Annotated in this window: 50 protein-coding genes (2 of these 50 cut by a window edge); 25 read left to right on the top strand and 25 right to left on the bottom strand. The window is 60.6% G+C overall.

The window, feature by feature from the left end:
• The 6 genes from fhuB to hrpB all read right to left on the bottom strand — a co-directional run.
• A protein-coding gene (fhuB, locus tag WCL58_RS12715) for a Fe(3+)-hydroxamate ABC transporter permease FhuB (protein WP_336851241.1) crosses the window boundary here: on the bottom strand, positions 1-249 show its beginning. It extends 1740 nt beyond the left edge of the window; only the first 249 of its 1989 coding nucleotides appear in the window; the start codon lies at positions 247-249; its stop codon lies off the left edge, out of view.
• Positions 246-1154 (bottom strand): Fe(3+)-hydroxamate ABC transporter substrate-binding protein FhuD, encoded by a 909-nt coding sequence (gene fhuD / locus WCL58_RS12710; protein WP_038872395.1) that lies wholly within the window; start codon positions 1152-1154, stop codon positions 246-248. The genes fhuB and fhuD overlap by 4 nt, the downstream gene beginning before the upstream one ends.
• A complete protein-coding gene (gene fhuC, locus WCL58_RS12705; protein ID WP_049200086.1) occupies positions 1154-1951 on the bottom strand; it encodes a Fe3+-hydroxamate ABC transporter ATP-binding protein FhuC in 798 nt (265 codons plus the stop codon). Before fhuC ends, fhuD begins: the two co-directional genes overlap by 1 nt.
• A gap of 47 nt (positions 1952-1998) precedes the next feature.
• Positions 1999-4197 (bottom strand): ferrichrome porin FhuA, encoded by a 2199-nt coding sequence (gene fhuA / locus WCL58_RS12700; RefSeq protein ID WP_201966984.1) that lies wholly within the window; start codon positions 4195-4197, stop codon positions 1999-2001.
• A 251-nt stretch (positions 4198-4448) separates the two neighbouring features.
• On the bottom strand, positions 4449-6941 hold the full coding sequence (gene mrcB, locus WCL58_RS12695) for a bifunctional glycosyl transferase/transpeptidase (protein WP_038872402.1): 2493 nt from the start codon (positions 6939-6941) through the stop codon (positions 4449-4451).
• A gap of 118 nt (positions 6942-7059) precedes the next feature.
• A complete protein-coding gene (gene hrpB, locus WCL58_RS12690) occupies positions 7060-9498 on the bottom strand; it encodes an ATP-dependent helicase HrpB (protein ID WP_336851240.1) in 2439 nt (812 codons plus the stop codon).
• 188 nt (positions 9499-9686) lie between these two features.
• Here hrpB and thpR point away from each other — a divergent pair, with 188 nt between their 5' ends.
• The 6 genes from thpR to folK all read left to right on the top strand — a co-directional run bounded on the left by thpR (position 9687) and on the right by folK (position 14665).
• The gene (thpR, locus tag WCL58_RS12685) at positions 9687-10229 is read left to right on the top strand and encodes an RNA 2',3'-cyclic phosphodiesterase (RefSeq protein WP_141960238.1); all 543 of its coding nucleotides are present in this window, start codon (positions 9687-9689) and stop codon (positions 10227-10229) included.
• Positions 10226-10933, top strand: coding sequence for a DNA/RNA nuclease SfsA (gene sfsA / locus WCL58_RS12680; RefSeq protein WP_004937572.1), 708 nt, complete (start codon positions 10226-10228; stop codon positions 10931-10933). The genes thpR and sfsA overlap by 4 nt, the downstream gene beginning before the upstream one ends.
• 183 nt (positions 10934-11116) lie before the next feature.
• Positions 11117-11572 carry an RNA polymerase-binding protein DksA gene (dksA, locus tag WCL58_RS12675; protein ID WP_004937569.1) on the top strand — a complete coding sequence of 152 codons (456 nt, stop codon included), beginning with the start codon at positions 11117-11119 and terminating at the stop codon, positions 11570-11572.
• A gap of 72 nt (positions 11573-11644) precedes the next feature.
• Positions 11645-12556, top strand: coding sequence for a tRNA glutamyl-Q(34) synthetase GluQRS (gene gluQRS / locus WCL58_RS12670; RefSeq protein WP_041036641.1), 912 nt, complete (start codon positions 11645-11647; stop codon positions 12554-12556).
• Between the two features lie 61 nt (positions 12557-12617).
• Entirely contained in the window at positions 12618-14165 is a 1548-nt protein-coding gene (gene pcnB / locus WCL58_RS12665; RefSeq protein WP_141960240.1) for a polynucleotide adenylyltransferase PcnB, read from the top strand.
• Positions 14165-14665, top strand: coding sequence for a 2-amino-4-hydroxy-6-hydroxymethyldihydropteridine diphosphokinase (gene folK / locus WCL58_RS12660; RefSeq protein WP_019456064.1), 501 nt, complete (start codon positions 14165-14167; stop codon positions 14663-14665). The genes pcnB and folK overlap by 1 nt, the downstream gene beginning before the upstream one ends.
• A 5-nt stretch (positions 14666-14670) precedes the next feature.
• Here the strand turns inward: folK and qseC are convergent, their stop codons facing one another.
• Together qseC and qseB are read right to left on the bottom strand one after the other, a co-directional pair.
• Complete coding sequence (qseC, locus tag WCL58_RS12655; protein WP_141960242.1) at positions 14671-16029, bottom strand: quorum sensing histidine kinase QseC; 1359 nt, start codon at positions 16027-16029, stop codon at positions 14671-14673.
• Entirely contained in the window at positions 16026-16688 is a 663-nt protein-coding gene (gene qseB, locus WCL58_RS12650) for a quorum sensing response regulator transcription factor QseB (RefSeq protein ID WP_141960244.1), read from the bottom strand. The genes qseC and qseB overlap by 4 nt, the downstream gene beginning before the upstream one ends.
• 166 nt (positions 16689-16854) lie before the next feature.
• On the opposite strand from qseB, the gene panB reads away from it, so the two are divergent.
• The 3 genes from panB (at position 16855) to panD (ending at position 19053) form a co-directional block, all read left to right on the top strand.
• The gene (panB, locus tag WCL58_RS12645; protein ID WP_004937548.1) at positions 16855-17649 is read left to right on the top strand and encodes a 3-methyl-2-oxobutanoate hydroxymethyltransferase; all 795 of its coding nucleotides are present in this window, start codon (positions 16855-16857) and stop codon (positions 17647-17649) included.
• 23 nt (positions 17650-17672) lie between these two features.
• Entirely contained in the window at positions 17673-18527 is an 855-nt protein-coding gene (gene panC / locus WCL58_RS12640; RefSeq protein WP_049200094.1) for a pantoate--beta-alanine ligase, read from the top strand.
• A gap of 145 nt (positions 18528-18672) precedes the next feature.
• Positions 18673-19053, top strand: a complete 381-nt coding sequence (gene panD / locus WCL58_RS12635) for an aspartate 1-decarboxylase (RefSeq protein WP_004937544.1) — start codon at positions 18673-18675, stop codon at positions 19051-19053.
• Between the two features lie 34 nt (positions 19054-19087).
• Here the strand turns inward: panD and WCL58_RS12630 are convergent, their stop codons facing one another.
• From WCL58_RS12630 to WCL58_RS12620, 3 genes are all read right to left on the bottom strand, one after another.
• Positions 19088-20368, bottom strand: coding sequence for a polysaccharide deacetylase family protein (locus WCL58_RS12630; protein ID WP_055311947.1), 1281 nt, complete (start codon positions 20366-20368; stop codon positions 19088-19090).
• Positions 20369-20545: 177 nt separating this feature from the next.
• Positions 20546-21316 (bottom strand): ABC transporter permease, encoded by a 771-nt coding sequence (locus WCL58_RS12625; protein ID WP_004937535.1) that lies wholly within the window; start codon positions 21314-21316, stop codon positions 20546-20548.
• Complete coding sequence (locus tag WCL58_RS12620; RefSeq protein WP_015379030.1) at positions 21313-22236, bottom strand: ABC transporter ATP-binding protein; 924 nt, start codon at positions 22234-22236, stop codon at positions 21313-21315. The genes WCL58_RS12625 and WCL58_RS12620 overlap by 4 nt, the downstream gene beginning before the upstream one ends.
• A gap of 211 nt (positions 22237-22447) precedes the next feature.
• On the opposite strand from WCL58_RS12620, the gene can reads away from it, so the two are divergent.
• Positions 22448-23104 carry a carbonate dehydratase gene (gene can / locus WCL58_RS12615; protein WP_141966687.1) on the top strand — a complete coding sequence of 219 codons (657 nt, stop codon included), beginning with the start codon at positions 22448-22450 and terminating at the stop codon, positions 23102-23104.
• A 37-nt stretch (positions 23105-23141) separates the two neighbouring features.
• Here the strand turns inward: can and hpt are convergent, their stop codons facing one another.
• On the bottom strand, positions 23142-23678 hold the full coding sequence (gene hpt, locus WCL58_RS12610) for a hypoxanthine phosphoribosyltransferase (RefSeq protein ID WP_141966685.1): 537 nt from the start codon (positions 23676-23678) through the stop codon (positions 23142-23144).
• Positions 23679-23776: 98 nt separating this feature from the next.
• Positions 23777-25477 carry a multicopper oxidase CueO gene (gene cueO, locus WCL58_RS12605; protein ID WP_336851239.1) on the bottom strand — a complete coding sequence of 567 codons (1701 nt, stop codon included), beginning with the start codon at positions 25475-25477 and terminating at the stop codon, positions 23777-23779.
• 218 nt (positions 25478-25695) lie between these two features.
• Between cueO and WCL58_RS12600 the strand changes: the two genes are divergently transcribed.
• The 3 genes from WCL58_RS12600 (at position 25696) to speD (ending at position 27853) form a co-directional block, all read left to right on the top strand.
• A complete protein-coding gene (locus WCL58_RS12600) occupies positions 25696-26043 on the top strand; it encodes a YacC family pilotin-like protein (protein ID WP_004937515.1) in 348 nt (115 codons plus the stop codon).
• A gap of 124 nt (positions 26044-26167) precedes the next feature.
• On the top strand, positions 26168-27031 hold the full coding sequence (gene speE, locus WCL58_RS12595; protein ID WP_336851238.1) for a polyamine aminopropyltransferase: 864 nt from the start codon (positions 26168-26170) through the stop codon (positions 27029-27031).
• Positions 27032-27058: 27 nt separating this feature from the next.
• Positions 27059-27853, top strand: coding sequence for an adenosylmethionine decarboxylase (gene speD, locus WCL58_RS12590; RefSeq protein WP_141966679.1), 795 nt, complete (start codon positions 27059-27061; stop codon positions 27851-27853).
• 32 nt (positions 27854-27885) lie between these two features.
• On the opposite strand, the gene yacL is transcribed toward speD, so the two are convergent.
• Positions 27886-28248, bottom strand: a complete 363-nt coding sequence (yacL, locus tag WCL58_RS12585) for a protein YacL (protein WP_004937507.1) — start codon at positions 28246-28248, stop codon at positions 27886-27888.
• A 467-nt stretch (positions 28249-28715) separates the two neighbouring features.
• Between yacL and WCL58_RS12580 the strand changes: the two genes are divergently transcribed.
• Positions 28716-29006, top strand: a complete 291-nt coding sequence (locus tag WCL58_RS12580; protein ID WP_064291158.1) for a hypothetical protein — start codon at positions 28716-28718, stop codon at positions 29004-29006.
• Positions 29007-29080: 74 nt separating this feature from the next.
• On the opposite strand, the gene acnB is transcribed toward WCL58_RS12580, so the two are convergent.
• From acnB to pdhR, 5 genes are all read right to left on the bottom strand, one after another.
• Positions 29081-31678: a bifunctional aconitate hydratase 2/2-methylisocitrate dehydratase gene (acnB, locus tag WCL58_RS12575; RefSeq protein WP_060422679.1), complete on the bottom strand. Its 2598-nt coding sequence runs from the start codon at positions 31676-31678 to the stop codon at positions 29081-29083.
• Between the two features lie 515 nt (positions 31679-32193).
• Positions 32194-33618, bottom strand: coding sequence for a dihydrolipoyl dehydrogenase (lpdA, locus tag WCL58_RS12570; RefSeq protein ID WP_004937500.1), 1425 nt, complete (start codon positions 33616-33618; stop codon positions 32194-32196).
• Positions 33619-33851: 233 nt separating this feature from the next.
• Positions 33852-35771, bottom strand: a complete 1920-nt coding sequence (gene aceF, locus WCL58_RS12565; RefSeq protein WP_336851237.1) for a pyruvate dehydrogenase complex dihydrolipoyllysine-residue acetyltransferase — start codon at positions 35769-35771, stop codon at positions 33852-33854.
• A 13-nt stretch (positions 35772-35784) separates the two neighbouring features.
• A complete protein-coding gene (aceE, locus tag WCL58_RS12560) occupies positions 35785-38448 on the bottom strand; it encodes a pyruvate dehydrogenase (acetyl-transferring), homodimeric type (protein ID WP_025304233.1) in 2664 nt (887 codons plus the stop codon).
• A 165-nt stretch (positions 38449-38613) separates the two neighbouring features.
• Positions 38614-39378, bottom strand: coding sequence for a pyruvate dehydrogenase complex transcriptional repressor PdhR (gene pdhR / locus WCL58_RS12555; RefSeq protein ID WP_004937490.1), 765 nt, complete (start codon positions 39376-39378; stop codon positions 38614-38616).
• A gap of 631 nt (positions 39379-40009) precedes the next feature.
• Here pdhR and WCL58_RS12550 point away from each other — a divergent pair.
• Positions 40010-41386, top strand: coding sequence for an amino acid permease (locus WCL58_RS12550; protein ID WP_004937488.1), 1377 nt, complete (start codon positions 40010-40012; stop codon positions 41384-41386).
• Between the two features lie 67 nt (positions 41387-41453).
• Here the strand turns inward: WCL58_RS12550 and WCL58_RS12545 are convergent, their stop codons facing one another.
• From WCL58_RS12545 to WCL58_RS12535, 3 genes are read right to left on the bottom strand one after another with little or no spacing between them, the layout of a single operon-like run.
• Entirely contained in the window at positions 41454-42689 is a 1236-nt protein-coding gene (locus tag WCL58_RS12545; RefSeq protein ID WP_336851236.1) for a cytochrome c, read from the bottom strand.
• Complete coding sequence (locus WCL58_RS12540; protein ID WP_060441040.1) at positions 42686-43240, bottom strand: (2Fe-2S)-binding protein; 555 nt, start codon at positions 43238-43240, stop codon at positions 42686-42688. The genes WCL58_RS12545 and WCL58_RS12540 overlap by 4 nt, the downstream gene beginning before the upstream one ends.
• Positions 43237-46026, bottom strand: coding sequence for a xanthine dehydrogenase family protein molybdopterin-binding subunit (locus tag WCL58_RS12535; RefSeq protein ID WP_336851235.1), 2790 nt, complete (start codon positions 46024-46026; stop codon positions 43237-43239). Before WCL58_RS12535 ends, WCL58_RS12540 begins: the two co-directional genes overlap by 4 nt.
• 208 nt (positions 46027-46234) lie before the next feature.
• Here WCL58_RS12535 and WCL58_RS12530 point away from each other — a divergent pair, with 208 nt between their 5' ends.
• Positions 46235-46819, top strand: coding sequence for a nucleotidyltransferase family protein (locus WCL58_RS12530; protein ID WP_107227030.1), 585 nt, complete (start codon positions 46235-46237; stop codon positions 46817-46819).
• Positions 46820-46827: 8 nt separating this feature from the next.
• Positions 46828-47880, top strand: coding sequence for an XdhC family protein (locus WCL58_RS12525; RefSeq protein WP_336851234.1), 1053 nt, complete (start codon positions 46828-46830; stop codon positions 47878-47880).
• Here WCL58_RS12525 and WCL58_RS12520 read toward each other — a convergent pair.
• Positions 47804-48670: a helix-turn-helix domain-containing protein gene (locus tag WCL58_RS12520; protein WP_048234664.1), complete on the bottom strand. Its 867-nt coding sequence runs from the start codon at positions 48668-48670 to the stop codon at positions 47804-47806. The two genes, WCL58_RS12525 and WCL58_RS12520, sit on opposite strands and share 77 nt — an antisense overlap.
• A gap of 150 nt (positions 48671-48820) precedes the next feature.
• A complete protein-coding gene (gene fumA / locus WCL58_RS12515) occupies positions 48821-50467 on the bottom strand; it encodes a class I fumarate hydratase FumA (RefSeq protein ID WP_033635936.1) in 1647 nt (548 codons plus the stop codon).
• Between the two features lie 372 nt (positions 50468-50839).
• Between fumA and WCL58_RS12510 the strand changes: the two genes are divergently transcribed.
• From WCL58_RS12510 to ruvX, 6 genes are all read left to right on the top strand, one after another.
• Positions 50840-51352, top strand: coding sequence for a SprT family zinc-dependent metalloprotease (locus WCL58_RS12510; RefSeq protein WP_004937462.1), 513 nt, complete (start codon positions 50840-50842; stop codon positions 51350-51352).
• Between the two features lie 101 nt (positions 51353-51453).
• Positions 51454-52149, top strand: coding sequence for a deoxyribonuclease I (endA, locus tag WCL58_RS12505; protein WP_038879275.1), 696 nt, complete (start codon positions 51454-51456; stop codon positions 52147-52149).
• Between the two features lie 69 nt (positions 52150-52218).
• A complete protein-coding gene (rsmE, locus tag WCL58_RS12500; protein ID WP_336851230.1) occupies positions 52219-52950 on the top strand; it encodes a 16S rRNA (uracil(1498)-N(3))-methyltransferase in 732 nt (243 codons plus the stop codon).
• Between the two features lie 10 nt (positions 52951-52960).
• On the top strand, positions 52961-53911 hold the full coding sequence (gene gshB / locus WCL58_RS12495; RefSeq protein WP_087762571.1) for a glutathione synthase: 951 nt from the start codon (positions 52961-52963) through the stop codon (positions 53909-53911).
• A 145-nt stretch (positions 53912-54056) separates the two neighbouring features.
• Positions 54057-54620 carry a YqgE/AlgH family protein gene (locus WCL58_RS12490; RefSeq protein WP_033635940.1) on the top strand — a complete coding sequence of 188 codons (564 nt, stop codon included), beginning with the start codon at positions 54057-54059 and terminating at the stop codon, positions 54618-54620.
• Positions 54620-55042 (top strand): Holliday junction resolvase RuvX, encoded by a 423-nt coding sequence (gene ruvX / locus WCL58_RS12485; RefSeq protein ID WP_015379046.1) that lies wholly within the window; start codon positions 54620-54622, stop codon positions 55040-55042. The genes WCL58_RS12490 and ruvX overlap by 1 nt, the downstream gene beginning before the upstream one ends.
• Here the strand turns inward: ruvX and WCL58_RS12480 are convergent.
• The gene (locus WCL58_RS12480) at positions 55039-56061 is read right to left on the bottom strand and encodes a type IV pilus twitching motility protein PilT (RefSeq protein WP_225529245.1); all 1023 of its coding nucleotides are present in this window, start codon (positions 56059-56061) and stop codon (positions 55039-55041) included. The genes ruvX and WCL58_RS12480 overlap by 4 nt on opposite strands.
• A 20-nt stretch (positions 56062-56081) precedes the next feature.
• On the opposite strand from WCL58_RS12480, the gene WCL58_RS12475 reads away from it, so the two are divergent.
• Complete coding sequence (locus WCL58_RS12475; RefSeq protein ID WP_060422654.1) at positions 56082-56789, top strand: YggS family pyridoxal phosphate-dependent enzyme; 708 nt, start codon at positions 56082-56084, stop codon at positions 56787-56789.
• Between the two features lie 19 nt (positions 56790-56808).
• Positions 56809-57527, top strand: the 5' portion of a protein-coding gene (gene proC, locus WCL58_RS12470; protein ID WP_087762574.1) for a pyrroline-5-carboxylate reductase. The gene runs 103 nt beyond the window's last position; only the first 719 of its 822 coding nucleotides appear in the window; it begins with the start codon at positions 56809-56811; its stop codon lies beyond the right edge, outside the window.

The following is a 57527-nucleotide window of genomic DNA, read 5'->3' as shown; positions in this document are numbered from 1 at the left end:
CAACACCTGCTGGAACAGCACGCCGACCAACCCCAAGCCGGCGCCGGCCAACAGCGACACCGTCAACCGCGGCAGCAGGCTGTAATGGAACAGCATTTGCCGCACGTCGTCGATGTCCGGCGCGCTGAGCGCCCGCACCCATTGCGCCGGCGGCAGCTGCTGCGCCAGGTTGTATATCGTCAGGCCGCCTGCTGCCGCCAGCAACAGCAGGATCAGCGTCAGCGGTAATCTCCGGATGCCTGCATTCATGCCGCACTCTCCTGGGCCTGCGCCAACAGGCGGCAAAACCGCATCGTCGACAGCGTGGCGCCGTAGAACCACACCGCCGGCACCTGCCGCAGCTGGTTTTGCCGCACAAAGGGCAACGACTGCCACAGCGGCGTCGCGCTGACCTTGTCCATCATCGCCTGATTGCCGTGATCGAGATAGATGACCCGGGCATTACGCACCGTAGCCAACCGTTCAATCCCCACCACCGCCGTGCCCCAAAAGTCGGTTTGCTCCTGCCAGGCATTGCGGATGCCCAGTTGGTCCATCGCTTCCTGGAACAGGCTTTTCTGGCCGATGATCAACGCATGGCGCGTGTCGATCAGCGAAAACAACAGCAGCGGTTGCCGGGTATAGCTTTGCAGGCGCTGACGCGCGTCCTGCATAAAGCCGTCGAACTGCGCCAGGTGGTTTACCGCCCGGCTTTCTATGCCCAACCGCTGGCCCAGCGCCAGCAGCGACTGGCGGGCGACGGTCAGCGGTTTGCCGCTGCCGTCGTTGAAGCCGAAGCTCATGGTTGGCGCGATGGGTTGGATTTTTCGCGGCGTCGGGCCATAGCCTTGCGACAGCAACACCAGCGAAGGCTGGAGCTGCTGCAGCAGTTCGAGGTTAGGTTCGGTGCGCTGACCGACGTCGACCACCGTCGCCGGCAGCTTCGGCTCCGCCACCCACAGGTTGTAGTTATGCACATCGGCCACCGCCAGCGGCGTCACGCCCAATGCCAACAGCAGTTCGATCGGCAGCCATTCCAGCGCCGCAACGCGCGCGATATCCGGCGGCGCATCCGCCGCCCGGCCGGGCAACGAGCCCAACAGCGGTGACAGCGCCAGCGCCATCAACAAACGGCGGCGCAGCGGGTCGTGAGAAGAAGTGAATGCAGAAGACATCAGTAGACAAAACTCACCGGCGCGCCGCCGCTCGGGTGCGGCAACGTGCCCATAGGAATACCGTAAATTTGCTCCAGCACCGGCCCCTGCATCAGTTCCAGCGGGCCGCCCTGAGCGATCATTTCACCGCCGCGCAGCGCCACCAGATGATCGCAGTAGCGCGCCGCCATGTTGATGTCGTGCAGCACGGCGATCACCGTGAGATCGCGTTCGCGGCTCAAGCGCTGGATCAGCGCCAGCACCTCGACCTGGTGCGCGATGTCCAGCGCCGACGTCGGTTCGTCAAGCAGCAGGCAGCGGCTGTCCTGCGCCACCATCATCGCCAGCCAGGCGCGTTGGCGCTCGCCGCCGGACAGGCTGTCCACCAGGCGGTTGGCGAACGGCTTGAGCCCCACCAGTGAAATGGCCTCTTCGACCAATTGGCGATCGTTGGCGCCAAAACGCCCCAGCGCGCCGTGCCACGGATAGCGGCCGACGGCCACCAGCTCGCGCACCGTCATGCCTTCCGCCGCCGGCAGCTGCTGCGGCAGGTAGGCCACCTGGCGGGCGAAGGATTTGCTATCCCACTGCGCCAACGGCTGCCGATTGAGCAGTACCTGGCCACCGCTGGGGGCTTGATGCCGCCCGAGCAGTTTCAACAGAGTGGATTTACCGGAACCGTTATGGCCGATCAGGCCGCAGACTTTGCCCTGGGGAAAACTGAGCGACAGCGGTTGCAACAGCACCCGGCCGGGGACGGCGAAGCTGGCGTTATCCAGCGCGAAGGTCGCGCCGGGATTAAGAAGTTTGTCCTGCATAGATCCTGCTTTGTCCGGGGCGACGCGGCGCCGCCCCGGCTATCCGGTTAGAAACGGAAGGTTGCGGTGGCGACCACCTGGCGTTCTGCGCCCCAGTAGCAGGCGTAGTCGCGGTAGCAGCTCGACACGTAGGTCTTGTCGAACAGGTTGTTGATGTTGACGCCCACGGACGAGCCCGGCAGGCCAAAGCGCGCCAGATCGTATTTAATGGTAGCGTCCACCAGCGTGTAGTCCGGCACCTTGAAGGCGGAATTATCGCTGTTGAAGCTCGAGCTGGAGCCGACGTAACGCACGCCGGAACCCAGCGTCAGGCCACTCACCGCCGTTTCGTGGAAGGTGTAATCCGCCCACAGCGAAGCCATGTGTTTCGGCACCTCGACGGTCGGTTTGCCCTGATAGGTGTTGTCCTTGGTGTACTTCGCATCGGTATAGGTATAGGAGGCGATCAGGTTGACGTTGGCATTCAACGCCGCCTTGGCTTCCAGCTCCACGCCGCGTGAACGGATTTCGCCGCTCTGCACGCTGAACTGCGCATTGCTCGGGTCCGGCGTCAGGTTGTTGTTCTTGGTCAGCTGATACAGGGCGCCGGTCAGCACGATTGGGCGATCCTTCGGCACGTATTTCACGCCGGCTTCATACTGCTTGCCGATCGACGGCTTGAAGGTGCTCCCCCCTTGCGTCGTGCCCAGATTCGGTTCAAACGATTCGCTGTAGCTGAAATACGGCGTCACGCCGTTGTCGAACAAGTAGTTGAGGCCGCCGCGCCAGGTGAACTGGCGATCGGTCTGCTGGCTCGTCGAACTCGCATCGCGGTTATAAGCGGAAGTCTTCGCCCAGTCATAGCGCCCGCCCAGCGTCAACAGCCACTGGTTCCACTCCCCTTGCTCCTGCACATACAGGCCGGTTTGTTCCTGACGGTTCAGGTAATGGTAGGGGAAGTTGATATTGACCGCGTCATTCCCGTATTGCGGATTGGTCATGCTCAGACCGTCCGCAGAGCCAAATGCGGCATTGATATCGTTACGCATGCGCATGTAGTCCACGCCGAACAACAGCGTGTGGTCGATATCGCCGGTTTTCACCTTCGCCTGCGCCTGGGTATCCACAGAGAAATTGTTCAGGTGTTCTTTCGACTGGACATAGGCGCGATTAATCGTCGTCGGCGTCGCCGCAGAAACGCCGCTGCCATAGATGCTCTTCATGTCGGTTTCCAGCTGCATATAGCGCAGATTCTGGCGCACCGCCCAGGTATCGTTGAAGGCATGTTCGAAGCTGTAGCCGATCATCCGCTGTTTGCGGGAGGTGTAGTTGCTGGCTTCGCCTTCGTTGAAATCGGTCGGCAGCTTACCGCCGTTTGGCAGCGGAATCAGCGTGCCCTGCTTCGGCAGCCAGCCGTAATAACCGGTATAGGGATCGTTTTGAATGTTGGCCAACAGCGTGAAGTTGGTTTTGTCATCCGGACGCCAGCTAAAGGACGGCGCGATCGCATAGCGCTTCTCTTTGCTCATGTTCTGCTGCGAATCGCTGTCTTTCGCCAGGCCGGTCAGGCGGTAAGAATAGATACCCTGATCGTCCAGCGCGTCGCTGAAATCGAAACCGGTCTGGAACAGGTTATCGGTGCCCATTTTGAACTGGATTTCGCGCAGCGGCTCGGTGGTTGGCCGCTTGCTGACCATCGAGACCAAACCACCCGGGTTGCTTTTGCCGTACAGCACCGAGACCGGGCCGCGCAGCAGCTCGGCGCGCTCGAGGAAATAAGGATCGATGGACGCTTCACTGTAGTTGTCGCCCAGCAACCGCAACCCATCCAGATACTGGGTGGTGTTGGTGGCCGGGAAGCCGCGGATCGCCACCGCATCATAGGTCGTGGAGCTGCCGCGGCTGGCAAATACGCCCGGCGCATAGGCCAGCGCGCCCTTCACCGTATCCGGCTGACGCATGTCCATCTCTTCACGCGTCACCACGGAAACGGACTGCGGGTTCTTCTCGATCGGCGTATCGGTTTTGGTGCCGGTGGCGCTGCGTTTGGCGACATAGGTGCCGACCGGCCCCCAGGCGCTTTCCTGCTGGGCGGTATTGCTACCGCCCACAACGGTAATCGTGTCTTCCTTGGCGGCCGGCTTGGCGTCGGCGGAAAAAGCCGGCATCGCCAGCGTGCCCAACGCCGCAGCGACGGTGATCGCTAACGCGCTGACGGGGGTGCGGCCCTGCTTGGCCGCGGATGATGAAAGACGCTTGGTCGGCATAGTTGATTTCTCTGATGAATAATTAAATGACGAATGTAAACGATAATAATTATTATAAGCGTCGCATTTTATGCAGAAGCCAAATTAAACTGCAAGCCGAATTCATAAGGCAAATAGGTTAAGGATTAGGCGCTTAGCCATGCGGTTAACAGGGAAATAAAACGAGCGGAAACATAAAAAAGCCCGTAACCAAGGTTACGGGCTTAATAACAAAGAAAAAATTTTCACCGGGGCCGGTGCCCCGGTAGCGATTACTGGCCGAACATATCCTTGATCCAGCCGGCGACGCCATCGCCATCTTTTTGCTCACCCGCCGCCGGTTGCTGCTGTTGCTGCACCGCCGCCTGGCTGGCCTGGCACAATCCCTGCGGATTGTCGGTCCAGACCGGGATGGTGCGCCAGCTGCCGCCGCCGCAGATAAAGTTGCCGGCAGAGTCGATGCTCATCTGGTTAATGCCTTCCGGCGGCTGCAGCATCAGCGGCAGCGGCGTCTGGTTTTCCAGATAACGGCGATACAGGGTCAACGCGCCGTTGGCGCCGGTCAGCTTGGCCGGGCCGTTGTTGTCGCGCCCGACCCAGGCGATCGCCACTTCCTTGCCGTCGATGCCGGCGAACCAGCTGTCGCGCAGATCGTTGGTGGTACCGGTTTTCGCCGCCAGGTTGTAGTTCGGGAACTTCACCGACAGCGAGCGGGAAGTCCCGCGCGCCACGCCCTGCTGCATCGCGTACAGCGTCAGGTAAGCGGCCTGCGCCGGCACCATGCGTTCCGCCTGCGGGAAACTCTGGTACAGCACCGTGCCGTCTTCGGCGATCACCGAACGCACCGCCGACAGCGGCGCACGGTTACCGCCGCTGGCGATGGTCTGGTACTCCTGCGCGACTTCCATCGGCGTCAGGCCGATCGCCCCCAGCAGCATCGAAGGCACCGGGTTGATCTCCGCTTTCGGGATGCCCAGGCGTTGCAGCGTAGCGCTGATCTGATCCAGCCCGACCGACAGGCCGAGGTTCACCGTCGGCACGTTCAGCGAGTTGGCCAACGCATCCACCAGCATCACCTGACCGCGGAATTTACGGTCATAGTTGTTCGGCTGCCAGACGGCGCCGTTCGGCTGTTTCAGCGACAGCGGCGCATCCGCCAGCCAGGTATTGAGGCGGTATTTATCCGGTTCGGACAGCGCGGTCAGGTACGTCGGCGGCTTGGCCAGCGAGCCGACCAGGCGGCGTGCCTGCATGGCGCGGTTGAAGCCGGCGAACTGCGGGTTGGCGCCGCCGACCATGGCGCGCACTTCACCGCTGAAGCGATCGACGATCACCATCGCCGCTTCCAGATCCTGCAGGTGACGCGCGGCGCGCAGCGCCGGGATGCCGTCTTCGACCGCTTTTTCCGCCGCGTCTTGCGACACCGGATCCAGCGTGGTGAAGATCTTCACGCCGGACAGGTCATTGACCTTATCGCCCAGCTTGGTCTGCAGTTCCTGACGCACCATCTGCATAAACGCCGGCTGTGGCGTAATGACGCCGCCTTTCGGCTGCACGCCCAGCGGACGCGCGCTCAGCATGTCATACAGCTCGCCGTCGATCACGCCCTGGTTCTGCAGCAGCTTGAGCACCAGGTTGCGGCGCTCCAGCGCCAGTTTCGGGTTACGCCACGGGTTGTACAGCGACGCGCCCTTGACCATGCCGACCAGCAGCGCCTGCTGATCGAGGCTCAGCTCATCCACCGGACGGCCGAAGTAGTACAGGCTGGCCAGCGGGAAACCGCGGATCTGGTCGCTGCCGCTCTGGCCGAGGTACACCTCGTTCAGATACAGCTCCAGAATGCGGTCCTTGCTGTAACGGTAATCCACCAGCAGCGCCATATAGGCTTCGTTAGCCTTACGCCACAGCGAACGTTCGTTGCTCAGGAACAGGTTCTTCACCAGCTGCTGCGTCAGCGTACTGCCGCCCTGCACCGCACGCCCGGCGGTCAGGTTGGCCAGCACCGCACGGCCGATGGAGTAGGGGCTGATGCCGTCATGCTCATAGAAGTGGCGGTCTTCCGTGGCGATCAGCGTATCCACCAGCAGATCCGGGAAACCGGAGCGCGGCACGAACAGACGCTGTTCACCGTTCGGCGACTGCAGCATGGTGATAAGACGCGGATCGAGGCGGAAGAAGCCGAAGCTGCGGCCGCTGTCCAGGTTTTCGATCTTCGCCAGACGGTTGTTCTGGAAGTCGAGACGGGCGCGGATCTGCCCCTCTTTACCATCCGGGAAGTCGAACGGGCGGCGCAGCATCTCGATGCTGTTGGCCTGCACGGTAAACTCGCCCGGACGCGTCATGCGGCTGACCTGGCGATACTGCATGCCTTCCAGCAGGTTGACCATCTCCTTCTTACTGTACGGCATACCCGGTTCCAGGTTGACCATGCGGCCGTACACCGCCGCCGGCAGCTGCCAGACTTTACCGTCGATACGGCTGCGGATCTGGGAATCCAGGTAGACGCCATAGATCGCCAACAGGACGGCGATCACCAGGATCAGTTTGATAAACAGGCCGAGCCAGCGGCGTTTTTTACGCGGCGGAGTCGCTTTTACCTTACGCGGCATGCGTTCCTCCTCCTCTTCATACTCATCATCGTCATACTCGTCTTCTTCGTAATCGTCATAATCGTCGTCTCGGCGACGGCGCGGCGGCTTGCGCGACGCGGTGCTTTTTGGTTGTTTTCCTTTGCGCCCGATGGGCTCGCGGTCATCCCCAGCCATGGCTGTTGTTCTCCGAGCTTGCCGACACTGCCGGCCATGATTAGTCGCTTAATCTGTGCCTACGCCGCAGCGCTGACCAGAAGAAACATCTGAATTCCAAACCTTAAATGATCGCGACCTACTGATATTTCTTCGTTCGGCGCGTCGGTACCGCCGTGGCCGGATCGTCCGGCCAAACGTGTTTCGGGTAGCGGCCCTTCATCTCTTTTTGCACCTCGCGATAGGCGCCTTGCCAGAAGGCCGCCAGATCGCCGGTGATTTGCAACGGCCGGTGCGCCGGTGAGAGTAACTCAAGCACCACCGGGATGCGACCCTCCGCCAACATCGGGCTGCGCTGCTCGCCGAACACTTCCTGTAAACGCACCGCCAGCGCCGGCGGTTTGCCGGCCTCATAACGGATCGGCAGGCGGCTGCCGGTCGGCACAGTGTAATGAGTGGGTAGCGCATTATCCAGCCGCTGCTTTTGCTGCCAATCCAGCAGACGGGACAGCGCCTCGGCGATGTTGACCTGCTTCAAACCGCGCAGATCGCGCACGCCGTTCAGCGACGGCAACAGCCACTGCTCCAGCGCCGCCAGCAGGGGTTCTTCGTCCACCGCCGGCCATTCCGCCTCCGGCAGCCAGGCTTGCGCGCACTGCAGGCGCACCCGCAATTGTTCGGCGGCGCCCTCCCAGTTGAGCACCGCCAGCCCCTGTGCGCGCACCCAATCGAGCAGCGCCTGCTGCAGCTCTTCATCCGCCGGTTTGGCCAGCGGCTGGGCGCGCAGCGTCAGACGGCCGATCTGCTGGCGCTTCCAGGCGCGCAGCGTGCCCTTCTCGTCATCCCACTCCACCGCCGTGCGCTGTGTGACGATCGCCGGCAGCTGCGCCGCCAGCGCGTCGATATCCACCGGCAACGCCAACAGGATACGCGCATCGGGGCTGTTGTGGCCCTGCAACAGGCTGGGGACGATGAGCCAGGGTGCGCGCGACAGCGCCTCGTCCTGGTTCATCGCCGCCCCCAGACCGTTGGCCAGCAGGTAGCGGCCGTCCTGGCCTCGGCGCTGGGCGATACGATCGGTAAATGCCTGCGCCAACAGGCGCGGCGCCAGATCGACGTCGATTTGCCCCGCACGTTGCGGCAGGCGTTTGGCCAACTGCGCGGCACGCGGCCGCCAGTTCGGTTGCGGGCGGCTCAGCCAGTAGCCGATATCCATCTGCCCGCCGCGCGGCGGTTCTTCCAGCAATGCCGCCAGCAACGCCGCCGTCGCCAGGCCGTCGGCACTCAACGCCGCGCCGGCGACCAGCATCGCCGCCAGCCGCGGCTCGCACCCCAGCGCGGCCATCTGGCGCCCCGGGGCGGTAAGTTTGCCACCGTCATCCGTGGCCCCCAGCCGGTGCAGCAACGCCCTGGCCGCCGCCAATGCCGCCGCCGGAGGCACATCCAGCCAGGTCAGCTGCGCCGGATCATGGCATCCCCACTGCAGCAGTTCGAGCCAGAAGCCGGTGAGATCGCTCTGTAAAATGTCCGGTTCGGCGTGTTCCGCCTCGCGCTCCGCCTGTTCTTTGGCGAACAGATGCCAGCAAATGCCCGGCTCCAGGCGCCCGGCGCGTCCGGCGCGCTGCACCATCGACGCCTGACTGATGCGCTGCGTCGCCAGCCGCGTCAAACCGTTGCGCACGTCGTAGCGCGCCACGCGCTCCAGGCCGCTGTCCACCACCAGCCGAATGCCCTCGATCGTCAGGCTGGTTTCGGCGATGTTGGTCGCCAGCACCACCTTGCGGCGGCCAGACGCTGCCGGTTGGATCGCCTTTTGCTGCTGCGCCAGAGGCAGCGCCCCATACAGCGGGCAAAGATCGGTATCGCTCGCCACCTCGCCGGTCAATCGCTCCAGCACCCGATTGATCTCCGCTACGCCCGGCAGGAACAGCAGCAAAGATCCCGGCTGTTCGGCCAGCAACCGCTTCACCGCCGCCGCTACGCCATCTTCCAGCCGCTGATGGCTGGCCAACGGCTGATACAGACGCTCAACCGGGAAGCTGCGCCCCTCGGACACCACCACCGGCGCTTCCGGCAGCAGCTGCGACAGGCGAGCGTTGTCCAGGGTGGCCGACATGATCAGCAGTTTCAGATCGTCGCGCAGCCCTTGCTGCACGTCGAGCAGCAGCGCCAGCGCCAGATCGGCCTGCAGGCTGCGTTCGTGGAACTCATCGAGGATCACCAGCGACACGCCCTGCAGTTCGGCGTCCTGCTGCAGCATGCGGGTGAGAATGCCTTCCGTCACCACTTCCAACCGGGTTTGCGGCCCGCTTTTGCTTTCGGCGCGCATGCGGTAGCCCACGGTCTGGCCGGGCTCCTCCCCCAGTTGCTGCGCCAGGCGATAGGCGACATTTTTCGCCGCCAGCCGCCGCGGCTCCAGCATGATAATGCGCCCCGGCAACCCGGCCTTAGCCAGGATCTGCAGCGGCAGCCAGGTGGATTTACCGGCGCCGGTCGGGGCGTGCAACAGCACCTGAGGAGCGGACTGCAACGCAGCCAGCAACTCATCAAGCACCGCGCTGACGGGCAATGAAGACACTGAACTCTCCGTGGTGGTTAACGTTAAACGGCGTACAGTGTAGCATTAGCTTTGCCCCCGTAGCCTTTCAAACTGCAGCGGCGTTAGCTATAGTACGGAGCTCGTCCATGCGTCCCGCTTCGCGCGCGACCGCTGCAAACCGCATCCAGGTCTGTCCCGACGGATTTGTCATTATTTACCGAGCCCCCATGTCCAATTCGCGCCGCCTGTTTTTCGCCCTGTCCTTGCCTGATGCCCTGCAACAGCAGGTGATCCGCTGGCGCGCCGAGGCGTTTACGCCAGAGGCCGGCCGACCGGTGGCGGCGGCCAATTTGCACCTGACGCTGGCGTTTCTCGGCGAGGTCACCGCGCAGAAAGAGCTGGCGCTGCGCAAACTGGCCGGCCGCATCGTTCAACCCGGCTTCAGCATGCGGCTCGACGATCTCGGCCATTGGCCGCGCCCCGGCGTGGTCTGGCTCGGTACCCGCCGCGCGCCGCGCGGGCTTCTGCAGCTGGCCGAGCTGCTGCGTTCGCAGGCCGCCCGCAACGGCTGCCATCAAAGCGCGCTGCCGTTCCATCCGCACATCACGCTGTTGCGCGCCGCCACCCAGCCGGTGGCCATCCCGCCGGCGACGCCGGGCTGGGCGTTCAGCGCCGACGCCTTTTCCTTATATGAGTCGGTGTTCGAAAACGGCCGCACCCGCTATCAACACCTCGAACAGTGGCCGCTGGCCAAGCAGGCATCCGCATGATTTTCTCTCCACCGCTGCGTTCCGCCACGCTGATCAAACGTTACAAACGCTTTCTGGCGGACGTGATCACCCCGGAAGGGGAAACCTTTACGCTGCACTGCGCCAATACCGGCGCCATGACCGGCTGCGCCACGCCCGGGGATACCGTTTGGTACTCCACTTCGGATAATCCCAAGCGCAAATACGCCCACAGCTGGGAGTTGACCCATACCCAACAGGGGCACTGGATCTGCGTCAATACCCTGCGTGCCAACGCGCTGGTGCGCGAGGCAATCGAACACAATTTAATCAATGAATTATCCGGTTACAGTAAAATCAGCGGCGAAGTGAAATACGGTGGTGAAAACAGCCGTATCGATTTGTTATTACAGGCAGAAAATCGGGTTAACTGCTATATTGAAGTTAAGTCAGTCACATTACTGCAACAACAACGTGGTTACTTTCCTGATGCGGTAACGCTCAGAGGGCAAAAGCACCTGCGTGAGTTGCTCAGCGTGGTTGAAAGCGGGCAACGGGCGGTGTTGTTCTTTGCCGTGTTACACAGCGGTATTGAGCAGGTCGCACCGGCACATCATATAGATGAGCGCTATGCGGCGCTGTTGGCACAGGTCCGGCAGTTGGGAGTGGAAGTGGTTTGTTACGGGGCAAAGTTATCACCTGACGGTATTTATCTCTGCGATAAGCTGCCGTTTTTTATCGATTAGCGCAGTCGGGTCCCTATAAATAGACAACCGGCCAGCACGATCGCCAAATACGCCCTCCTTCACACGATTGTCAAGCGGGCGACAGGAATAATTGCCAACCTACCTTCCTTCTGTTATTTATAGCGGCCTGTTTTTCCCCCGCATTGGGGATTCGATAGTGCGTGTGTATGTAGGAGAAGCAACATGCAAGAAGGGCAAAACCGTAAAACCTCGTCCTTGAGCATTCTCGCCATCGCTGGGGTGGAGCCGTACCAAGAGAAGCCGGGCGAAGAGTACATGAACGACGCCCAGTTGTCGCATTTCAAGCGCATTCTTGAAGCGTGGCGCAACCAGCTCAGGGACGAAGTGGACCGTACTGTATCGCATATGCAAGAAGAGGCAGCCAACTTCCCTGATCCGGCCGACCGTGCTACCCAGGAAGAAGAGTTCAGCCTTGAACTGCGTAACCGTGACCGTGAACGCAAACTGATCAAAAAGATCGAGAAAACGCTGAAGAAAGTGGAAGACGATGATTTCGGCTACTGCGAATCTTGCGGCGTGGAGATCGGCATTCGTCGCCTCGAAGCGCGTCCGACCGCCGATCTGTGCATCGACTGCAAGACGCTGGCTGAGATCCGCGAAAAGCAGATGGCCGGCTAATACCGTTGTTACCGCTGCGGCGTGCGCACCTGCGTGCGCCGCACAGAGAAAAGGGAACCTCTCCCCTCTGATATGCAAGAAAGTCATTATGTGGGGCGCTTTGCCCCATCGCCTTCCGGGGATCTGCATTTCGGTTCGCTGATTGCCGCTCTGGGAAGCTACCTTCAGGCTCGCGCCCAACGCGGGCAGTGGCTGGTTCGCATCGAAGATATCGACCCGCCGCGTGAAGTTCCCGGCGCCGCCGCTCGCATCCTGTCCGCGCTGGAACATTATGGTCTCCACTGGGACGGCCAGGTCATCTATCAATCCCAACGTCACGATGCCTATCGCGCCGCGCTGGATCTGTTGCAGCGCCAGGGGCTCAGCTATTACTGCACCTGCACTCGCAGCCGCATCCAGCAGATCGGCGGATTGTACGACGGCCACTGTCGTGACTTGCAGCTCGGCCCGCAGGGCGCCGCCATCCGCTTGCGCCAGACCGCGCCCGTTTACGGGTTCCACGACCGCCTGCAGGGAGAACTGCACGCCGATCCGGCGCTCGCGGGGGAAGACTTCATCATTCGCCGTCGCGACGGGCTGTTCGCTTACAACCTGGCGGTGGTGATCGACGACCATTTTCAGGGCGTGACCGAGATTGTGCGCGGCGCCGATTTGATCGAACCGACGGTGCGCCAAATCGCCCTCTATCGCCAGCTGCAGGCGCCGGTGCCCACTTATGTGCATCTGCCGCTGGCCCTGGGCGCCAACGGCATCAAGCTGTCGAAGCAAAACCATGCGCCGGCATTGCCCGCAGGCGATCCGCGCCCGGTACTGATCGCCGCGCTGAAATTTCTGCGCCAACCGCTGCCGGAAAGCTGGCAAGATCTTGACCTGCCATTATTATTGAGCTGGGCGGTCGCACATTGGCGGTTGGAAAACGTGCCGCGTCAGGAGGCTATCCCTCTGGATGAAAACACGCCGGCATTCTCAAAGGAGCCATGGTGAGCTATGATTAGCCGCTATTTTTTGTTAGCTCCATTTTTATCAGTCACTATCGAGGTGTACCATTTTTACCCGAGTAGCCAACTTCTGTCGTAAGGTACTGACCCGCGATGACAAGCTGCCCCGCGACGACGCGGCGGCCGGCGATAAAAACGTAGTCCGCGAAGAGCGTGCCGCGGCGCCAAGCCGCCCTGCGCCGCAGCCGCGCGCCGCCGATAACGGCAGCAACGCCCCTGCCCGCCGCTCAACGCCGCGCAAGCGTCCGCCTTTTCCTATCGCCGAGAGCAACGACTCGATGACCGTGATCCCGCGCGAACAGCACTCGATCTCCCGTAAAGACATCAGCGAAAATGCGCTGAAAGTGCTTTATCGCCTGAACAAGTCCGGCTACGAAGCCTATCTGGTCGGCGGCGGCGTGCGCGATCTGTTGCTCGGCAAAAAGCCGAAAGACTTCGACATCACCACCAACGCCACGCCGGAGCAAGTGCGTAAGCTGTTCCGCAACTGCCGTCTGGTCGGCCGCCGTTTCCGCTTGGCGCACGTGATGTTCGGGCCGGAGATCATCGAAGTGGCCACTTTCCGCGGCCACCACGAACAGAATCAGGAATCCGACAAGAACTCGTCCCAGCAGGCGCAAAACGGCATGCTGCTGCGCGACAACATCTTCGGCTCGATCGAGGAAGACGCCCAGCGCCGTGATTTCACCATCAACAGCCTGTACTACGGCGTGGCGGATTTCACCCTGCGCGATTACGTCGGCGGCCTGAACGACCTGAAACAGGGCGTGATCCGCCTGATTGGCGATCCGGAAACCCGCTACCGCGAAGATCCGGTGCGCATGCTGCGCGCGGTGCGCTTCGCCGCCAAACTGGATATGCGCATCAGCGAAGAGACCGCCGAGCCGATCCCGCGCCTGGCCTCGCTGCTGCACGAGATCCCGCCGGCGCGCCTGTTCGAAGAATCCCTCAAGCTGCTGCAGGCGGGTTACGGTTTCCAGACCTACCTGAAGCTGTGCGAATACCAGCTGTTCCAACCGCTGTTCCCGCTGATCGCCCGCAACTTCACGCCGAACCACGATACGCCGATGGAGCGCATTCTGGCGCAGGTGCTGAAGAACACCGATCACCGTCTGCAGAACGACATGCGCGTCAACCCGGCCTTCCTGTTTGCCGCCATGCTGTGGTACCCGCTGCTGGAGCATGCGCAGAAGCTGGCGCAGGAAAGCGGTCTGGCCTACTACGACGCCTTCGCGCTGGCGATGAACGACGTACTCGACGAACAGTGCCGCTCGCTGGCCATCCCGAAACGCATCACCACGCTGGTGCGCGATATCTGGCAGCTGCAGCTGCGCCTGTCCCGCCGCCAGGGCAAACGTGCGCACAAACTGATGGAGCACCCGAAATTCCGCGCCGCCTATGATCTGCTGGCGCTGCGTGCGGAAGTGGAAGACAATCAGGAAATGCTGCGTCTGGCCGAGTGGTGGGGCGAGTTTCAGGACGCCACGCCGGCGCGGCAGAAAGCCATGCTGAGCACCTTGGGGGACGATCCGGCGCCGCGCCGCGCGCGTCAACGCCGTCCTCGCCGCCGGACACCGCGTAAAGAAGGGGCATAATGATCCGCGTTTATATCGCGCTGGGCAGCAACCTGGCGCAGCCGCTGCAACAGGTTAAAGCCGCACTGGAGGCGCTGGAGCATCTCCCGCGCACCCGGCTGGTCACCTGTTCTTCGTTTTACCGCACCAAGCCGCTGGGGCCGCAAAACCAGCCGGACTTCCTCAACGCGGTGGTGGCGCTGGATACCCTGTTGCCGCCCGAACAGCTGCTCGACCATACCCAGGCGATAGAACGCAATCAGGGACGCGTGCGCAAGGATGAACGCTGGGGCCCGCGCACGCTCGATCTGGACATCATGCTGTACGGCGACAAGGTGATCCATACCGAGCGCCTGACGGTACCGCACTACGGCCTGAAAGAGCGCGAATTCATGCTCTACCCGCTGGCGGAAATCGCCCCCGATCTGATTTTCCCCGATGGCGAACCGCTCGCCAGCTGCCTCAAGCGCGTGCCGGAAAACGGCATGGCGCTGTGGCATCAGCCAAAACCCAAGTCCTGACCCTCCTACAGCGCCAGCCGCGCAACAAATCCGCCCGCCGGGCGATTGGCGAAACTGACCTGTAGGCCATGCAAGCCGACGATACGCTGCACGATCGAGAGCCCCAGCCCGCTGCCGGTTTGCTCCTGCCCCGGCGGGCGATAGAAGCGTTCTCCGAGCCGCGCCAGATGTTCCGTGGTGACCCCCGGACCGTCGTCCTCCACCGTCAGCGAACGTTCGCTCAGCGTTACGGTGACGACGCCGCCCTGCGGGGTGTAGCGCACCGCGTTATCCAGCAGGTTGCGCAATAGCAGCGACAGCAGCAAGGTTTCCCCCTGACGCGGCGGCGGCGTTCCCCGATGTTCATAGCGTAGCGTCACGCCCGCCGCATGGGCCTGCCGATCCTGCTCCGCCAGGGTCATCGTCACCAGGTCGTTCCAGTCGATCGGCGCCAGTTCGGCCAGATCCGACAGCGAATCCAGCCGCGACAGCGTCAGCAGCTGATCCACCAGCCGGGTGGCGCGATCGATGCCGAGCGTCAGATTGTCCAGCGCGTGCTCGCGCATCGGCGCATCGTCCCCCGCCAGCTGCACCACTTCGGTCTGCACCCGCAGCGCCGCCAGCGGGCTGCGCAACTCGTGCGCGGCATCGGAGGTGAAACGCCGCTCCCGCACCAGCAGAGCGTTGATGCGGGCGAACAGCGCATTGAGCGCATCCACCAGCGGGCGCACCTCGGTCGGCACCTGGCGCGCGTCCAGCGGCGTCGCGTCATCGGGTGCGCGCCGGCGCAAACCGGCGGCCACAGTGCGCAGCGGCCGCAGCTCCCGCCCGACCATCAGCGCGATGAGCAGCATCAGCACCGGCAGCGTCGCCAGCCAGGGCACCAGTTGGCCGGTCACCATGCCCAGCGCTATATCGCGCCGGTAATCCCACTCCTGGCCAACCACGATGCGGTAGCGCCCGTCCGGGCTGGTCAACCATACCAGGCGCCAACTGTCGTCATCGCCTTTGCGCTCGCCGTCGGTAAAACCTTCACGCTCCCCGTCAAACAGGAAGTCGGCGCCGTTCTCGCCGTCGTTGAGCAGCATCTTGCCTTGGCGATCGAAGATGGCGAACGCCAGCGCGTCGTCGTCCTGCTCGCCGCGTTTGCCGTGGTGCACCAGCTTTTTGGTTTTCGGCAGGCTGCGCGCACTTTCATCGGCCAGCAGATCGCCGAGGTTGGCGGTCGCCAGCCGTTTGGCGAACAGCATCTGTTGGGTGTCGAACACTTCGTTGATGGTGTTGCGCGACATCACCCAGGCCACCACGCTGGCGGTGCTCCAGGTCAGCAGCGCCAGCAGGCTGAAGATCAGGATCAGGCGCAGCCGCAGGCTGAGACGCTTCACGGCGCATCCCCCAGCGTGTAACCCACGCCGTGGATGGTACGGATGAAGCCGTTGCCCAGCTTGCGCCGCAGGTGGTGAATATGTACCTCCACCGCGTTGCTGCTCACCTCGTCATCCCAGTTGTACAGCTTCTCCTGAATCAACGACCGCGCCAGCACCCGCCCCTTGTTGTGCAGAAACAGTTCCAGCACCGCCAATTCGCGCGGCGTCAGCGTCACCGGCTCGCCGTTGCAGCTCACGCTACGGGTGGCGCTGTCGAACACCACGTTGCCGTGCGTCAGCTGCGGCATCAGTTGGCCGTGGCGACGGCGGATCAGCGCCTGCAGGCGCGCCGCCACTTCGGCCAGCGCAAACGGCTTGCACAGATAATCGTCGGCACCGCTTTGCAGCCCGCTGACCCGCTGCTCCAGCGCGTCGCGGGCGGTGAGGATCAGGACCGGCACGTCCTGCCCGGCCTGGCGCCACTGGCGCAGCAGATCCAGACCATCGAGGCCCGGCAGGCTGAGATCGAGGATCACCGCGTCGTACGGCGCACTGTCCAGCGCATTTTTGCCGACGGCGCCGTCGGTGAACCAGTCCAGATTGAAGCCGAGTTTGGTCAGCCCGGCCTTGATGCCGTCCCCGATCAGTTTGTCATCTTCGATCAGCAAAATTCGCATGAGTATCCCTTTTGAGTCTTGGCGCCATTGCACCACAAGGTTCTTAAGAACCGCTTAAGCATGGCGATCCACGCTACCCACCCCGATCGGGTTACAGTAGAATGACTGCACTTTTTTGCAGCCTGGGCCTGCGTACGCCGCACGGCCCGTTTCAGGAGACGTTGTGATGAAACCCACCACCGTGACCCACTTGCGCCAGTGGAAACAGGAGCAACGCAAGTTTGCTACCCTTACCGCCTACGATGCCAGCTTTGCCAAACTGTTTGAAGAGCAAGGCATCAAAGTCCTGTTGGTGGGCGATTCGCTGGGCATGACGCTGCAGGGCCACGACTCCACGCTGCCGGTCACCGTCGCCGACGTGGCCTACCACACTCGCGCCGTGCGCCGCGGCGCGCCGGCCTGCCTGCTGTTGGCCGATCTGCCGTTCATGAGTTACGCCACCCCGGAACAGACCTTCGCCAACGCTGCCGAGCTGATGCGCGCCGGCGCCAACATGGTGAAACTGGAAGGCGGCAGCTGGCTGTGCGACACGGTGAAAATGCTCGCCGAGCGCGCAGTGCCGGTGTGCGGCCACCTGGGCCTGACGCCGCAGTCGGTCAACGTGTTCGGCGGCTATAAGGTACAAGGACGCGACGAACTGGCCGCCAAACAGCTGTTGCAGGACGCACAGAATCTGGAACTGGCCGGCATTCAGCTGCTGGTGCTGGAATGCGTGCCGACCGAGCTGGCGCGCCAGATCACCGAAGCGTTGTCCATTCCGGTCATCGGCATCGGCGCCGGCAACGGCACCGACGGCCAGATCCTGGTGATGCACGACGCCTTCGGCATCACCGGCGGCCACACGCCGAAGTTCGCCAAGAACTTCCTGGCGCAGAGCGGCGATATCCGCACGGCGGTGCAGCACTACATTCAGGAAGTGGAGCAAGGCCTCTACCCGGCGGCTGAACACTCTTTTAACTAAGCGATGGTTCCAGGAGTCACCCAATGATTATTATCGAAACCCTGCCGATGCTGCGTCAGCAGATCCGCCGCTGGCGCCAGGAAGGCAAACGCATCGCGCTGGTGCCGACCATGGGCAACCTGCACGACGGCCATATGACGCTGGTCGATGAAGCGCGCGCCCGCGCCGACGTGGTGGTGGTGAGCATCTTCGTCAACCCGATGCAGTTCGATCGGCCGGACGATCTGGCGCGCTACCCGCGCACGCTGCAGGAAGACAGCGAGAAGCTGACCCGCCGCGGCGTCGATCTGGTGTTCGCGCCGGCCCCGGCCGCGGTCTATCCGCAGGGGCTGGAGCAGCAGACTTATGTCGACGTACCAGGCATCTCCAGCATCCTGGAAGGCGCAAGCCGGCCGGGCCACTTCCGCGGCGTTTCCACCATCGTCAGCAAGCTGTTCAACCTGGTGCAGCCTGATTTAGCCTGCTTCGGCGAGAAGGATTACCAACAGCTGGCGCTGATCCGCAAAATGGTGGCGGACATGGGTTACGACATCGACATCGTCGGCGTGCCGACCGTGCGCGCCAAAGACGGCCTGGCCCTCAGCTCGCGCAACGGCTACCTGACCGCCGAAGAGCGCAAGATCGCTCCGCAGCTGAGCAAGATCATGAACGCGCTGGCGCAGCAGTTGGCCAATGGCGAACGCCATGTCGAAGAGCTGCTGGAGCAGACCGCCGAGCAGCTGCGCGCCGCCGGCTTTACGCCGGATGAGCTGTTTATTCGCGACGCCGACAGCCTGCAGCCGCTGACGGTGGACAGCCAGCGGGCGGTGGTGCTGATGGCCGCCTGGCTGGGCAAGGCGCGTCTTATCGACAATCAGCAGGTCGACCTGACGCTGTAAGCCATTTTTTATACTATCGTCACCCTGAAACCCAGGCCATTGGTAGACAATGGCGGGGCAATCGGTGACGATAGAGATTGCAGGGATGCAGGAGAGATGTTCAACCCCAGCGCCTGTGAAGGCCGATATTCAGTTAGGTAAAGCTATGATACGTACTATGCTGCAAGGCAAGCTGCATCGCGTCAAAGTCACTCAGGCTGACTTGCACTATGAAGGGTCCTGCGCCATCGACCAGGATTTCCTGGAGGCCGCCGGCATTCTGGAATATGAAGCGATCGATATTTACAACGTGGATAACGGCCAGCGCTTCTCCACCTACGCCATCGCCGCCGAGCGCGGTTCGCGCATCATTTCGGTCAACGGCGCCGCCGCGCGCTGCGCCTGCGTGGGCGACAAGCTGATCATCTGCTCCTATGTGCAAATGACCGACGCCGACGCCCGCCAACACCACCCGAAAGTCGCCTATTTCGAAGGTGACAACAACCTGCAGCGCAAGGCGAAAGCCGTGCCGGTTCAGGTCGCCTGACACTAAAACGGGCGCCTTACGCGCCCGTTCTTCCTTACTGCACCACCACCGTGCCCGGCTTGTTGGCTATCCGATCCGCCATGGTCTGGATCGAGTCGGTGCGCAGAATATATAGCCGCTTCAGCGTATAGGGGTTATCCCCCGGTTTCACCTTGCCCTGCACCGTGGTCACCGCCAGATGGAAACCGGCATCCTGCGCCGCCTGGATCGCCCGCTGGTTATAGCCGCCGAACGGGTACGACAGATACAGCACGTGCGGGTTGAACTGCGACAGCGCGCGGCGCGAACGCTCAAAATCGAACTCGATATTGTGCAGCGAACGGCTCAGCAAAATCGGCTGACGATTGCCGTCGGTGCGGTGCAGGAAGTGGGTGTGCGACTGCACGTCGAACACGTCCTGAATCTGCTTCAGCTCCGAGACGCTCATAAACTGCAGCGAGTCCGGGTTCCATTTCTGCGGGTGGCGTTTGATGCGCGAAGAGATGATGAACGCCGTCGCGCGGAAACCGTAATCCTTCAGCACCGGGTAAGCGTAGCGATAAACCGACTTCAGCCCGTCGTCGAAGGTCAGCACGATCGCCTTGCCCGGCAGGTTGATCTGGTTCTTCAGGTAGGCTTCCAGCTGATACAGCGAAATGGTGTCGTAACCCGCCTGCTTCAGGTAGGTCATCTGGTTGCTGAACGCCACGTCAGAGGTGGTGGTCGAGGTGTGGCGGAAGCGTTTGTTCTCTTCGTTTTTCAGCAGGTGGTGGTAAGTCAGCACCGGGATGCCGTTATCGATCTCGCAGTCCAACTCACTGACGAACCCCAGCCGATCGCCGATGTTGACCTCGTACCAGGTGTTGTTCAGCCGGTCCTTCAGCTTGCCGATGATCGGATAGCGCAGGTTGCCTTCCAGCGTGCCGAAGACCTCGCTGTCCTTGTCCGCCGCGGTGTAAACGTCGATCGTTTTTTGGGTGATCAGGTTCTGGTTGGTCAGCGGTTTGTTCAGCTCGCCCAGATCGTCTTGCACCTTGCGCGACTTCTTCAGCTCACGCACGTCGTCTTTATCGATAAAGCCGGTGCCGTGCCCGAATTTGAATTCGTAGTACTCCGCATCCGCCGGGAACACCTGGATCAGCTGCCCGCGCTTCACTTCCCCGACCGGGATCACATGCTCGCCCACCAACGCATAGACTTCGCTGTCGCGCTGCGCTTCCATGTATTCAGATTTAACCGCGCTGTCTTCCGACAGCAGATTCGCCAGGCTCACAGGGGAAACCAACGACATCAGAATGCCGAGTAACCCAGCCGCTAACTTGTATTGAGGCCGCATGATGATGTTCTGCTTACGAGTGCGTAATGACAAAAGTGAAGGAAATGTGGAGCGCCAGCATAGCACGATTTGAACAGCGGGGAACTAGCGGTTATCTGAGCAATTCTATTGATTTACGCGCCGCCTGCGCCAAATCAAGAAAAGCGCCCCCGCCGGGAAAGCGGGGGCACGATACGATCAGCTGCGCAGGCCGCGGCCGCGCTCGATCAGGTACCAGGACAGCAGGTAAAACACCGCGATAAACGCCACCAGCACCGCCATGGTGAACGCCAGCGGCACATCGTTGATGCCGAGGAAACCGTAGCGGAACCCGCTGATCATATAGACGATGGGGTTCAGCTTGGACACCGCCTGCCAGAATGGCGGCAGCAGCGACAGCGAGTAAAACACCCCGCCCAGGTAGGTCAGCGGCGTCAGGACGAAGGTCGGGATCAGGCTGATGTCGTCGAAGGTGGTGGCGAACACCGCGTTGATCAGCCCCGCCAGCGAGAACAGGATTGCCGTCAACAACAGCGTCAGCGCAATCACCCACCAGGCGTGTACCTGCAGCGGTACGAAGAACAGCGAGATGATGGTCACCAGCACGCCGACGCAGATGCCGCGCGCCACGCCGCCGCCGACATAGCCGGCGATCACCACGTGGGTCGGCACCGGCGCCACCAGCAGTTCTTCAATGTTGCGCTGGAACTTGGCGCTGAAGAACGACGAGGCGACGTTGGCGTAAGAGTTGGTGATCACCGCCATCATGATAAGGCCGGGCACGATGAACTGCATGTAGCTGAAGCCGTGCATATCGCCGATGCGCGAGCCGATCAGATTGCCGAAGATGATGAAATACAGCGTCATGGTGATCACCGGCGGCACCAGGGTCTGGATCCAGATGCGCGCGAAGCGGTTCACCTCTTTGGCCCAGATGCTCTGCAAGGCCACCCAATACAAACGCGTCATGCTTTTTCTCCATTGCCGTTAACCAGGGTGACAAACAACTCTTCCAGGCGGTTCGCCTTATTACGCATGCTCAGCACCTGCACGCCCTGTGCGCTCAGCTGGGCGAATAAGCCGTTCAGCCCCTGCTCACGCATCACCTCCACTTCCAGCGTGGAGGTATCCGTCAGGCGGCTGTGGTAACCGTCCAGCTTCGGCAGCGGGCTCTTCGCCGCCAGATCGAGGATAAAGGTTTCCGACTTCAGCTTGGCCAGCAGCCCCTTCATCGAGGTGTTTTCCACCAGCTCCCCGTTCTGGATGATACCGATGTTGCGGCACAGCATCTCCGCCTCTTCCAGATAGTGGGTGGTAAGGATAATGGTGGTGCCCTGGGCATTCAGCTCTTTCAGGAAGCCCCACATCGAACGGCGCAGCTCGATATCCACCCCGGCGGTCGGCTCATCGAGGATCAGCAGCTTCGGCTGATGCATCAACGCACGGGCGATCATCAGGCGGCGCTTCATGCCGCCGGACAGCATGCGGGCGCGCTCGTTGCGCTTGCCCCACAGATCCAGCTGGTTGAGGTATTTTTCGGCGCGCGCCATCGCTTCACGCCGCGTGACGCCGTAGTAACCCGCCTGGTTCACCACGATCTGCAACACGGTCTCGAACGGGTTGAAGTTGAACTCCTGCGGCACCAGGCCGAGCTGGCGCTTGGCGTTGACGATGTCTTTATCGATGTCGTAACCGAACACCCGCACGCTGCCGGCGGTTTTGTTCACCAGCGAGCTGATGATGCCGATGGTGGTGGATTTACCGGCGCCGTTTGGCCCCAAAAGGGCATAAAAGTCCCCCGCCTCGACGCTCAGGTCGATGCCGCGCAGCGCCTTGACGCCACCGGCGTAAGTCTTGGTCAGCTGCGCTAATTCCAGTGCATAATTCATATGTAAAATAGTACCTTATGACGATGAGTATGCCGCCGCGCCCCCTGTTTGCGAGGCTTGAAACAATAACAATAATCCTAGCATCGACGGCGTTTTCACTGCGTCGAATCCGTGCGGAAAATGAGGGTGCACCACTGTTCCGATTTCCAAATTGTGACGCTTACCCTATATTACCCCAACGCAATCTGTTCGTTACGAGCCAATAACCTCCATGAAAGAAATCGAAGCGCTTATCGCCAACAACCATGCCTGGTCGGCCAACATCAGTCAGGAAGACCCGGAATTTTTTGAACGTTTAGCCCAGGCGCAAAAGCCCCGTTTCTTATGGATTGGTTGCTCTGACAGCCGCGTTCCCGCCGAACGCCTGACCGGCCTCGAGCCGGGCGAACTGTTCGTCCATCGCAACGTGGCGAACCTCGTTATCCATACCGATCTTAACTGCCTGTCGGTGGTGCAGTATGCGGTAGATGTGCTGGAAGTCGAACACATCATCATCTGCGGCCACCTGGGCTGCGGCGGCGTGCAGGCGGCGGTGGAAAACCCGGAGCTGGGATTGATCGACAACTGGCTGCTGCACATTCGCGACCTGTGGTACAAGCACAGCTCGCTGCTGGGCGAGGTGCCGCCGGAACAGCGTTTCGACATGCTGTGCGAGATCAACGTCATTGAGCAGGTGTACAACCTGGGCCACTCCACCATCATGCAGTCCGCCTGGAAGCGCGGCCAGAAGGTGATGATCCACGGTTGGGTGTACGGCATTCAGGACGGCCGTCTGCGCGATATGGAAGTGCTGGCGACCAGCCGCGAGAGCCTGGAGATGGGCTACCGCAAAGCGATAGCCAAACTGAAGCAGGATAAAGGCGTATAATCCCGCCGCGGGCGCGGCTTGCCGCGCCCCACATCGATTACTCGTCCAGCAGCACCACTTTGCCGACGTACGGCAGGTGACGGTAGCGCTGAGCGTAGTCGATGCCATACCCCACCACGAACTCATCCGGGATCGAGAAACCGACATATTCGACCGGCACCTGCACTTCACGGCGCTCAGGTTTGTCCAGCAAGGTGCAAATCGCCAGCGATTTCGGCCCGCGCAGCGCCAAAATCTCGCGCACTTTGTTCAGCGTGTTGCCGGAATCGATGATGTCTTCCACGATCAGCACGTCTTTGCCGCGAATGTCTTCGTCCAGATCCTTGAGGATCTTCACGTCGCGGGTGGTGGACATGCCGCTGCCGTAGCTGGAGGCGGTCATAAAGTCGACTTCGTGCGGCACGTCGATCGCGCGGCAGAGATCGGCCATGAACATAAAGGAGCCGCGCAGCAGCCCGACCAGCACCATGTCACTGCCGCTTTCGCGGTAATGTTCGGTGATCTGGCGGCCAAGTTCGGCGATACGGGTCTTAACTTCCTGCTCGGAAATCATTACGTCTACAGTGTGTTTCATAGTATTCAGGTCAGTTGCCGGAAGAAAGGCGCAGAGTTTAGCATAGCCTTTCGCCGGTGGCGACGCGAGCGCGCCACCACCGGAGCACCGGGCCGCCATCAATCGGCGACGGTGAAGCCCATCATCATGCCGGTATCTTCATGTTCCAACAGGTGGCAGTGGGCCATGTACGCATGTTCGCTGCTGGCCGGATGGTCAAAACGCACCAGCACTTCACTGCGCCATCCTTCGACGCGCACCGTGTCCTTCCAGCCGCTGCGATGCGCCGCCGGCGGTTTGCCGTTTTCCGACAAGATGCGGAACTGGGTACCGTGAATGTGGAACGGGTGCAACATCATGTCGCCCTCACCGGAAATGGTCCACTTTTCATACTGGCCCCGTTTGGCGGCGAACATCGGCTTGGTCATATCGAAGGCCTTGCCGTTGATCATGTTGCCGTGGCTGAAATCGAACGGTTTGGCTTTGCCCTGCGCGCCACCGTGATCCATCCCGGCCATATTGCCATGATCCATGCCCTTCATGTTGCCCATGTTGCCATGGTCCATGCCCTGCATGCCGCCCTTCTCCATGCCTTTCATGTTGCCATGGTCCATGCTCTGCATGCCGCCCTTCTCCATGCCTTTCATATCTGCGCCGCCCGTCGCGCCATGATTCATGCTCATGCCGGCCATCGCCTGGTGACCATAGCGGTCCATCAGCGCCTGCATACCGAGCATATCCAGCTGCGGATCCATCATCAGCTGCAGCCAACGCTCCTGGATGCCGGTGGTGGCAGGCAACGTCGGCAGCTTCACCAGACTGTCCGGCAGGGTTTTGATGCCCTGCGCCAGCGACGGCTGAATGCGCAACACCGGCAGCGCTTGATCGAACGGCGCCAGCGTCATGCCCATCTGCTTCACCGGCAGCGTCACGATATCGAACGCTTTCCCATCCGAGGCATCGACCAACACTTCAAAGCGTTCGCCCATCAGCATCGGCAGCTCGGTCAGTTTCACCGGCTCCGCCAGGAAACCGCCGTCGCTGGCAATGACATACAGCGGGCGGTTGTCACTGGCCGCCAGATTCAGCGAGCGGGCGTTGCAGCCGTTGAGGAAACGCAGGCGCAGCCAACCGCGCGGCGCCAGATGTTGTGGATACTGCGCGCCGTTGGTGAACATGCGGTCGCCAAACCAGCCCACCGCCGCACTCATCACGTCCAGGCGGTATTCGATCTGCGCGTCTTTGCCCAGCCGCTTATCCTGCAGGATCACCGGAATATCATCCTGTCCCCAGGTTTTCGGCAGCGGCAGTTTGGCGCTCTCTTCGTCTTCCAGCAGCACCAGCCCCGCCAGCCCCATCATCACCTGGCTGCCGGTTTTACCGTGCGTATGCGGGTGGAACCAGCAGGTGGCCGCCGGTTGATCGACGGTGAAATTCACCGTGCGCGTCGCGCCGGGATGAATCAATGCCTGCGGGCCGCCATCGACGTCGCCGGGAATCTCCAGGCCGTGCCAGTGGACGGTGCTGGCCTCCGCCAGCCTGTTTTTGATATCAACCGTTACCGGCTGGCCACGCTGCAGCTTCACCGCCGGCCCGAGCAGCGCGCCGTTGAATCCCCAGGTTTTGGTGGCGGCGCCGGGCAACCAGCGGGTTTCCCCCGCCTGCAGCGCCAGCGCAATCTTTCCCTGCGCGTCCGGCGTCAACAGCGGCGGTACCGGCAGGGCCGGCCGATCGGCCGCCCAGGCGGCCCGGCTCCATAACGGCAATGCGCTCGCGGCGCCCAGCGCGGCGGTTAATTTAATAAAATCACGGCGTAACATCGCTGACTCCCTTTTCTCAGTGACATAACTCAATGCCGCCAGCCTAAACCTTCCCCCTGGCGGAAGGTCAAGCCTTTCCTGGCGGTATTTTAAGCTATGCCTCACAATCAAGAGAGCGCCATTGACGAACGCGAGGCCGCGCCCAGCGGCAATAAAATTTGGTGCCTTTACAGGCAAGTGTGGTAACGTCTGCAAACGACAAACAGGCCTATTTCATGATGAAAAAAACAACGTTATCGATGCTGTTGCTGGCGATGCTGGGCTTCTCCAACGCCAGTCTGGCGCTGAATGAATCCGAGGCGGAAGATCTGGCCGATCTGACGGCGGTATTTATTTATTTGAAAAATGATTGCGGCTACAACGATTTGCCAAATGCGCAAATCAAACGCGCCATCGTTTATTTTGCGCAACAAAACCGCTGGGATTTGAGCAATTACAACAGCTTCAATATGAAGGCGCTGGGCGAAGACAGCTACCGCGATCTCAGCGGCATCGCCATTCCAACGCCTAAAAAATGCAAATCGCTGGCGCGCGACTCTTTGAGCCTGCTGGCCTACGCCAACTAATTTCCCCCCTTCTCCCGCCCGCCTAACGCTCTCTCTGTCTGAAATTCAACCGTGCATCGCCAGGCAGAGTTAGCTATGATGTTGCGCCGATTTTTCATGGCTGTTATTACGGAGTATCCCGCACATGGCCCAGAAAGAAATTTGGTACGAAACGCTGCATACGGGCTTCGGCCAGTACTTCTCGGTAGAGAAAGTGCTGTACCGCGAGAAGACCGATCATCAGGATCTGGTGATCTTCGAGAACCCAGTGCTGGGGCGCGTGATGGCGCTCGACGGCGTGGTGCAAACCACCGAGCGTGACGAGTTCATCTATCACGAAATGCTGACCCACGTGCCGCTGCTGGCGCACGGCGCGGCGAAGAAAGTGCTGATCATCGGCGGCGGCGACGGCGGCATGCTGCGCGAAGTCAGCCGGCACCCTGGCGTGGAGCAGATCACCATGGTCGAAATCGACGCCGGCGTCGTCGAGTTCTGCCGCCAATACCTGCCCAACCACAGCGCCGGCGCCTATGACGATCCGCGCTTCAAGCTGGTGATCGACGACGGCGTCAACTTCGTGAACCAAACCGACGAAACCTTCGATGTGATCATCTCCGACTGCACCGATCCGATCGGCCCCGGCGAAAGCCTGTTCACCTCGGCGTTTTATGAAGGCTGCGCCCGCTGCCTGAATGAGGGCGGCATTTTCGTCGCGCAAAACGGCGTCTGTTTCCTGCAGCAGGACGAAGCGGTCAACAGCCACGCCAAACTGAGCGGCTACTTTAGCGACGTCAGCTTCTATCAGGCAGCGATCCCAACCTATTACGGCGGCATCATGACCTTTGCCTGGGCGAGCCAGAACCCGGCGCTGCGCCAGCTCGATCTGCCTACTCTGCAACAGCGCTTTAACCAAAGCGGCCTACACTGCCGTTATTACAACCCGGCAATTCACGTCGGCAGCTTTGCCCTGCCGCAATATTTGCTCAATGCCCTGAACGTAACACGTTAAACGAGAAGATAAAGGAGGTGGCCCAAATTGCATAAGCTAAAACTGCACGGCTTCAACAACCTGACCAAGAGCCTGAGTTTTTGTATTTACGATATTTGTTACGCCAAGACCGCGGACGATCGCGACGGCTATATCGCCTACATTGACGAACAATATAATGCCAACCGGCTGACCGAGATCCTGAGCGAGACCTGCTCTATCATCGGCGCCAATATTCTGAACATCGCACGTCAGGACTACGAGCCGCAGGGCGCCAGCGTCACCATCCTGGTCAGCGAAGAGCCGATCGATCCGAAAGACGTCGATACGTCGGAACATCCCGGCCCGCTGCCAAACACGGTCGTCGCGCACCTGGACAAGAGCCACATCTGCGTACACACCTACCCGGAAAGCCATCCGGAAGGCGGATTGTGCACCTTTCGCGCCGATATCGAAGTCTCGACCTGCGGCGTCATTTCGCCCCTCAAGGCGCTGAACTATTTAATTCACCAGCTGGAATCCGACATCGTCACCATGGACTATCGCGTGCGCGGTTTTACCCGCGACGTGAACGGCGTGAAACATTACATCGATCATGAGATCAATTCGATCCAGAACTTTATGTCAGAAGACATCAAAGCGCTGTACCACATGATGGACGTGAACGTTTACCAGGAAAATATCTTCCATACCAAGATGTTGCTGAAAGATTTCGATCTGAAGCACTACCTGTTCAACGCGGAGCCGGAAGCGTTGAGCGCCGCCGAGCGCAAGCGGATCACCGATCTGTTATGGAAAGAGATGCAGGAAATCTATTACGGCCGCAATATCCCGCATCTGTAATGGAAAGGGCGCGGCACGCCGCGCCCTGATGCTTAGTACTTCAGCATGAAAGAACGATAGGCCTTCAACACCAGCAGGAAATCCTCAACGCCGCAGAATGAGAGGCTTTCTTCGTCGTAGTAGTTCATGCCCTCTTCCATTTCATCGCCTTCAAACTCCAGCTGATTGGCGCGGATCATCACTTCTTCACCATCCATCAACAGCGTATATTCATGGCCTTCCAGCTGCCATTGACGCTCGCTACCTTTGACCTCGGCCGCACCGGCTTCTATGCGGTCCAGCAGGTTGAAATCGCCTTTGACTTCTTCGTTGATCCAGTGGCCAATCGCTTCATGCCCCATCGAAAATCTGACGATCACCTGACCGGTGACGTCACGCAGAAATTCGTAATCCATAGCATGCCCTCCTGAGCCCTTTTTCTTAGTGTAAACATAAATTGATTGCTAACTCAGTGAGCGCTCGCAAAGTTGGCAACTCGGCCAAATAAAACCTCGGCGGCGCGCAATATAGCGGCTTGCGGCGGCGATGGGAAGACGCCGGCCGCAATCGCTCAAGGAAAGCGAAGCGGTGCGTCATCGCCGCGCGGCGCTTGCCCGCCATGCGGAAAGTCTGCGGATAATCCGCCGAGCGCGGGTTATTTATTTGAATCATGTAGATACCGTGGAGATGTATGTCATGATTTTATCGGGATTATATTTTCCCTTTAAAATAAACAAGTTATTAATTCCTGGCGCGACGCGGCTTTATTGACATCCCCTCAATATCGATTAGCTTTTAAATAAAGGAGCTCTAATTATGTGCACCAGCGGCCAGAGGTGTTCTCACCTCCTTCATACCTATCACCACGATCAGGATGTGTGCCATGAAATACATAACCTCCATTATCGCACTGAGCATGATGTTTTCTGCATCGGCGTTCGCCGCCAAACAAATAACGCTTGAGGAATCAGCCAACTACACCAAACTTGGCGATCTCTCCATTCAGCAGACCGGCGTGCCTACCGTCGGCCATAAATATATTTCCTCAGAGGTTGATAAGAAATGTAATGAACTCAGCGGGCTGGATGGGAAGGACTGCTTCTATCGCATCATCTCCGCCACCGGGCAAGAGAGCGATCACAAAGATATCCACGTGGAAATATTCAAAAAATAGCGGGCTGGCTTTGAACGTAAAATAAAAAAAACGGGGCCCTGGAAAGGGCCCCGCTGCTTGGGATTGACGCTGAATTAAACCGCGGTCTGGAAGATCACGCCGTCGGCTTTTTCGGTGTACTGCCCCAGTTGGTCAAAGTTCAGATAGCGGTAGGTATCCGCCGCCGTCTTGTCGACCTGCGCCATATAGGTCTGGTACTCGTCCGGCGTCGGCAGGCGGCCCAGCAGGGACGCAACCGCAGCCAGTTCGGCAGACGCCAGATAGACGTTGGCACCGGTGCCCAGACGGTTCGGGAAGTTACGGGTCGAGGTGGAGACCACCGTCGCACCGTCCGCCACGCGAGCCTGGTTGCCCATGCACAGCGAACAGCCCGGGATCTCGATGCGCGCCCCGCTCTTGCCGAAGACGCTGTAGTAGCCTTCTTCGGTCAGCTGAGCCGCGTCCATCTTGGTTGGCGGCGCCACCCACAGACGGGTCGGCAGCTGGCCCTTGTGCTGATCCAGCAGCTTGCCGGCCGCGCGGAAGTGGCCGATGTTGGTCATGCAAGAACCGATGAACACTTCATCGATTTTGCTGTTGGCCACGTCAGACAGCAGGCGCGCATCGTCAGGATCGTTCGGCGCGCACAGGATCGGCTCTTTGATCTCGTTCAGATCGATGTCGATCACCGCCGCGTATTCCGCATCCGCATCGCCTTCCAGCAGCTGCGGATCCGCCAGCCATTTTTCCATGCCCTGAATACGGCGCTCCAGCGTACGGCGATCGCCGTAGCCTTCGGAGATCATCCACTTCAGCAGCACGATGTTGGAGTTCAGGTACTCTTCGATCGGCGCCTTGTCCAGCTTGATGGTACAACCGGCGGCGGAACGTTCGGCGGACGCATCGGTCAGCTCAAACGCCTGCTCAACCTTCAGATCCGGCAGGCCTTCGATCTCCAGAATACGGCCGGAGAAGATGTTTTTCTTGCCCTTCTTCTCGACGGTCAGCAAGCCTTGCTGGATCGCGTAGTAAGGGATGGCGTGCACCAGATCGCGCAGGGTGATGCCCGGCTGCATTTTGCCTTTGAAGCGCACCAGCACCGACTCAGGCATATCCAGCGGCATCACGCCGGTCGCGGCGGCAAACGCCACCAGGCCGGAACCGGCCGGGAAGGAGATGCCGATCGGGAAGCGGGTGTGGGAATCGCCGCCGGTGCCGACGGTGTCAGGCAGCAACATGCGGTTCAGCCAGGAGTGGATCACGCCGTCGCCCGGACGCAGCGAGACGCCGCCGCGGTTCATGATGAAGTCAGGCAGCGTATGGTGCGTGGTCACGTCGACCGGTTTCGGATACGCGGCGGTGTGGCAGAACGACTGCATGACCAGATCGGCAGAGAAGCCGAGGCAGGCCAGGTCTTTCAACTCATCGCGGGTCATCGGGCCGGTGGTGTCCTGAGAACCGACGGAGGTCATCTTCGGTTCGCAGTATTCGCCAGGGCGAATACCGGCGACGCCGCAGGCGCGGCCGACCATTTTCTGCGCCAGCGAGAAGCCTTTGCTGCTCGCGGCAACCGGTTTGGCGATACGGAACACCTCGCTGTGCGGCAGACCCAGCGCTTCGCGCGCCTTGGTGGTCAGACCGCGGCCGATGATCAGCGGGATACGGCCGCCGGCGCGCACTTCATCCAGCAGCACGTCGGTTTTCAGCTCGAAGTTGGCGATCAGCGCACCGGTCTCGTGGTTGCGCACTTCACCTTTGTACGGGTAAACGTCGATCACGTCGCCCATGTTCAGCTCGGACACGTCCACTTCGATCGGCAAGGCGCCGGCATCTTCCATGGTGTTGAAGAAGATAGGCGCAATCTTGCCGCCCAGCACCACGCCGCCGCCGCGCTTGTTCGGCACGTGCGGGATGTCGTCGCCCATAAACCACAGCACGGAGTTGGTAGCGGATTTACGGGAAGAACCGGTGCCGACCACGTCGCCGACGTAGGCCAGCGGGAAGCCTTTCTTGTTCAGCAGCTCGATCTGTTTGATCGGGCCGACGCTGCCCGGCTGATCCGGCACGATGCCTTCACGTTCGTTTTTCAACATCGCCAGCGCGTGCAGCGGGATGTCCGGGCGCGACCAGGCGTCCGGCGCCGGAGAAAGGTCGTCGGTGTTGGTTTCGCCGGTGACTTTGAACACGGTGACGGTGATCTTTTCCGCCAGCTCAGGGCGCGACAGGTACCATTCGGCGTCGGCCCAGGACTGCATGATCTGCTTGGCGTGTGGGTTACCGGCCTTGGCCTTCTCTTCCACGTCGTAGAAGTTGTCGAACATCAGCAGCGTGTGGGACAGCGCTTTCGCGGCGATGGGCGCCAGCGTTTCGTTGTCCAGCGCTTCGATCAGCGGATGAATGTTATAGCCGCCCTGCATGGTGCCTAACAGTTCAATGGCTTTCTCGGGGGTAACCAGGGGGGATGTCGCTTCGCCTTTGGCGATGGCCGCCAGGAAACCTGCTTTGACGTAGGCGGCTTCGTCGACGCCCGGTGGAACACGGTTAATCAGCAGGTCTAACAGGAATTCTTCTTCGCCTTTTGGCGGATTCTTCAGTAGTTCGACCAGCGCGGCCATTTGGGTGGCGTCTAGCGGCTTAGGGGCGATGCCCTCAGCAGCACGCTCGGCTACGTGCTTACGGTATTCTTCTAGCACGACGTTCTCCTCGCTCTCATTGTCATTTATTGTGCCTGGCGTATATGCAAACCGGGTTTATACCCTTGGGGTTTCACTCTGTGGCTAGGCGATCGGCCCGTAAAGGCCCCGAAACGGTGATTGGGGCAAACAAGCACGGTCAAACAGCGTTACAGCATGAAAGACTGATGGGTAGAGCGCACGGCGATATAGATGCCATCTATCCTGACGGGGCACTGCTGTCGATGTCCTGGACTGTAAGGTACAGTGCCCGGTTCCGCTCAGCCAGCATATCAGGATTTGAAACGGTTGTTAATTCGTTCACATAAAAGCAACATTAAATCTTTGCTGAATCGTTGAGCGCAGCGTAATCGGCTGCCGGACTAGCAGGGCATTATATCCATATAATTAGAATGGATATAAGCAGGGGGATCGGAATTTGGCGCAGCGGCCACAAAAATACCGCTTTCTGAGTTTGAGCAAAAAAAAACGGCCCCTTTTCAGGAGCCGCTGGTTAACCGGTCAAGCCAGCAGAATTACTTCTTCTTGGCTTTCGGGTTAGGCAGGTCGGTGATGCTGCCTTCGTAGATTTCCGCCGCCAGGCCCACGGATTCGTGCAGGGTCGGGTGAGCGTGGATGGTCAGCGCGATGTCTTCCGCGTCGCAGCCCATCTCGATAGCCAGACCGATTTCACCCAGCAGCTCGCCGCCGTTGGTGCCGACAATCGCGCCACCGATGATGCGGTGAGTTTCTTTGTCGAAGATCAGTTTGGTCATGCCGTCTGCACAGTCGGAAGCGATCGCACGGCCGGAAGCCGCCCACGGGAAGGTGGAGGTTTCGTAGCTGATGCCTTTCTCTTTCGCTTCTTTCTCGGTCAGACCCACCCATGCCACTTCCGGCTCGGTGTAAGCGATGGATGGGATCACTTTCGGATCGAAGTAGTGCTTCATGCCGGCGATAACTTCTGCGGCAACGTGGCCTTCGTGCACGCCTTTGTGCGCCAGCATCGGCTGACCGACGATGTCGCCGATAGCGAAGATGTGCGGCACGTTGGTGCGCAGCTGTTTGTCGACGTTGATGAAGCCACGCTCGTCAACTTCAACACCGGCTTTACCGGCATCCAGCAGTTTGCCGTTCGGCACGCGGCCGATCGCCACCAGCACCGCGTCGTAACGCTGTGGTTCTGCCGGCGCTTTTTTACCTTCCATCGTGACGTAGATGCCGTCTTCTTTGGCTTCTACCGCGGTCACTTTGGTTTCCAGCATCAGGTTGAACTGCTTGCTGATACGTTTGGTGAAGACTTTCACCACGTCTTTATCTGCCGCCGGGATAACCTGATCGAACATTTCAACGACGTCGATCTGTGAACCCAGCGCATGGTATACGGTGCCCATTTCCAGGCCGATGATGCCGCCGCCCATAACCAGCAGACGCTCTGGGACGGTTTTCAGTTCCAGCGCATCGGTGGAATCCCACACGCGTGGATCTTCATGAGGAATGAATGGCAGTTGGATCGGACGAGAACCTGCAGCGATGATGGCGTTGTCGAAGTTGATGGTGGTTGGGCCGTTTTCGCCTTCCACAACCAGGGTGTTAGCGCCGGTGAACTTGCCCAGGCCGTTGACCACTTTCACTTTACGGCCTTTCGCCATGCCAGCCAGACCGCCGGTCAGCTGAGTGATGACTTTTTCTTTCCAGACGCGCACTTTGTCGATGTCGGTTTTCGGCTCGCCGAAAACGATGCCGTGTTCGGCCAGCGCTTTGGCTTCTTCGATCACTTTGGCAACGTGCAGCAGTGCTTTGGAAGGGATACATCCCACGTTCAGGCAAACCCCGCCCAGAGTGGAATAACGTTCAACCAGAACGGTTTCAAGACCTAAGTCAGCGCAACGAAAGGCTGCAGAGTAACCTGCCGGGCCCGCCCCAAGTACCACGACCTGAGTTTTAATTTCAGTACTCATCATGACCTCTTAATTGATTGTCCGGCGGGTCAGACGTCATTTTTATTGCTAATCGATCTCATAACGCCCTTCATCCACCGGGACGCTTACACCGCGAGCAGTTTACAGAATTGTTAATAATCTGCAAAGCGTGTTCGAGTGACCCGTGTCTCAACAATTTTGTCGAGTTGTGCAAAATCCGACAAAACTGCTACAGAATCGTCAGGGGCGCAGCATGCTGCGCCCCTTTTGCATTACATCACCAGACGGCGAATGTCGGACAACATGTTGTTGATGATGGTGATGAAGCGCGCACCATCGGCACCGTCGATAACGCGGTGGTCGAAGGACAGCGACATCGGCATCATCAGGCGCGGCATGAACTCTTTACCGTTCCAGACCGGCTCCATCGCAGACTTGGAGACGCCCAGGATAGCCACTTCCGGCGCGTTGACGATCGGCGCGAAGTGGGTCGTCCCGATGCCGCCCAGGCTGGAGATGGTGAAGCAGCCGCCCTGCATCTCGCCCGCGGTCAGCTTGCCGTCGCGCGCTTTCTTGGAGATGGCCATCAGTTCGCGAGACAGCTCGGTGATGCTCTTCTTGTTCACGTCCTTGAACACCGGAACCACCAGGCCGTTCGGGGTATCTACCGCCACGCCGATGTTGATGTATTTCTTCAGCGTCAGCTTCTGGCCGTCTTCGGACAGCGAGCTGTTGAAGCGCGGCATCTGCTCCAGAGCGGCAGCAACGGCTTTCATGATGAACACGACAGGCGTGAACTTCACGTCCAGCTTGCGCTTGGCCGCTTCTTCGTTCTGCTGCTTGCGGAACGCTTCCAGATCGGTGATGTCGGTTTTGTCGAAGTGAGTCACGTGCGGGATCATCACCCAGTTGCGGCTCAGGTTCGCGCCAGAGATCTTCTGGATGCGGCCCATTTCGACTTCTTCGATCTCGCCGAACTTGCTGAAGTCCACTTTCGGCCATGGCAGCATGCCTGGCAGACCGCCGCCGGCAGCAGCCGGAGCCGCTTCAGCGCGTTTCACCGCGTCTTTCACGTAAGTCTGAACGTCTTCGCGCAGGATGCGGCCTTTACGACCGGTGCCCTTCACTTTCGCCAGGTTAACGCCGAATTCACGCGCCAGACGACGAATGACCGGGGTCGCGTGCACGTATGCCGCGTTCTCGGCGAACTCGCCTTTGTCATCCGCTTTCGCAGCCGGAGCGGCGGCTTTAGCGGCGGCCGGAGCCGGCGCAGCTTCCGCTTTAGCGGCTGGAGCGGCGGCAGCGGCAGGCGCAGCGCCTTCCACTTCGAACACCATGATCAGGGAGCCGGTTTTCACTTTGTCGCCGGTCGCGATCTTGATCTCTTTAACGGTACCCGCGAACGGTGCAGGCACTTCCATAGAGGCCTTGTCGCCTTCCACGGTGATCAGAGACTGCTCGGCGGCAACCTTGTCGCCCACCTTAACCATCACTTCGGTCACTTCGACTTCGTCACCGCCGATATCCGGCACGGCGACGTCTTTGGCCGCAGAGGCCGCAGGTGCTGCAGCGGCGGCAGGGGCTTGCGCCGCAGCCGGGGCCGCAGCGGCGGCAGGGGCTTGCGCCGCAGCCGGGGCCGCAGCGGAAGCGGCGCCGGCCACTTCGAACACCATGATCAGGGAACCGGTTTTCACTTTGTCGCCGGTCGCGATCTTGATCTCTTTCACGGTGCCCGCGAACGGCGCAGGCACTTCCATGGAAGCCTTGTCGCCTTCCACGGTGATCAGGGACTGCTCGGCTTCCACCTTGTCGCCCACTTTCACCAGGATCTCGGTCACTTCGACTTCGTCAGCGCCGATGTCCGGCACGGCAACGTCTTTGGCCGCAGCGGCGGCCGGGGCAGCTGCTGCTGCTGCCGGTTTTTCTTCCGCTTTCGCCGCCGGTGCAGCTTCCGCTGCGCCTGCCGCTTCGAAGATCATGATCAGTTTGCCGGTTTCGGTTTTATCGCCGACCGCCACTTTGATCTCTTTTACCACGCCCGCCTGCGGGGAGGGCACTTCCATGGAAGCCTTGTCGCCTTCCACGGTGATCAGCGATTGTTCCGCTTCAACTTTATCGCCGACCTTCACCAGAATCTCGGTGATTTCGACTTCATCTGCACCGATGTCCGGTACGTTGATTTCGATAGACATTATTCAGTACCTCTTAGGCCAGACGCGGGTTAACTTTTTCCGGGTTGATGTCGAATTTCTTGATTGCATCGGCAACCACAGAAGCTTCGATCTCACCGCGTTTAGCCAGTTCACCCAGAGCAGCAACCACCACGTAGGATGCATCGACTTCGAAGTGGTGACGCAGGTTTTCGCGGCTGTCCGAACGACCGAAGCCGTCGGTGCCCAGTACGCGATAATCGCTGGCCGGCACATAAGTACGAACCTGTTCGGCGAACAGTTTCATATAGTCGGTAGAAGCTACCGCCGGCGCGTCGCTCATCACCTGAGCGATGTAAGGCACGCGTGGCGTTTCGGTTGGGTGCAGCATGTTCCAGCGCTCGCAGTCCTGGCCGTCGCGCGCCAGTTCGGTGAACGAGGTCACGCTGTAGGTGTCGGAACCCACGCCGTAGTCCTTCGCCAGGATCTGCGCAGCTTCGCGCACGTGGCGCAGGATGGCACCGGAGCCCAGCAGCTGTACCTTGCCTTTGCTGCCTTCCAGCGTTTCCAGCTTGTAGATACCCTTGCGGATACCTTCTTCCGCACCCTGCGGCATCGCAGGCATGTGGTAGTTTTCGTTCAGCGTGGTCAGGTAGTAGTACACGTTTTCCGGGTTGTCGCCATACATGCGCACCAGACCGTCGTGCATGATCACCGCCACTTCGTACGCGTAAGCCGGATCGTAAGAGATGCAGTTAGGGATGGTCAGAGACTGAATGTGGCTGTGGCCATCTTCGTGCTGCAGACCTTCGCCGTTCAGGGTAGTACGGCCCGAGGTGCCGCCGATCAGGAAGCCGCGCGCCTGTTGGTCGCCCGCTGCCCAGCACAGGTCGCCGATACGTTGGAAACCGAACATCGAGTAGTAGATGTAGAACGGAATCATCGGCAGATCGTTGGTGCTGTAGGAAGTCGCTGCGGCCAGCCAGGAAGAGGCTGCACCCAGTTCGTTGATGCCTTCCTGCAGGATTTGGCCTTTCTCGTCTTCTTTGTAGTAAGCCACCTGCTCACGGTCCTGCGGAGTGTACTGCTGGCCGTTCGGGCTGTAGATACCGATCTGACGGAACAGACCTTCCATACCGAAGGTACGCGCTTCGTCGGCGATGATTGGCACCAGGCGATCTTTGATCGACTTGTTCTTCAGCATCACGTTCAGGGCACGCACGAAGGCGATAGTGGTGGAGATCTCTTTGTTCTGCTCTTCCAGCAGCGAGCTGAAATCTTCCAGCGCCGGCATTTCCAGCTTCTGAGTGAACTCCGGCAGACGCGTCGGCACGTAGCCTTTCAGCGCCTGGCGACGTTCGTGCAGGTATTTGTACTCTTCGGACTCTTTCTCGAAGGTGATGTACGGCAGTTTTTCGATGTCAGCATCGGCAACCGGCACGTTGAAACGATCGCGGAAGTGGTGAACCCCTTCCATGTTCATTTTCTTCACCTGGTGAGCGATGTTTTTACCTTCCGCGGTTTCACCCATGCCGTAACCTTTGATGGTGTGGGCCAGGATAACGGTCGGTTTGCCTTTGGTGTCCTGCGCTTTTTTCAGTGCAGCGAAGATTTTCTTCGGATCGTGACCACCACGGTTCAGCGCCCAGATTTCGTCGTCGGTCATGTCTTTGACCAGCGCCGCGGTTTCTGGGTAACGGCCGAAGAAGTGCTCGCGCACGTAAGCGCCATCTTTGGATTTGAAGGTCTGGTAGTCGCCGTCCAGGGTCTCGTTCATCAGCTGAACCAGTTTACCGCTGGTGTCTTTACGCAGCAGTTCGTCCCAACGGCCGCCCCAGATCACTTTCAGCACCTGCCAGCCTGCGCCGGAGAAGATGCCTTCCAGTTCGTTGATGATCTTGCCGTTGCCGGTGACCGGGCCGTCCAGGCGCTGCAGGTTGCAGTTGATGACGAACACCAGGTTGTCCAGCTTCTCGCGGGTCGCGATGGTGATGGCGCCTTTGGATTCCGGCTCATCCATCTCGCCGTCGCCCAGGAAGGCGTAAACGGTCTGCTCAGAGGTGTCTTTCAGGCCGCGATGTTCCAGGTATTTCAGGAACTTCGCCTGATAGATGGCGCTGATTGGGCCCAGGCCCATGGAAACGGTCGGGAACTGCCAGAATTCCGGCATCAGCTTAGGATGCGGGTAAGAGGACAGGCCATTGCCGTGCACTTCCTGACGGAAGTTGTTCATTTGTTCTTCGGTCAGGCGGCCTTCAAGGAAGGCACGCGCGTAAACGCCCGGAGAGATGTGGCCCTGGAAGTACACCAGGTCGCCGCCGTCTTTCTCGTTGCGTGCGCGGAAGAAGTGGTTAAAGCAGACTTCATAGAAGGTCGCGGAAGACTGGAAGGAAGCCATGTGGCCGCCCAGCTCCAGGTCTTTTTTGGATGCGCGCAGAACGGTCATGATCGCGTTCCAACGGATCGCTGAGCGAATGCGGCGTTCCAGATCCAGGTTGCCTGGGTAGGCCGGTTCGTCTTCTACCGCGATGGTGTTGACGTAGTTGTGCGCTGCAGCACCGGCCGCAACGTTAACGCCGCCTTTGCGGGCTTCTCCCAATACCTGATCAATCAGAAACTGAGCTCGCTCAACACCCTCTTCACGGATGACCGATTCGATCGCCTGCAGCCAGTCGCGGGTTTCGATCGGATCCACGTCATTGTTTAAACGTTCTGACATGGTGGTATTCCTTATCTGTCTAATGGTTTGTTTGGAGCCTGTCTTCCTGTGCTCTGTGCAAAAACACACGAAGACAGGCCCATCAGTTTAGTTGCCGCTTAAGTACTTAACTAAGTACCTCGAACTTAACCCCCGCAGGCTGGTGTACCCTGAAGAGGACAGCTCTTAATCCTTGCGTTGCTGGAGACGCCGTAGCGATCTCTCGCGCCGAGTATGCTCCCGGCTGAGATCCAGCAAGATTTCCTCGATAAACGCCAAGTGGCGATGCGAGGCTTCACGGGCCTTTTCCGGCTCGCGTGCCACAATCGCCTCAAAAATTCCGGCGCGGTGGCTGCTCACTTTTGCCAACATCTCACGGCGCGAGTAGAGCAATTCAAAGTTCTGACGCACGTTCTGTTCCAGCATCGGCCCCATGCAGCGTAGCAGGTGAAGTAACACAACGTTGTGGGCAGCTTCGGTCACGGCGATTTGATACTGCATGACCGCATCGGCTTCGGCGTCGAGATCGCCGCTGTCTTGAGCCTGTTGAATCACGATATGGCAGTCGCGGATGCGCGCCAGATCTTCATCGGTGCCGCGCAGCGCCGCGTAATAGGCGGCAATGCCTTCCAGCGCGTGACGGGTTTCCAGCAGATCGAACTGTGATTCGGGATGGTCGGCCAGCAGCTCGGCCAGCGGATCGCTGAAGCTCTGCCACAGATTAGTTTGCACGAAGGTGCCGCCGCCCTGACGGCGCAGGAGCAGCCCTTTCGCTTCCAGGCGCTGAATGGCCTCTCTCAGAGAAGGACGGGAGACATCAAATTGTTTCGCCAGCTCGCGCTCCGGAGGCAGTTTTTCGCCTGGGCGCAGTGTCCCCTCGAGGATCAGGTATTCGAGCTGTTGCTCGATAACATCTGACAACTTGGGTTGGCGGATTTTGCTGTAGGCCATGAGTGAATTCTTCTCTGCGAATGGCGCGGAGTCAATTGGTAATACCAATTTCAAAAACGTGACGGTAAAGTAACAAAGTATTCACCTCCTGTCCATACGGGCCTTGATCGAAATCAGGTTACCCGCACATTTTAACACCCCGCTGAAAACCCCGCTGCAAACCGGTAACGCCGTGATGGTATTACCATTTACGCGCCGGGTTGGGGATTTAACTTTTACCAAACCTTACGCAAGGCAGAGTGCAAACTTTTTGCCCGAGTTTTATTGCATGGTTATGACGCTTTAATGAATGGCTATTTGGCGAGCAGCGCAACGGGAGTTCGTTCATTATTTAAACGCGCGCCGCCGTTCGGATCTACGTTATTTTTGCGCATTATGTGATTTGTTGCTTATTTCATGCACTGAATCCCCCCCGCCGTCACACAACCCGCATTTTGTTTCCTAAACTGCTGCAATCTTAATCACTCACACGACAAAGCAGGTGCAAACAGACGCGCATAACATTATTCTCTGCCAAACGGTAGCGGCGCCGTGGAATTAATAGCTATAACGCCGTAAATAAAACAAAACACACATCGTAACCACTGCTTTACAGGTATGTGGTCATTCGCAACGACAGAGGGTTAGATTGATGGATGGTCAACAGCATGGTGACCAGCTGAAACGCGGCCTGAAAAACCGCCATATTCAGCTCATCGCCTTAGGTGGCGCAATCGGCACCGGGTTATTTCTCGGTATCGCTCAAACAATAAAAATGGCCGGCCCGTCAGTGCTTCTCGGCTACGCCATCGGCGGCTTCATCGCGTTTCTGATCATGCGCCAGCTGGGGGAAATGGTGGTGGAAGAGCCGGTTGCCGGTTCCTTCAGCCACTTCGCCTACAAATACTGGGGCAACTTCGCCGGCTTCGCTTCCGGCTGGAACTACTGGGTGCTGTATGTCCTGGTGGCGATGGCGGAGCTGACCGCGGTCGGCATCTACGTGCAGTACTGGTGGCCGGAGATCCCCACCTGGGTCTCCGCTGCGGTGTTCTTCCTGGCGATCAACGCCATCAACCTGGCCAACGTTAAAGTTTACGGCGAGATGGAGTTCTGGTTCGCCATCATCAAGGTGGTGGCGATTATCGGCATGATCGTGTTCGGCGCCTACCTGCTGTTCAGCGGCATGGGCGGCCCGGAAGCCACCGTCACCAACCTGTGGGCGCAGGGCGGGTTCTTCCCGAACGGCGTCATGGGCCTGGTGATGGCGATGGCGGTGATCATGTTCTCCTTCGGCGGCCTCGAGCTGGTCGGCATCACCGCCGCCGAAGCCGACAACCCGCAAAAAAGCATTCCGAAAGCCACCAATCAGGTGATCTACCGCATCCTGATCTTCTATATCGGTTCGCTGGCCATTCTGCTGTCGCTGTACCCGTGGGGCAAAGTGGTTGAAGGCGGCAGCCCGTTCGTGCTGATCTTCCACGCGCTGAACAGCAATCTGGTGGCGACCGTGCTGAACATCGTGGTGCTCACCGCCGCGCTGTCGGTGTACAACAGCTGCGTCTACTGCAACAGCCGCATGCTGTACGGCCTGGCGCAGCAGGGCAACGGCCCGAAAAGCCTGCTGAAGGTCGACGGCCGCGGCGTGCCGGTGGTAGCCATCGGCATTTCCGCCCTCGCCACCGCGCTGTGCGTGCTGATTAACTACCTGATCCCGGGGCGGGCCTTCGAACTGCTGATGGCGTTGGTGGTATCGGCGCTGGTGATCAACTGGGCGATGATCAGCCTGGCGCACCTGAAGTTCCGCGCCGCCAAAAACCGCGAAGGCGTGGTGCCGAAGTTCAAAGCCTTCTGGTACCCGTTCAGCAACTACCTATGCCTGCTGTTCATGGCCGGCATCCTGGTGATCATGTACCTGACGCCGGGCATTCAAATCTCGGTGCTGCTGATCCCGGTATGGGTGGCGATCCTGGCCGTCGGTTACGCCATCAAACAGCGCAGCCAACGCGTAGACGGCGTCACCAGCCGTTGAATCCCGTGACCGCACAATAAATAAAATGGCCCGCAGATGCGGGCCATTTTTTTCTCCTGAACGCCGCTTACTTGCGCAGCGCTTTCACCTGCTCTGCGGTGATATCCGCCGGCAAGCCGCCCCAGGTCACGCGCAGGTAATTCACCAGCTCCGCCACTTCGGCATCGCTCAGCCGCTCGCCGAAGCCCGGCATGCTCTGCATGCTTTCATCGTTCGGGAACTGCTGGGCCGGCAGGCCGTCCAGCACCGACACGATCAGGTTCTTGCCGTCTGCCTGGCGCAGCGTGGCATTATCGCGCATCGCCGGTGCGACGTGCGGTTTGCCCTCGCCTTCACGCGCGTGACACCCGGCGCACTGATCCAAATAGGCCATGCGCCCGGTATCGCTGCCCTGGCCCATTTTCACCGGCACCGCCGCCGGCGGCTGCTCGCCCATCAGATACAGCGCCAGCGCCTGGTGGTCTTCCGGCGTTAAATGACGGGTGCTGAGATCCACCACCATGTGCATCTCGCTGAAGGCGGAACCCTGCGGCGCGAGGCCGGTGCTGAGGAAGCGGCTGATGTCCTGCGGCGTCCAGCCGCGCTGCGCCAGGCCGTGCGGCGTAATGTCCGGCGCCATGAAGCGGCCGAGATCGCCGCCCTGCATCGGCTTAGCGAGATCCATCTGCCCCAGCGCGCCGCGCGGCGTGTGGCATTCGCCACAGTGCCCCAGCACGTCGGCCAGATAGCGGCCGCGCTGCCATTGCGGCGAACTGCCCTGCGAACTGGCCGGCAGCGGATCCTGGCTGCGGAACAGCAGGTTCCAGCCGATCAGCGCCATGCGCTGGTTGAACGGGAACGGCATCTCGTTGGCCGGAATGGCGACGTCCACCGCCGGGCGCGTCATCAGGTAAGCGTAGATGTCGTCGGCATCCTGACGCGACATGCCCTTGTACGAGGTGTAAGGCATCGCCGGGTACAGGTGTCGCCCGCCCGGCGCCACGCCCTGCGTCAGCGCCAGGAAGAAGTCGTCCTTGGTCCAGCGCCCGATGCCGTGGTCGGCCGACGGCGTCAGGTTGCTGCCGTAAATCGTGCCAAACGGCGTGTCCAGCGGATAGCCGCCGGCCAACGGCGCCCCGCCGCTGGCGGTATGGCAGGCGGCGCAGTCGGCGGCCTGCGCCAGATAGCGGCCGCGGGCGATCTGTTCGGCGCCGGCGGTCACCTGCTGCACCGGGCCGTCGTAACGGCGGTTTTCCCGCCACCACAGCAGCGCAATCACCACGATTGCCACCAGCACAATCAATACTGCGAGACGTTTTTTCATTGCGCCGTCTCCTTCAGCAGGCCCGGCGTTTTCAGCACCACGTCGCGCACCGCTTCGTAGTAACGCACATAGCCGGTGCAGCGGCAGATGTGGCTGTCCAGCGCCTGCTCGATGGCGCTTTCCAGCTGCTCGCGAGCGATCGGTTCACGCTTGAGCTTTTCCACGAAAATGGTGGCGGCGTTGACGAAGCCCGGCGTGCAGTAGCCGCACTGGAAGCTGTAGTGCTCCAGAAACGCCTGCTGGATCGGCGACAGTTCAACCACCTCGCCCTGCTCGTCCATCTTGGCGTGGCCTTCGACGGTACGCACTTTCTTGCCGTTGAAGAAATGCGCGCCGGTGATGCAGGTGCGCACCTCTTCGCTGGTGCCGCTCGGGTGATCGACGATCGCCACGCAGGCGTGGCAAATGCCCTGCCCGCAGCCGAGGCGCGAACCGGTCAGGTCAAGGTACTCGTGCAGGAAATCGATCATCATCAAGCCTTCCGGCACCTCGATCGGGCCGTACTGCTTCTCGTTGATGGTCAGGGAGATCGGCTGGGTTTTAATGCTCATTGTAATACCTCACGAATATTTTCTGCACGAACGGGCAAATCACGGAAACGGTGGCCGGTGGCGTCGGCGATGGCGTTGACCAGCGCGGCCACGATCGGGATCATCACCACCTCCGCCATGCCTTTCGGCGGATCGGTTTCCGACAGCGCCGGCAGGATGTCGCCGCTCTGTTTCCACACCGCCACGTCGCTGGCGCGCGGTAGATGGTAACGGTTGAAGTTCCAGGTGCCGTTGCCCGGGCCGTCTTCGTACAGCGGTAAATATTCGTGCAGCGCATGGCCGATCCCCATCGCCAGCCCGCCCTGCAGCTGGCCGGAAACCAGTTCCGGCACGATCAGGTTGCCGCACTCCATGATCGAATGGTGATTCAGCAATTCCACCTGGCCGGTGGCGATATCCACCGCCACTTCCGCCAGCGTGCCAACGGCGCTGTAGTAGGTCACCGCCGCATTGTTGCGCTGAGTTGGCGGGTAGTAGACTTGCCCGCGCGCCAGCGGTTTGAATTCACCGCCGGCGTTGCGCAGCGCCATGCCGTCGATCGGCAGGCGTTCGCTTTTGCCGTTCAGCGTGAAATCGGCCTCCGCCCACTGCCAGCGGTTGAAAACGTGCACCGCCGCGCCGGTGACGCCGCCCATCTGATAGGCCGTCTTGGCCAGCAGCTCGAGGCTCAGCACCGACATGCCCGCCGCCGTCAGGCCGCCCTCGACCCAACGCGCATCTTCACGCCGCACCACCAGCGGCGCCGCCTGGCCGCCGCCGATGCCGGCCTGCCACAGCGCTATCGCCGCCGGCCACAGGCCGCGATCGAAGATCAGGCGCGCCGCTTCGCGGGTGCTATGCGAGAAGTAATAGGCCGAGTTGCTGGCGCTGGACGGCGAGCAGTAGCTCGGCGTCCAGTTAGGGTTGGTTTGCAGCTTATCCTGCTCCTCTTGCGACATCAGGTAAGGATCGCCGCTGGTGACCATCGGCAGCACCGACCAGTCGGTGACCGAGAAATGCGCTTCGTCGGCCGGTTTGCCCAGCCACTGTGCGCACAGCACCGACTGCGAGGTCGACATGCCGGTGCCCATCTCCGCGCCGCTGTGATGCAGCGTGATGCGGCCGTCTTCGCTCAGCTCCACCCGGGCGAACGAGGTTTCCGCCCCGGTGCCGAAGTCTTTCTGCACGCAGCCGAAGCCAACGCCATAGCGCTTGCCGGGATGACGGCTCTCAAACTCGGCCTTGCGTTCGGCGCGCTTGAGCCACATCTCATGCTTCGCCGCCTTCTCCAGCACTTCATCGGCACGGATCGCACCGGCCGGGATCGCCCCCTGGGTGTTTTTCATGCCGGATTTCAACACGTTGCGCAGGCGGAATTCGATCGGGTCGATCTTCAGTTCAGCGGCCAGCTCATCCACCATCATCTCGGTGGCGGCCATGCTCTGCAGCGTGCCGTAACCGCGCGCCGAGCCGGCGTCGATGGCGCGTGAGGCCAGCCCGACCGACGACAGATCGCTTTTCGGGAAGTAGTAAATAGACTGGGCGGCGGTCGCGCCGACCATCACCACCGAAGGGGTAAAGTTGCTGCGGCCGCCGCCGTCCGCCGTCATGTCACCGAGGAACGACTGCATAACGCCGGTCTGGCGATTCACCGCGATGCGGTAATTCATATCGAACGCGTGGCGCTTCAGCGCCGTCTGGAACTGCTCGAAGCGGTCGTTGGCCAAGCGCACCGGGTGGCCGTCGCCGTACATCGCCGCCACCGCGCCGTAATACGGGAAGTTGTAGTGATCTTTCGAACCGTAGCCCACGGTGTAGCACGGGTGCAGGATCAGCTGTTTCACCGGTGGATTGCGCTTGGCCAGCATGCGCGGCATCTCATCGGCCACTTCCTGCGGCGACTGGGTCGGCACCACCAGATGCAGCGTTTGCGTCTCGGCGTCGAACCAGCCGTTGGCGTTGTCCGGCTCCAGCGCCGAGGTGTCGATCGACTGCGTGGTGTAGCGGCGCGACATCACCAGCCAATCGGCCGGCGGATTGGCCATCTCGTCGGCGATCAGGCCCGCATAGCGCATGCCTTCCTGATCCAGCTTGCCGCCCTCGCGCCCTTCCGGCCACACCGGCAGGTGTTTTTTCATCGATACCGGGAAGATTGGCGTGTCCTTCAGGCTGGAGAAGCGATCGTCGTCGAACGGCTGATCGCCCCCCACCCGCACATAGCGGAAGCTGCCCCAGGGATCGCGCTCCAGCGGGCCGGTGACCGCGCCGTATTTGATGGTCTCTTCACGGAATTTCAGCTTGTCCTTGGCGAAACGGAAACGGGCAAAGTCGTGATAGATCAGGATCGCCACCGCCTGGCCGAGGTAGGCCGGGGTTTTGCCGCTCGGCAGCAGCATGTCGTCACCGTAGAACGCCGGGAAGGCCAGGCCGTCGCGCGCCAGATCTTCCGCCGTCACCAGGCGATCCGGCTGCAGGTCGTCCCCCAACAGCGACAGATCGACCCCTTCGAACAGCCGGTCGGCTTTGGTGACGCGCAGAATGAAGGCGTGCGCCTGTTTCTGCGGCCAGTGCGGCATGTCCACCGCGCGGATATCGCGCGCGAACACCTTCTGCCCCATGACCTTGGCGCGGCCATCGATACGGAAACGGACGCGTTTGGTCTGCGGATCCCAGTTGGGTGACTGGAGGATTTTTTGCTCGAACAGCGCGGCGTAGGCGCGGCTGTACAGGGGCGCGAGATACACAGACACCCCCGCAATCACGGCGCTTTTGATAAAGCGGCGCCGCGACGGGTTGAAATTGCTCATAAATAAGTCCTTCACGTCTTTCTTGTAATTGGTTTTTGTTCGCGGTGTTGTTGCGCAAACGCTGACGACCTTGCCGTAGACGTCATAAGCATATGCTTATAACTAAAATTATGTGATGATTAACAGGCTGTTTTCAACAAAAAAACATTTGCAAAACACAGGTAGTTTGTAGGCTAATAAATAATTTGCGCAAACGCGGACTTCAACCATGACCACGGGCATTGTCATTACCGCCGCCGGACGCGGGGAGCGCTTTATTCAGGCCGGCGGCCAGGGCAACAAATTGAACGCCGGATTTACCGACGCGGCGGGCGAGCGGCGATCGCTGTTCGAACACACCCTGCGCCAGGCATTGGCTTCCGGCCTGCCGGTACAGGTGGTAACCCGGCCGGATAATCTGCCGGTGCTGGCAGCCTGCGCCGCCAATCAGGTGCCGGTCACCCTGCTCGCCAGTTCGGGCCTCGGCGACTCGATCGCCGCGGGCGTTGCCGCCACGCCGCACTGGCAGGGCTGGCTGATCCACCTGGCCGATATGCCGTTCGTCGGCGCCGAGGTTTTCCGGCAGGTGGCGGATGCCTTACGGCAGCACGCGATCGTGCGCCCCTGCTATGCGCAACAGCCCGGCCACCCGGTCGGCTTTTCCGCCCTATTGCGCAAACCCCTTTGCCAACTGCGCGGCGATAATGGCGCGCGTGAACTGCTGCAAGGCGCGGCAGTGCACCTGCTGCCGCTTGAGCACCCCGGCGTCGTGCAGGATATTGATCTTCCATCGCAACTCCCGGCCAGCGAGTAAATTCACCTATGCAACATCTTGATGTCACCGTGGTCAGCCAGGCGATAAGCTGGCTGCAGCAACAGCCGGTCTGGTTATGCACCGTGCTCAGTACCTATGGCTCTTCGCCGCGGTCGCCGGGCGCGCTGATGGCGGCGACTCGCGACGGCCGCTACAGCGGTTCGCTGTCGGGCGGCTGCGTTGAGGAGGATTTTTTGCGCCGCGTGGCCGCCGGGGAGTATCAGGCGGCCAGCCAGGTGATCCGTTACGGCGAAGGCGGCATGACGCCCAACGTGGCGCTGCCCTGCGGCGGCATGTTGGACGTGCTGATCGAATACCTGCCGGCGGGTGAAGACAGCATCGCTTACCTGCAACGCATCGCCGGCGCGCTGGAAGGGCATCACGCGTTGATCAAACGCCTGACGCTGCCCAACGCCTGCCACAGCCTCGAGCAAAGCCACTTCACCAGCGCCACGCAGGTCGAACGCCGGCTCGAGCAGATCACCCTGCACATCGCGGCCGCGCCGCGCCTGCTGATCGCCGGGCTGTCCAGCGTGGCGCTGTACTGCGCCGATTTCGCCGTGGCGCTGGGGTTTGAGGTGCTGGTGTGCGAGAACCGCCCGGAGGTGCTGGATAACTTTGCCGCCGAGCTGAAACCGGGCGTGACGTTGCTGCGCCAGTTTCCGGCCAAATTTATTGAAGAAGGGGGATGCCACGCCAATACCGCCGTCGTGGCGCTGACCCACGATCCGCGCATGGACGACCTGACGCTGATGGAAGCGATCCACACCCCGGCGTTTTACATCGGGGCCATGGGATCGCTCAGAAACAGCGCGCGGCGGCGCCAGCGTTTGCAGCAGATTGCCGAATTCACGCCGCAGGAGCTGGAACGCATCCATGCGCCGATCGGCCTGCCGCTGGGCAGCAAAACCCCGGCGGAGATCGCCCTGGCGGTGATGGCGGCGATCGTGCAGCAAAAAAACCGGCTGCCGGCCGCCGACGGGATCAATGCAGCGGCACCACCGGCACCAGATGCTGCAGCTCCAGATGCAGTTCCTCTTTCCCGCTCAGCGAATAGCTGAACACCGTAATGTCCGGCCCGTCACCGCGGGCCAGCCCCATTTCGGGCAATACCTGCGTGTAGATCTGAATGATGTGGTCGTTGAGCGCCACCGGCTTGCCGGAATAGCGAAAACGGCAAAACTCGCCGTGGATCTCCGGCAGCGGCTCCAGCACCACGCCTTCGCGCAGCGGGTATTCCGTCGTCACGCCCAGGGTATAATCGACCCTGACCCGCTCGCCGTCCGGCACCAGCTGGGTAAACGAATAGGTTTGCGTCGGGCGCTCGCCCAACAAGGTGTAGAACTGCCCCCGCAGCGCGCTGCGCTGCGGCAGGTGCGACTTGTCCAGCTTCTCGATATCCAGGTGATAAGCGTACCGCTTGCCGTGAAAGGCGTATTGCCCCCGGGCGATGCTGACGCGTTCAACCTGAATATCGCCGGGCTGGCTGGCCGCCAGCGAACGCACCAGATTGCTGAAGTCCTGCTTGCGGGCATGGCGATACACGCTGGGCGATTCGGCGAAGTGTTTCTTGAAACAGCGCGAGAACGTCTGCTGGTTATCGAATTGGTATTCGACCGAGATATCGAGAATGCTCTTCTGCGTGAAACGCAAGGCGAAAGCGGCGAGGTAGAGGCGGCGAGCGCGGATGTACGAGGCTAACGACAATCCGGTCTGCTTCTTGAACATGCGCTGCAGGTACCATTTCGTATAGCCTGACTTGGCGGAAACGATATCCAACGACAGCGGATTGGTCAGGTTATCTTCAATCCAGACCAGCAATTCCTTGATATGACTTTCCTGCGTACCCATGTGCTTGCCGAACCTTCTGTTGCCGATATTCCATTAGTCGAATTTTAGTGCTATCCGCGTAGGGTATACAGGTTAAAACTCGACGTCCAGCAAGCTACAGGACTTTACACACTCCCCTTCACCGCCCGCAGGCGGCGAAGGGGGCCGCGCTTATTTCAGGCAGCTGGAGCATTGACCGGCCTGGATCTTCTGGAAGAAGTCATTGCCTTTGTCATCCACCAGGATAAACGCCGGGAAATCTTCCACTTCGATTTTCCAGATCGCTTCCATGCCCAGCTCAGGATACTCCACGCACTCCAGGCTCTTGATGCTCTGCTGCGCCAGCACCGCCGCCGGGCCGCCGATGCTGCCGAGATAGAAGCCGCCGTGCTTGTGGCAGGCATCCGTCACCTGCTGGCTGCGGTTGCCTTTCGCCAGCATGATCATGCTGCCGCCGTGGGATTGCAGCAGATCGACGTAAGAGTCCATACGCCCGGCGGTGGTTGGCCCCAACGAACCGGACGCGTAGCCCTCCGGCGTTTTGGCCGGGCCGGCGTAGTAGATCGGGTGATCCTTGACGTACTGCGGCAGGCCTTCACCGCGATCCAGACGCTCTTTCAGCTTGGCGTGCGCGATATCGCGGCCGACGATGATGGTGCCGCTCAGCGACAGGCGGGTGGAAACCGGGTACTGCGACAGCTGTTTAAGGATCTCGGCCATCGGGCGATTGAGATCGACTTTGATCGCCTCGCCTTCCCCGGCCTGACGCAGTTCCTGAGGAATGAATTTACCCGGATTGTGCTCCAGTTTTTCCAGCCAGATGCCGTCGCGGTTGATCTTGCCTTTGATGTTGCGGTCCGCCGAGCAGGAGACGCCCATGCCGACCGGGCAGGACGCGCCGTGGCGCGGCAGGCGCACCACGCGGATATCGTGCGCGAAGTATTTGCCGCCGAACTGCGCGCCCAGACCCAGGTTTTGCGCTTCTTGCAGCAGCTCCGCTTCGAGTTCCAGATCGCGGAATGCCTGGCCATGCTCGTTGCCTTCGGTCGGCAGGCCATCGTAATACTTGGTCGAGGCCAGCTTGACGGTTTTCAGCGTCGCTTCCGCCGAGGTGCCGCCGATGACGAACGCCACGTGGTACGGCGGGCAAGCCGCGGTGCCCAACGTGCGCATCTTGTCGACCAGGTAGTTTTTCAGTTTGCCCGGCGACAGCAGCGCCTTGGTTTCCTGATACAGATAGGTTTTGTTGGCGGAACCGCCGCCCTTGGCGATGCACAGGAACTTGTACTCTTCGCCGTCCACGCTGTAGAGATCGATCTGCGCCGGCAGGTTGCTACCGGTATTGACCTCTTTATACATATCCAGTGCGGCGTTCTGCGAATAGCGCAGGTTCTCTTCGATGTAGGTGTTGTACACCCCGCGCGACAACGCCGCTTCATCGCCGCCGCCGGTCCAGACGCGCTGGCCCTTTTTGCCGACGATGATCGCCGTGCCGGTGTCCTGGCAGGTCGGTAAAATACCCTTGGCGGCGATTTCTGAGTTACGCAGAAATTGCAGCGCAACGTACTTGTCGTTTTCGCTGGCGTCCGGATCGTCGAGGATATCGGCCACCTGCTGCTGGTGCGCCGGGCGCAGCATGAACGAGGCGTCGTGGAACGCATGCTGGGCAAGCAGGGTTAACGCTTCAGGGGCAACTTTCAGAATTTCCTGGCCTTCAAATTCGCTCACGGAAACGTGGTCGCGGCTCAGCAGGTAGTATTCGGTATCGTCTTTCTTCAGCGGGAACGGATCTTGATAGTGGAACGGTTTATTCGACATTGATCTCTCACTTGCAACATCAGCTGCGTTAAATTCACACTTGCGGCGCACGGCTCGGCGCCTTGTCAAAAAACTGCCTCCACCTTACGTATTTTTAATCAGTCAGTTATTGCGCCAAATCGCAAAATAACCGCTCTTTGCGTAAGGGATTACCACAGGCGGCGTTTCAACCTTGCTCGGTGAGAACTGCGGGTACAGGCTCATCATGCACGCTTTATTATCCCGCAGTTAACACATTGATTACAATCCATCGGCGGCGATCGTCTTATCAATGTGGCGAAAAACCGGCGCACAGCGCCAAGAAAGCGTCGGATGCGGATTTAGGCCGGGGCATATTGTCAGCCGCCGCGCCATTGCTTAAGCTAGGCCGCAATGAACAAACCAAGAATCCCCATCGCGCTGCAACAAGCGGTGATGCGCTGCCTGCGAGAAAAGCTGCAGTTGGCACGCCAGCATTTTGCCGTCGAGTTCCCCGAACCCAGCATCGTCTATCAGCAACGCGGCACCAGCGCGGGCACCGCCTGGCTGCAAAGCTGGGAAATCCGTCTGAACCCGGTGCTGCTGCTGGAAAACCAACAGCCGTTTATCGATGAAGTGGTGCCGCACGAGCTGGCGCACCTGCTGGTGTTTCGCCAATTCGGCCGGGTGGCGCCGCACGGCCGCGAATGGCGCTGGATGATGGAAAGCGTACTGCTGACCCCCGCCAGCCGCACTCACCGTTTCGAAACCGCCTCGGTGCAAAGCAAAACCTTCCCCTACCGCTGCGGCTGCGGACAGCACCAGCTCACCATTCGCCGCCATAACCGCGTGCTGCGCGGCGAAAGCGAATACCGCTGCCGCCGGTGCGGCGAAAAACTGAAATTTCTTGCTAGCGAGAACCTTTAGTTAAACGATTTATACGTTAAAACAAGCAAATATCGCCATTTGCCACTGCCGGCAAGTTCCGTTACCCTGCCTGCTTTTCCAATTTTGAGCTGTTTTGGAATATGCTTCGCAGAATTTTGTTTATGGCGGTTTTCGCCGCAGGCGCCGTACAGGCGCACGGCATCAATAATTTTTCTCAGGCCAAGGCGGCGGCGGCCAAGATTAACCAGGATGCGCCGGGCAGTTTTTACTGCGGCTGCCGCATCGACTGGCAAGGCAAGAAGGGCATCCCGGATCTCGCCGGCTGCGGCTATCAGGTGCGTAAAAACGCCCAACGCGCGCAGCGCATCGAGTGGGAACACGTGGTGCCGGCCTGGCAGTTCGGCCACCAGCTGCAGTGCTGGCAGGACGGCGGGCGCAAGAACTGCAACAAAGACGCCACCTATCGCCAGATAGAAACCGATCTGCACAACCTGCAGCCGGCGATCGGCGAAGTGAACGGCGACCGCAATAACTTCATGTACAGCCAATGGAACGGCGGTGAAGGCCAATACGGGCAATGCCCGATGAAGGTGGACTTCAAGAATAAACAGGCGGAGCCGCCCGCCCGCGCCCGCGGCGCCATTGCCCGCACCTACTTCTACATGCGCGATCGCTACCAGCTGCGGCTGTCACGCCAGCAAACCCAGCTGTTCGAGGTGTGGAACCGGCAATATCCGGTGAGCCAATGGGAATGTCAGCGTGAAGCACGTATCGCCAAGGTGCAGGGCAACCACAACCCCTATATTCAACAGGCTTGTCAGCAGCGGAAAAGCTAACCTACTATAGCCTTTATCTTTCATGGCGCCGCCAACCCGCGGCGCCGTTTCGTCAGGATCAGACTACCCATGCGCATACCCCGCATTTACCATCCGCAGCCGTTGACCGATCGGGCGGAGATCGCCCTGAGCGAGGACGCCACCAACCACGTCGGCCGCGTGCTGCGCATGAGCGCCGGCCAGGCGCTGCAGCTGTTCGACGGCAGCAACCAGGTGTTCGACGCCGAGATAGTTCGGGTGGACAAAAAGAGCGTGCTGGTGCGCCTCGGCGACGGCCGCGTGGATGACATCGAATCGCCGCTCAACCTGCATCTGGGCCAGGTGATCTCGCGCGGCGAGAAGATGGAGTTCACCATTCAGAAGTCCATCGAGCTGGGCGTCAACGTCATTACCCCGCTGTTCTCCGAGCGCTGCGGCGTCAAACTGGACGGCGAGCGCCTGGCGAAGAAAATCCAGCAATGGCAAAAGATCGCCATCGCCGCCTGCGAACAGTGTGGCCGTAACCGCATTCCCGAAATCCGCGAGGCGATGTCGCTGGAAGCCTGGTGCGCCGAGCAGGACGGCAGCCTGAAGCTCAACCTGCATCCGCGCGCCAGCCACAGCATCAACACGCTGCCGCAGCCGGTAGACCGCGTCCGCCTGCTGATCGGCCCGGAAGGCGGTTTGTCCGCCGACGAAATCGCCATGACCACCAACCACGGATTTACTGATATTCTGCTGGGGCCACGCGTGCTGCGTACCGAAACCACAGCGCTCACCGCCATTACCGCTCTGCAGGTCCGCTTCGGCGACCTGGGTTAAAGGAGAAAAGATGATTAAGCTCGGCATCGTGATGGACCCTATCGACTCCATCAACATCAAGAAAGACACCAGCTTCGCCATGCTGCTCGAAGCGCAGCGCCGCGGTTACGAATTGCACTACATGGAGATGAACGATCTCTATCTGCACGCCGGTGACGGGCGCGCCCGCACCCGCCTGCTGAGCGTGAAGGAAGACAAGGAGAACTGGTTCAGCTTCGGCAGCGAGCAGGATCTGGCGCTGCACGATCTGGACGTGATCCTGATGCGCAAGGATCCGCCGTTCGATACCGAATACATCTACGCGACCTACATTCTGGAGCGCGCCGAAGCCAAAGGCACGCTGGTGGTCAACAAGCCGCAAAGCCTGCGCGACTGCAACGAGAAGCTGTTCACCGCCTGGTTCCCGGAACTGACGCCGGACACGCTGGTTAGCCGCAGCGCCGCGCACATCCGCAAATTCCACCAGCAGCACGGCGACGTCATCCTGAAGCCGCTGGACGGCATGGGCGGCGCGTCTATCTTCCGCGTGAAGCAGGACGATCCTAACCTGTCGGTGATCATCGAAACCCTGACCGAACACGGCAGCCGTTTCTGCATGGCGCAGAACTTCCTGCCGGCGATCAAGGACGGCGACAAACGCATTCTGGTCGTCGACGGCGAGCCGGTGCCTTACTGCCTGGCGCGCATTCCGGCGCAGGGCGAAACCCGTGGCAACCTGGCGGCCGGCGGCCGCGGCGAAGCGCGTCCGCTGAGCGAGAGCGACTGGAAAATCGCCCGCGCCGTCGCGCCGACGCTGAAAGAGAAAGGGCTGATCTTCGTCGGCCTGGACGTGATCGGCGATCGCCTGACCGAAATCAACGTGACCAGCCCAACCTGCGCGCGCGAAATTGAGGCGGCATTCCCGATCTCGATTACCGGCATGCTGATGGACGCGATTGAAAAGCGCCTGGCGGCGAAGTAATGCGCCATGCGGGCGGCCTGCCGCCCGCTATCCTGCATCGCGCCCGCCAAAGCACGCCTTTACACGCGGCTTGAAAGGCGGCGGGTATAGCCGCATACTGGCGGCTGTTTATTTTCTCACCCATTGATTACCTTATACTAACGCCATGAATTTACAGCACCATTTTCTGATCGCCATGCCCACCCTGCAGGATCCTCGCTTCAAGCGCTCGGTGATTTACGTCTGCGAGCACAACGAAGAAGGCGCCATGGGTTTGGTGATCAATAAACCGGTGGAGCAGTTCACGGTAGCCACGGTACTGAGCAAGCTGAAGATCATGCCGCCTGCGCGCGATCCGGCCATCAGCCTGGACAAGCCGGTGTTCGCCGGCGGCCCGCTGGCGGACGATCGCGGATTTATCCTGCATACGCCGCGCCACGGCTTCGGTGCCAGCATTCAAATTTCCCCCAACACCATGATCACCACCTCGAAAGACGTGCTGGAAACGCTCGGCACCCCGGAACAACCGGACGACGTGCTGGTGGCGCTGGGTTATGCAGGTTGGGAAAAGGGCCAGCTGGAGCAGGAGGTGTTGGAGAACGCCTGGCTGACCATCGAGGCCAACACCGACATTCTGTTCCGCACGCCGATCGCCAGCCGTTGGCGCGAGGCGGGGAACCTTCTGGGTATCGACATTCGCAGCATCGCCAACCACGCAGGACACGCCTGATGAGCAACCGCACCATTATCGCCTTCGACTTCGGCACCAAAAGCATCGGCGCGGCCGTCGGCCAGGAGTTGACCGGCAGCGCCCGCGCCCTGCCGGCCTTCAAAGCGCAGGACGGCTCGCCGGACTGGCTGAAAATCGAAAAGCTGCTGAAGGAGTGGCAGCCGGATCTGGTGGTGGTCGGCCTGCCGCTGAACATGGATGGCACCGAACAACCGGTGACCGCCCAGGCGCGCAAGTTCGCCAACCGCCTGCACGGCCGCTTCGGCATCCAGATCGATCTGCATGACGAGCGCCTGAGCACCGTGGAAGCGCGCGCCAACCTGTTCGATCGCGGCGGCTTCCGCGCGCTCGACAAAGGCAGCGTGGATTCCGCCTCTGCGGTGGTGATCCTCGAAAGCTGGTTCGAACGGCAGCTGGGTTAACTCCCCGCCCCTTCGCCAACACAATCCCCCAACACGCCGGCGTCGATCCGCTGCTGCAAACCTTGCTCAAAGGTTTGCATGCCGGACTGCGCGCCGGTTTGCAACACGCTCGCCAACTGATGGGTTTTCCCTTCGCGGATCAGGTTGCTGACCGCCGCCGTCGCCGTCAGCACCTCAAAGATCGCCACTCGCCCGCCGCCGGGCCGCCGCATCAGCTTTTGCGCGATCACCGCCTGCAGGCTGCCGGCCAGCTGGGCGCGCACATAGGGTTTCTCTTCCGCCGGAAACACGTCCACCAGCCGTTCCACCGCCTGCGGCGCGCTGCGGGTGTGCAGCGTCGCCAGCACCAGATGGCCGGTCTCCGCCGCGGTGAGCGCCAGCCGAATGGTGGCGACATCGCGCAGCTCGCCCAGCAGGATCACATCCGGATCTTCGCGCAACGCAGCGCGCAACGCCGTATCGAAGCTGTGACTGTCGCGGCCGATCTCCCGCTGCTGAATCAGCGATCGCCGACTGCGGTGCAGGAATTCGATCGGATCTTCCAGCGTTAAAATGTGCCGCGGCTGGTGCCGGTTGATCTCGTCAATCATCGCCGCCAGCGTGGTGGACTTGCCGCTGCCGGTGGCGCCGGTGACCAGGAGAAGCCCGTCGTCGCGCCGCAGCAGTGCCGGGACGATGGCCGGCGCCGCCAGCTCGGCAAGCGAAGGCGCCTGCCCGGCGATGCGCCGCAATGCGAGAGACATCCCCGCGCGTTGCTGAAAAACGTTGGCTCGCAGCCGCTCCCCACCCGGCCTGTGCAGCGCCAGATCGAGCTGCCCCAGCCGCCGCAGGCTCTCGCGCTGCTGCGCATTCAGCAATCCGTCGCAGAGGGCCTGCACGCCTTGCGCCGTCAGCGTTGGCGCCGCCGCCAGCGGCTGCAGTTCACCGTCGATGCGCAACATCGGCGGATGACCGGCACAAAGGTGCAGATCGGAAGCATTATGCTTTACACTAAGGGCCACGAATTCATCGATATCCATATCACTCTCCCGGGTCAATAATGAGCACTATCCAACAGAACCTGCAGGATGTCAGAAACCGCATCGCGGCCGCCGCGCAAAACTGCGCGCGGGCGCCAGAAGAAGTTGCCCTGCTTGCAGTCAGCAAAACCAAACCTGTGGCGGCGATCGAAGAAGCCATCGCCGCCGGCCAGCGCGCCTTCGGCGAGAACTACGTGCAGGAAGGGGTAGACAAGATCCGGCATTTCGCCGAGTCGCCGCAGAGCGGCGAGTTGGTGTGGCACTTTATCGGCCCGCTGCAATCCAATAAGAGTCGGCTGGTGGCGGAACACTTCGCCTGGTGTCATACCGTAGACCGGCTGCGTATCGCCCAGCGCCTGAGCGATCAGCGCCCGGCCGGTATGCCGCCACTCAACGTGCTGATTCAAATCAACATCAGCGATGAGCAGAGTAAATCCGGCATCGCGCTGGCCGAGCTGCCGGCGTTGGCCGAAGCGATCGCCGCACTGCCGAACCTGACGCTGCGCGGCCTGATGGCCATCCCGGCGCCGGAAGCGGATTATCAGCGGCAGCTGGCGGTATTCAGCCGGATGAACGATGCCTTTCTCGCCCTGCGTCAGCGTTATCCGCAGGCCGATACGCTGTCGATGGGCATGACGGACGACATGGCGGCGGCGATCGCCGCTGGCAGCACCCTGGTGCGCATCGGCACCGCAATTTTTGGCGCCCGCGACTACTCGCAGGCCTGACAAACAGACGAGGGATTTGATGCAACATCGCAAGATTACCTTTATCGGCGCCGGCAACATGGCGCGTGCAATCATCGCCGGCCTGGTGGCGGGCGGCTATCCAGCCAAATCCATCAGCGTCTGCGCCCCTTCGGCGAAAAACCGTGACGCGCTGGCGGCGGACTACGGCATCGTCAGCAGCGGCGACAACGTCGCCTGCGCGCGCGCGGCCGACGTGGTGGTGCTGGCGGTCAAACCGCAGCTGATGGCCGACGTTTGCCAGCCGCTGCGCGAGCAGGTCGATTTCAGCGGCAAGCTGGTGCTGTCGATCGCCGCCGGTATTCAGGTCAGCCGTTTCTATCAGCTGCTCGGCGACAAGCTGAACATCGTGCGCATCATGCCCAACACCCCGTCGCTGGTCGGCAAGGGCATGAGCGGGTTGTACGCACCGGAGCAGGTCAGCCGGCAGGATCGCGACTACACCGGCGATTTAATGGCGTCGGTCGGTAAAGTTTGCTGGGTCGATGACGAAAATGGCATCAACGGCGTGATCGCCGCCGCGGGCAGCGCCCCGGCCTATTTCTTCCTGTTTATGGAGGCGATGCAGAAAGAGGCCGAACGCATGGGCTTCGACAGCCAGACCGCGCGCGATCTGGTGCAACAGGCCGCTTCCGGCGCCGCCGCGCTGGTTGAAGCCAACCCGGATACGCCGCTGGGCACGCTGCGCGAGCAGGTGACCTCCAAAGGCGGCACCACCGC

The organism is Serratia sp. TMDUHS_CL (genome assembly GCF_037137105.1).
In the GTDB taxonomy this organism is placed as follows: Bacteria; Pseudomonadota; Gammaproteobacteria; order Enterobacterales; family Enterobacteriaceae; genus Serratia; species Serratia nevei.
This window is presented reverse-complemented; position numbering and strand designations above follow the sequence as displayed.

What these genes read in the sequence shown, in the direction of transcription:
- gluQRS (WP_041036641.1), top strand. Translation starts at nt 11,645, where the DNA reads ATGCAAGAAAGTCATTATGTGGGGCGCTTTGCCCCATCGCCTTCCGGG.
- rsmE (WP_336851230.1), top strand. Translation starts at nt 52,219, where the DNA reads ATGCGCATACCCCGCATTTACCATCCGCAGCCGTTGACCGATCGGGCG.
- WCL58_RS12490 (WP_033635940.1), top strand. Translation starts at nt 54,057, where the DNA reads ATGAATTTACAGCACCATTTTCTGATCGCCATGCCCACCCTGCAGGAT.
- gshB (WP_087762571.1), top strand. Translation starts at nt 52,961, where the DNA reads ATGATTAAGCTCGGCATCGTGATGGACCCTATCGACTCCATCAACATC.
- WCL58_RS12510 (WP_004937462.1), top strand. Translation starts at nt 50,840, where the DNA reads ATGAACAAACCAAGAATCCCCATCGCGCTGCAACAAGCGGTGATGCGC.
- WCL58_RS12525 (WP_336851234.1), top strand. Translation starts at nt 46,828, where the DNA reads ATGCAACATCTTGATGTCACCGTGGTCAGCCAGGCGATAAGCTGGCTG.
- can (WP_141966687.1), top strand. Translation starts at nt 22,448, where the DNA reads ATGAAAGAAATCGAAGCGCTTATCGCCAACAACCATGCCTGGTCGGCC.
- WCL58_RS12620 (WP_015379030.1), bottom strand. Translation starts at nt 22,236, where the DNA reads ATGAATTATGCACTGGAATTAGCGCAGCTGACCAAGACTTACGCCGGT.
- sfsA (WP_004937572.1), top strand. Translation starts at nt 10,226, where the DNA reads ATGATTTTCTCTCCACCGCTGCGTTCCGCCACGCTGATCAAACGTTAC.
- WCL58_RS12550 (WP_004937488.1), top strand. Translation starts at nt 40,010, where the DNA reads ATGGATGGTCAACAGCATGGTGACCAGCTGAAACGCGGCCTGAAAAAC.
- pdhR (WP_004937490.1), bottom strand. Translation starts at nt 39,378, where the DNA reads ATGGCCTACAGCAAAATCCGCCAACCCAAGTTGTCAGATGTTATCGAG.
- panD (WP_004937544.1), top strand. Translation starts at nt 18,673, where the DNA reads ATGATACGTACTATGCTGCAAGGCAAGCTGCATCGCGTCAAAGTCACT.
- thpR (WP_141960238.1), top strand. Translation starts at nt 9,687, where the DNA reads ATGTCCAATTCGCGCCGCCTGTTTTTCGCCCTGTCCTTGCCTGATGCC.
- fhuA (WP_201966984.1), bottom strand. Translation starts at nt 4,197, where the DNA reads ATGCCGACCAAGCGTCTTTCATCATCCGCGGCCAAGCAGGGCCGCACC.
- speE (WP_336851238.1), top strand. Translation starts at nt 26,168, where the DNA reads ATGGCCCAGAAAGAAATTTGGTACGAAACGCTGCATACGGGCTTCGGC.
- WCL58_RS12520 (WP_048234664.1), bottom strand. Translation starts at nt 48,670, where the DNA reads ATGGGTACGCAGGAAAGTCATATCAAGGAATTGCTGGTCTGGATTGAA.
- WCL58_RS12530 (WP_107227030.1), top strand. Translation starts at nt 46,235, where the DNA reads ATGACCACGGGCATTGTCATTACCGCCGCCGGACGCGGGGAGCGCTTT.
- WCL58_RS12540 (WP_060441040.1), bottom strand. Translation starts at nt 43,240, where the DNA reads ATGAGCATTAAAACCCAGCCGATCTCCCTGACCATCAACGAGAAGCAG.
- yacL (WP_004937507.1), bottom strand. Translation starts at nt 28,248, where the DNA reads ATGGATTACGAATTTCTGCGTGACGTCACCGGTCAGGTGATCGTCAGA.
- fhuD (WP_038872395.1), bottom strand. Translation starts at nt 1,154, where the DNA reads ATGTCTTCTGCATTCACTTCTTCTCACGACCCGCTGCGCCGCCGTTTG.
- fumA (WP_033635936.1), bottom strand. Translation starts at nt 50,467, where the DNA reads ATGTCGAATAAACCGTTCCACTATCAAGATCCGTTCCCGCTGAAGAAA.
- WCL58_RS12600 (WP_004937515.1), top strand. Translation starts at nt 25,696, where the DNA reads ATGAAAAAAACAACGTTATCGATGCTGTTGCTGGCGATGCTGGGCTTC.
- aceF (WP_336851237.1), bottom strand. Translation starts at nt 35,771, where the DNA reads ATGTCTATCGAAATCAACGTACCGGACATCGGTGCAGATGAAGTCGAA.
- ruvX (WP_015379046.1), top strand. Translation starts at nt 54,620, where the DNA reads ATGAGCAACCGCACCATTATCGCCTTCGACTTCGGCACCAAAAGCATC.
- WCL58_RS12475 (WP_060422654.1), top strand. Translation starts at nt 56,082, where the DNA reads ATGAGCACTATCCAACAGAACCTGCAGGATGTCAGAAACCGCATCGCG.
- fhuC (WP_049200086.1), bottom strand. Translation starts at nt 1,951, where the DNA reads ATGCAGGACAAACTTCTTAATCCCGGCGCGACCTTCGCGCTGGATAAC.
- panB (WP_004937548.1), top strand. Translation starts at nt 16,855, where the DNA reads ATGAAACCCACCACCGTGACCCACTTGCGCCAGTGGAAACAGGAGCAA.
- panC (WP_049200094.1), top strand. Translation starts at nt 17,673, where the DNA reads ATGATTATTATCGAAACCCTGCCGATGCTGCGTCAGCAGATCCGCCGC.
- mrcB (WP_038872402.1), bottom strand. Translation starts at nt 6,941, where the DNA reads ATGGCTGGGGATGACCGCGAGCCCATCGGGCGCAAAGGAAAACAACCA.
- lpdA (WP_004937500.1), bottom strand. Translation starts at nt 33,618, where the DNA reads ATGAGTACTGAAATTAAAACTCAGGTCGTGGTACTTGGGGCGGGCCCG.
- WCL58_RS12545 (WP_336851236.1), bottom strand. Translation starts at nt 42,689, where the DNA reads ATGAAAAAACGTCTCGCAGTATTGATTGTGCTGGTGGCAATCGTGGTG.
- WCL58_RS12535 (WP_336851235.1), bottom strand. Translation starts at nt 46,026, where the DNA reads ATGAGCAATTTCAACCCGTCGCGGCGCCGCTTTATCAAAAGCGCCGTG.
- cueO (WP_336851239.1), bottom strand. Translation starts at nt 25,477, where the DNA reads ATGTTACGCCGTGATTTTATTAAATTAACCGCCGCGCTGGGCGCCGCG.
- endA (WP_038879275.1), top strand. Translation starts at nt 51,454, where the DNA reads ATGCTTCGCAGAATTTTGTTTATGGCGGTTTTCGCCGCAGGCGCCGTA.
- hpt (WP_141966685.1), bottom strand. Translation starts at nt 23,678, where the DNA reads ATGAAACACACTGTAGACGTAATGATTTCCGAGCAGGAAGTTAAGACC.
- dksA (WP_004937569.1), top strand. Translation starts at nt 11,117, where the DNA reads ATGCAAGAAGGGCAAAACCGTAAAACCTCGTCCTTGAGCATTCTCGCC.
- WCL58_RS12625 (WP_004937535.1), bottom strand. Translation starts at nt 21,316, where the DNA reads ATGACGCGTTTGTATTGGGTGGCCTTGCAGAGCATCTGGGCCAAAGAG.
- WCL58_RS12630 (WP_055311947.1), bottom strand. Translation starts at nt 20,368, where the DNA reads ATGCGGCCTCAATACAAGTTAGCGGCTGGGTTACTCGGCATTCTGATG.
- folK (WP_019456064.1), top strand. Translation starts at nt 14,165, where the DNA reads ATGATCCGCGTTTATATCGCGCTGGGCAGCAACCTGGCGCAGCCGCTG.
- WCL58_RS12580 (WP_064291158.1), top strand. Translation starts at nt 28,716, where the DNA reads ATGAAATACATAACCTCCATTATCGCACTGAGCATGATGTTTTCTGCA.
- aceE (WP_025304233.1), bottom strand. Translation starts at nt 38,448, where the DNA reads ATGTCAGAACGTTTAAACAATGACGTGGATCCGATCGAAACCCGCGAC.
- qseB (WP_141960244.1), bottom strand. Translation starts at nt 16,688, where the DNA reads ATGCGAATTTTGCTGATCGAAGATGACAAACTGATCGGGGACGGCATC.
- WCL58_RS12480 (WP_225529245.1), bottom strand. Translation starts at nt 56,061, where the DNA reads ATGGATATCGATGAATTCGTGGCCCTTAGTGTAAAGCATAATGCTTCC.